The organism is Telluria sp. RT2P19 (genome assembly GCF_059685725.1).
In genome coordinates, this window is record NZ_JCASIL010000014.1 from 1 (window position 1) to 57,671 (window position 57,671).

Annotated in this window: 44 protein-coding genes (1 of these 44 running past the window's edge); 21 read left to right on the top strand and 23 right to left on the bottom strand. The window is 67.4% G+C overall.

Going from position 1 to position 57,671, the window contains the following annotated elements:
* Positions 1–488: 488 nt before the first annotated feature.
* Positions 489–1,850, bottom strand: coding sequence for an ATP-binding protein (locus AC56KW_RS17255; RefSeq protein ID WP_497171909.1), 1,362 nt, complete (start codon positions 1,848–1,850; stop codon positions 489–491).
* On the bottom strand, positions 1,850–2,584 hold the full coding sequence (locus tag AC56KW_RS17260; RefSeq protein WP_497171910.1) for a response regulator: 735 nt from the start codon (positions 2,582–2,584) through the stop codon (positions 1,850–1,852). The genes AC56KW_RS17255 and AC56KW_RS17260 overlap by 1 nt, the downstream gene beginning before the upstream one ends.
* Before the next feature lie 185 nt (positions 2,585–2,769).
* Between AC56KW_RS17260 and AC56KW_RS17265 the strand changes: the two genes are divergently transcribed.
* The 7 genes from AC56KW_RS17265 (at position 2,770) to AC56KW_RS17295 (ending at position 11,068) form a co-directional block, all read left to right on the top strand.
* A complete protein-coding gene (locus tag AC56KW_RS17265) occupies positions 2,770–4,815 on the top strand; it encodes a TonB-dependent receptor domain-containing protein (protein WP_497171911.1) in 2,046 nt (681 codons plus the stop codon).
* A gap of 67 nt (positions 4,816–4,882) precedes the next feature.
* Positions 4,883–5,833 carry a siderophore ABC transporter substrate-binding protein gene (locus AC56KW_RS17270; RefSeq protein ID WP_497171912.1) on the top strand — a complete coding sequence of 317 codons (951 nt, stop codon included), beginning with the start codon at positions 4,883–4,885 and terminating at the stop codon, positions 5,831–5,833.
* Between the two features lie 46 nt (positions 5,834–5,879).
* On the top strand, positions 5,880–6,890 hold the full coding sequence (locus tag AC56KW_RS17275) for an ABC transporter permease (protein WP_497172040.1): 1,011 nt from the start codon (positions 5,880–5,882) through the stop codon (positions 6,888–6,890).
* Positions 6,880–7,842, top strand: coding sequence for an iron chelate uptake ABC transporter family permease subunit (locus AC56KW_RS17280; RefSeq protein ID WP_497171913.1), 963 nt, complete (start codon positions 6,880–6,882; stop codon positions 7,840–7,842). Before AC56KW_RS17275 ends, AC56KW_RS17280 begins: the two co-directional genes overlap by 11 nt.
* A 12-nt stretch (positions 7,843–7,854) precedes the next feature.
* Positions 7,855–8,610 carry an iron ABC transporter ATP-binding protein gene (locus tag AC56KW_RS17285; protein WP_497171914.1) on the top strand — a complete coding sequence of 252 codons (756 nt, stop codon included), beginning with the start codon at positions 7,855–7,857 and terminating at the stop codon, positions 8,608–8,610.
* Between the two features lie 13 nt (positions 8,611–8,623).
* A complete protein-coding gene (locus AC56KW_RS17290; protein ID WP_497171915.1) occupies positions 8,624–9,046 on the top strand; it encodes an EamA family transporter in 423 nt (140 codons plus the stop codon).
* Between the two features lie 90 nt (positions 9,047–9,136).
* On the top strand, positions 9,137–11,068 hold the full coding sequence (locus tag AC56KW_RS17295) for a metallophosphoesterase family protein (RefSeq protein WP_497172041.1): 1,932 nt from the start codon (positions 9,137–9,139) through the stop codon (positions 11,066–11,068).
* A gap of 16 nt (positions 11,069–11,084) precedes the next feature.
* Here AC56KW_RS17295 and AC56KW_RS17300 read toward each other — a convergent pair whose 3' ends face one another.
* Positions 11,085–11,972 (bottom strand): cupin-like domain-containing protein, encoded by an 888-nt coding sequence (locus AC56KW_RS17300; RefSeq protein ID WP_497171916.1) that lies wholly within the window; start codon positions 11,970–11,972, stop codon positions 11,085–11,087.
* A gap of 348 nt (positions 11,973–12,320) precedes the next feature.
* Here AC56KW_RS17300 and AC56KW_RS17305 point away from each other — a divergent pair, with 348 nt between their 5' ends.
* Together AC56KW_RS17305 and AC56KW_RS17310 are read left to right on the top strand one after the other, a co-directional pair.
* On the top strand, positions 12,321–13,148 hold the full coding sequence (locus tag AC56KW_RS17305) for an ElaB/YgaM/YqjD family protein (RefSeq protein WP_497171917.1): 828 nt from the start codon (positions 12,321–12,323) through the stop codon (positions 13,146–13,148).
* Between the two features lie 154 nt (positions 13,149–13,302).
* Positions 13,303–15,330: an LTA synthase family protein gene (locus tag AC56KW_RS17310; protein WP_497171918.1), complete on the top strand. Its 2,028-nt coding sequence runs from the start codon at positions 13,303–13,305 to the stop codon at positions 15,328–15,330.
* Here the strand turns inward: AC56KW_RS17310 and AC56KW_RS17315 are convergent.
* From AC56KW_RS17315 to AC56KW_RS17380, 14 genes are all read right to left on the bottom strand, one after another.
* Positions 15,327–16,553, bottom strand: coding sequence for a sensor histidine kinase (locus tag AC56KW_RS17315; protein WP_497171919.1), 1,227 nt, complete (start codon positions 16,551–16,553; stop codon positions 15,327–15,329). The two genes, AC56KW_RS17310 and AC56KW_RS17315, sit on opposite strands and share 4 nt — an antisense overlap.
* Positions 16,540–17,253, bottom strand: a complete 714-nt coding sequence (locus tag AC56KW_RS17320; protein WP_497171920.1) for a response regulator transcription factor — start codon at positions 17,251–17,253, stop codon at positions 16,540–16,542. The genes AC56KW_RS17315 and AC56KW_RS17320 overlap by 14 nt, the downstream gene beginning before the upstream one ends.
* Before the next feature lie 15 nt (positions 17,254–17,268).
* The gene (locus AC56KW_RS17325; RefSeq protein ID WP_497171921.1) at positions 17,269–20,412 is read right to left on the bottom strand and encodes an efflux RND transporter permease subunit; all 3,144 of its coding nucleotides are present in this window, start codon (positions 20,410–20,412) and stop codon (positions 17,269–17,271) included.
* Positions 20,413–20,422: 10 nt separating this feature from the next.
* Entirely contained in the window at positions 20,423–21,586 is a 1,164-nt protein-coding gene (locus AC56KW_RS17330) for an efflux RND transporter periplasmic adaptor subunit (protein WP_497171922.1), read from the bottom strand.
* A 362-nt stretch (positions 21,587–21,948) separates the two neighbouring features.
* On the bottom strand, positions 21,949–22,692 hold the full coding sequence (locus AC56KW_RS17335; protein ID WP_497171923.1) for a 2OG-Fe dioxygenase family protein: 744 nt from the start codon (positions 22,690–22,692) through the stop codon (positions 21,949–21,951).
* 65 nt (positions 22,693–22,757) lie between these two features.
* Positions 22,758–23,549, bottom strand: coding sequence for a DUF2306 domain-containing protein (locus AC56KW_RS17340; protein ID WP_497171924.1), 792 nt, complete (start codon positions 23,547–23,549; stop codon positions 22,758–22,760).
* A gap of 89 nt (positions 23,550–23,638) precedes the next feature.
* A complete protein-coding gene (locus tag AC56KW_RS17345; protein WP_497171925.1) occupies positions 23,639–25,690 on the bottom strand; it encodes a TonB-dependent receptor in 2,052 nt (683 codons plus the stop codon).
* A gap of 22 nt (positions 25,691–25,712) precedes the next feature.
* Complete coding sequence (locus tag AC56KW_RS17350) at positions 25,713–26,207, bottom strand: DUF6702 family protein (protein WP_497171926.1); 495 nt, start codon at positions 26,205–26,207, stop codon at positions 25,713–25,715.
* Positions 26,204–28,567: a M1 family metallopeptidase gene (locus AC56KW_RS17355; RefSeq protein ID WP_497171927.1), complete on the bottom strand. Its 2,364-nt coding sequence runs from the start codon at positions 28,565–28,567 to the stop codon at positions 26,204–26,206. Before AC56KW_RS17355 ends, AC56KW_RS17350 begins: the two co-directional genes overlap by 4 nt.
* A gap of 67 nt (positions 28,568–28,634) precedes the next feature.
* A complete protein-coding gene (locus AC56KW_RS17360; protein WP_497171928.1) occupies positions 28,635–31,022 on the bottom strand; it encodes a M1 family metallopeptidase in 2,388 nt (795 codons plus the stop codon).
* Between the two features lie 54 nt (positions 31,023–31,076).
* Positions 31,077–31,610, bottom strand: coding sequence for a hypothetical protein (locus tag AC56KW_RS17365; RefSeq protein ID WP_497171929.1), 534 nt, complete (start codon positions 31,608–31,610; stop codon positions 31,077–31,079).
* 81 nt (positions 31,611–31,691) lie between these two features.
* On the bottom strand, positions 31,692–31,970 hold the full coding sequence (locus AC56KW_RS17370) for a sensor histidine kinase (RefSeq protein WP_497172042.1): 279 nt from the start codon (positions 31,968–31,970) through the stop codon (positions 31,692–31,694).
* Positions 31,862–32,866 carry a GAF domain-containing sensor histidine kinase gene (locus tag AC56KW_RS17375; RefSeq protein WP_497171930.1) on the bottom strand — a complete coding sequence of 335 codons (1,005 nt, stop codon included), beginning with the start codon at positions 32,864–32,866 and terminating at the stop codon, positions 31,862–31,864. The genes AC56KW_RS17370 and AC56KW_RS17375 overlap by 109 nt, the downstream gene beginning before the upstream one ends.
* Positions 32,867–32,937: 71 nt before the next feature.
* Positions 32,938–33,978, bottom strand: a complete 1,041-nt coding sequence (locus AC56KW_RS17380; RefSeq protein ID WP_497171931.1) for a hypothetical protein — start codon at positions 33,976–33,978, stop codon at positions 32,938–32,940.
* 242 nt (positions 33,979–34,220) lie between these two features.
* Here AC56KW_RS17380 and AC56KW_RS17385 point away from each other — a divergent pair, with 242 nt between their 5' ends.
* From AC56KW_RS17385 to AC56KW_RS17410, 6 genes are all read left to right on the top strand, one after another.
* Entirely contained in the window at positions 34,221–35,723 is a 1,503-nt protein-coding gene (locus AC56KW_RS17385; protein ID WP_497171932.1) for a hypothetical protein, read from the top strand.
* A complete protein-coding gene (locus tag AC56KW_RS17390; RefSeq protein WP_497171933.1) occupies positions 35,723–37,222 on the top strand; it encodes a hypothetical protein in 1,500 nt (499 codons plus the stop codon). Before AC56KW_RS17385 ends, AC56KW_RS17390 begins: the two co-directional genes overlap by 1 nt.
* A gap of 18 nt (positions 37,223–37,240) precedes the next feature.
* Positions 37,241–37,714, top strand: coding sequence for a hypothetical protein (locus tag AC56KW_RS17395; RefSeq protein ID WP_497171934.1), 474 nt, complete (start codon positions 37,241–37,243; stop codon positions 37,712–37,714).
* Between the two features lie 17 nt (positions 37,715–37,731).
* Positions 37,732–41,379 (top strand): tubulin-like doman-containing protein, encoded by a 3,648-nt coding sequence (locus tag AC56KW_RS17400; RefSeq protein WP_497171935.1) that lies wholly within the window; start codon positions 37,732–37,734, stop codon positions 41,377–41,379.
* Positions 41,380–41,387: 8 nt separating this feature from the next.
* Positions 41,388–42,056 (top strand): hypothetical protein, encoded by a 669-nt coding sequence (locus AC56KW_RS17405; protein ID WP_497171936.1) that lies wholly within the window; start codon positions 41,388–41,390, stop codon positions 42,054–42,056.
* Positions 42,057–42,129: 73 nt separating this feature from the next.
* Positions 42,130–42,453, top strand: coding sequence for a hypothetical protein (locus AC56KW_RS17410; protein ID WP_497171937.1), 324 nt, complete (start codon positions 42,130–42,132; stop codon positions 42,451–42,453).
* A 30-nt stretch (positions 42,454–42,483) separates the two neighbouring features.
* Here AC56KW_RS17410 and AC56KW_RS17415 read toward each other — a convergent pair whose 3' ends face one another.
* The gene (locus AC56KW_RS17415; RefSeq protein ID WP_497171938.1) at positions 42,484–42,819 is read right to left on the bottom strand and encodes a response regulator transcription factor; all 336 of its coding nucleotides are present in this window, start codon (positions 42,817–42,819) and stop codon (positions 42,484–42,486) included.
* Positions 42,820–43,084: 265 nt separating this feature from the next.
* On the opposite strand from AC56KW_RS17415, the gene AC56KW_RS17420 reads away from it, so the two are divergent.
* On the top strand, positions 43,085–46,066 hold the full coding sequence (locus AC56KW_RS17420) for a sensor histidine kinase (RefSeq protein WP_497171939.1): 2,982 nt from the start codon (positions 43,085–43,087) through the stop codon (positions 46,064–46,066).
* Here AC56KW_RS17420 and AC56KW_RS17425 read toward each other — a convergent pair.
* Together AC56KW_RS17425 and AC56KW_RS17430 are read right to left on the bottom strand one after the other, a co-directional pair.
* Positions 46,063–47,409: an ATP-binding protein gene (locus AC56KW_RS17425; RefSeq protein WP_497171940.1), complete on the bottom strand. Its 1,347-nt coding sequence runs from the start codon at positions 47,407–47,409 to the stop codon at positions 46,063–46,065. The two genes, AC56KW_RS17420 and AC56KW_RS17425, sit on opposite strands and share 4 nt — an antisense overlap.
* Complete coding sequence (locus AC56KW_RS17430) at positions 47,406–48,146, bottom strand: response regulator (protein ID WP_497171941.1); 741 nt, start codon at positions 48,144–48,146, stop codon at positions 47,406–47,408. The genes AC56KW_RS17425 and AC56KW_RS17430 overlap by 4 nt, the downstream gene beginning before the upstream one ends.
* A gap of 191 nt (positions 48,147–48,337) precedes the next feature.
* Here AC56KW_RS17430 and AC56KW_RS17435 point away from each other — a divergent pair, with 191 nt between their 5' ends.
* The 4 genes from AC56KW_RS17435 (at position 48,338) to AC56KW_RS17450 (ending at position 51,648) form a co-directional block, all read left to right on the top strand.
* Positions 48,338–49,045 (top strand): cytochrome c biogenesis CcdA family protein, encoded by a 708-nt coding sequence (locus AC56KW_RS17435; protein WP_497171942.1) that lies wholly within the window; start codon positions 48,338–48,340, stop codon positions 49,043–49,045.
* Between the two features lie 11 nt (positions 49,046–49,056).
* Complete coding sequence (locus tag AC56KW_RS17440; RefSeq protein WP_497171943.1) at positions 49,057–49,578, top strand: thioredoxin family protein; 522 nt, start codon at positions 49,057–49,059, stop codon at positions 49,576–49,578.
* A 33-nt stretch (positions 49,579–49,611) separates the two neighbouring features.
* Complete coding sequence (locus AC56KW_RS17445; protein ID WP_497171944.1) at positions 49,612–50,676, top strand: alpha/beta fold hydrolase; 1,065 nt, start codon at positions 49,612–49,614, stop codon at positions 50,674–50,676.
* A gap of 417 nt (positions 50,677–51,093) precedes the next feature.
* Positions 51,094–51,648: a porin family protein gene (locus AC56KW_RS17450; protein WP_497171945.1), complete on the top strand. Its 555-nt coding sequence runs from the start codon at positions 51,094–51,096 to the stop codon at positions 51,646–51,648.
* A 28-nt stretch (positions 51,649–51,676) separates the two neighbouring features.
* Here the strand turns inward: AC56KW_RS17450 and AC56KW_RS17455 are convergent, their stop codons facing one another.
* On the bottom strand, positions 51,677–53,731 hold the full coding sequence (locus tag AC56KW_RS17455; RefSeq protein ID WP_497171946.1) for a tetratricopeptide repeat-containing diguanylate cyclase: 2,055 nt from the start codon (positions 53,729–53,731) through the stop codon (positions 51,677–51,679).
* Positions 53,732–54,060: 329 nt separating this feature from the next.
* On the opposite strand from AC56KW_RS17455, the gene AC56KW_RS17460 reads away from it, so the two are divergent.
* Positions 54,061–54,843, top strand: coding sequence for a DUF2243 domain-containing protein (locus AC56KW_RS17460; protein WP_497171947.1), 783 nt, complete (start codon positions 54,061–54,063; stop codon positions 54,841–54,843).
* Here the strand turns inward: AC56KW_RS17460 and AC56KW_RS17465 are convergent.
* Together AC56KW_RS17465 and AC56KW_RS17470 are read right to left on the bottom strand one after the other, a co-directional pair.
* Entirely contained in the window at positions 54,840–56,642 is a 1,803-nt protein-coding gene (locus tag AC56KW_RS17465; RefSeq protein WP_497171948.1) for an ABC transporter ATP-binding protein, read from the bottom strand. The two genes, AC56KW_RS17460 and AC56KW_RS17465, sit on opposite strands and share 4 nt — an antisense overlap.
* A protein-coding gene (locus AC56KW_RS17470; protein WP_497171949.1) for an ABC transporter ATP-binding protein crosses the window boundary here: on the bottom strand, positions 56,632–57,671 show its 3' portion. It continues 724 nt past the right edge of the window; only the last 1,040 of its 1,764 coding nucleotides appear in the window; its start codon lies beyond the right edge, outside the window; its stop codon occupies positions 56,632–56,634. The genes AC56KW_RS17465 and AC56KW_RS17470 overlap by 11 nt, the downstream gene beginning before the upstream one ends.

Consider the following 57,671-nt stretch of genomic DNA (forward strand, 5'->3'; position numbering starts at 1 on the left):
CGAGGTCGGAGAAGCTCTTCTGCATGATCGATAGGGCGGTGTTGGGGGAAGCGAAATTATCTCAGACGGGCAGCGTCGCCGGAGCGGTTAGTGGCGAATAAATCAGCGCTTCCCTAGCGGGCTGACTCTGTCCCCGATTAATTTGGTTTAATGAGAAATTGCTCGATAATTCTACTCTGACCCTCATTATTTAAGATGTCAAAAATTGCCAGGAGTAATAAAATCGAGAAGTGGATTTTTGCGCGAAAACGAAATTTCCTCTACGGGACAGGAATATTCTGCAAGCAGCAGTTCCACCCAAAAAATAATGAGGGTCAGAGTAGAATTGTTTTGCAATTTCTTTTAAAACTACGCGCATGAACATGAAATTTTTTAGCGTTGCGCACAAGATCTTGGCTATTAATTTTACTCTGACCCTATTTGTGGGAACAGTAGAGAAATTGCTTAATAATTCTACTCTGACCCTAATTGGGGCTTTTCATTGAGGGTCAGGTGGGGAGGGCGATGGTGGCGGTGAGGCCGGGGGGCGTGTTGGCGAGGGTGAGGGAGCCGCCGTGGGCTTCGACGCAGGAGCGGGCGATGGACAGGCCGAGGCCTACGCCGCTGCCGCCTGCGCTGCCATGGCCATTGTTGTCGCTGGTGTCGCGGCAGCGGGCGTTGTCAAGGCGGGCGAAGGGTTCGAAGACGCGGTCCAGTTCGGCCTCGGGAATGCCGGGGCCATTGTCGATCACGGCCAGGATCACATCGCTGTCGTCGTCGTTGTCTCCAGGAGCGCTGGCGTAGAGCGTTACCTCGGCGCCGTGGCGGATCGCGTTTTCGGCGAGGTTGCCGAGGGCGCGGCGCAGCGCGACCGGGCGGCAGCGGTAGGGCAGGCTCGCCGGGCCGGCGTAGCCGATGCTTTTGCCGGGGCGCGCCAGTTCCGCGGCCAGCTCGCGCATCAACGCAGCCAGGTCGATGTCTTGCGAAGGTTCGCCGACGCATTCCTCGGCGGCGAAGCGCAAGGTCTGCTCGACCATCAGGCCCATCGTCTCGAGCGTGCGGATCATCGCGGCGCGCAGCGCGGGGTCGTCGATCAGTTCCACCCGCACCCGCAAGGAGGTGATCGGCGTGCGCAGGTCGTGGCTGATCGCCGCCAGCATGCGCGTGCGGTCTTCGTTGAAGCGCTGCTGGCGCTCGGCCATCGTGTTGAAGGCGGCTGTCAGCTCGCGCGCCTCGCGTGGGCCGGTCACCGGCAGCGGCCCGTCATGCTCGCCGCGGCTGAACCTCTCGGCGGCGCGCTCCAGGGCGCGGATCGGACGCAAGATGCGGCCGATGAACGGCAGCGCCACCAGCAGCACCGGCAGGGTGCTCACCGGGACCGAGAAGTGCAAGGGCCGCCACCAGGGGCTGGCGCCGGGCGACTCGTGATAGCCCACCAGCCAGCGTCCGTCCGGCAGCTCGACCGAAGCCAGCATGCCCGGCTGGCGCACGCCGTCGGCGCCCGGCGCGTGGTCGGTCAGCTGCACCCAGCTGCGCGGCGCAGGCGCGCCCGGCAGGCGCTCTGCAAGCGCCTTGGCCTGCTTGCGCTCGGACTCGTTCATCGCCGGGCTGCCGGCGCTGGCGCCGGTGGCCAGCCAGAAGCGCGTGGTCGGCGAGCCGATCGCCGCCAGCATCTCTTCTCCCTGGTCCGGCGCCAGGCGCAGCGACTGGTAGATGCCGGCCATGCGGTCAAGCATATAGCGCGCCGCGAGCGGATGCATGGCGTCCGGCGTCAGCTGGCGCACAATGATGGCGGCGGCGTGCGCCAGCAGCACCGCCAGCAGCATCGTGGCGACCAGCTGGCCGCCCATGGTCTTCGGGAGCAGGCGCATCAGCGCACCGCAGGCAGCGGCTTGACGTCGGCCGTGAACACATAGCCGTCGCCCCACGAGGTCTTGAGCAGGCGTGGCCGGCGCGGATCGCTTTCCAGTTTCTTGCGCAGGCGGCTCACCTGGCTGTCGATGCTGCGGTCGAAGTTCTGCACCTCGCCGTCGCGCGTCAGGTCGAGCAGCTCGTCGCGGCTGAGCACCTTGCCGGCGCGTTCGACCAGCGCCGCCAGCAGGCGAAATTCCGACGTGCTCAGGGCCACCGGCTCGCCGCCCGCATCGCGCAGCTCGCGCCTGGCCATGTCCAGGGTCCAGTCGCCGAAGGCGTAGCGGCGGCCGTGCCAGCCGGTCGCGGCGCGGCCCAGGCGCCGCAGCATGCCCTTGATGCGCGCCACCAGTTCGCGTGGATCGAAGGGCTTGGTGACGTAATCGTCGGCACCGATCTCGAGCCCGGCCACGCGCTCGTCCTGGCCGGCCAACGCGGTCAACAGGATCACCGGCGTGCTGCTGGTCTCGGCCAGGTGGCGGCACAGCGACAGGCCGTCTTCGCCCGGCAGCATGATGTCGAGCACCACCAGGTCGATCCGGTGCTGGCGCAGCAGGGCGCGCGCTGCGGCGGCATCGGCGGCGGTCAGCACCTCCAGGTCATGGCGGCGCAGGAAGGCGGCGAGGGGGTCGCGAATGTCGGCGTGGTCGTCGACCACGAGGATGCGGGAAGGGGAAGCGGAGACTGGATTCATTGCTGAACGATCAAGGGTTGCCACAACTTGACAAACTTTTTGACGATTGATTGCATATGATAATCATTATCATTCGCAGCGAGCCTTCCTGGCAATAGGTGATCGCCGCATCAAGTAATTTCGAACGATAGAGAAAACGACAGCGTATGCAGCACACGACAAAGGCATGGTTCAAACGCACGACCATGGCGGCAGCACTCCACGGCGCCTTGACCATGAGCGCCCATGCGGCGCTTGAGGCGCCTGCATTCAACCCGCAAGCCGCCGGCGCATCGGGCACCATGCCGACCGTCGTGGTGACCGCCGCCGGTTTCGAGCAGTCGGCCACCGACGCTCCCGCCAGCATCACCGTGATCACCCGCGAAGACCTGGAAAAGCGTCCGTTCCGCGACCTGACGGATGCGCTGCGCGACGTCCAGGGCGTGACCGTCACCGGTGTCGCCAATGAACAGGATATCCTGATTCGCGGCCTGCCTGGTCAATACACCCTGATCCTGGTCGACGGCAAGCGCCAGTCGACGCGCGACGCGCGCACCAACGGCAACGCCGGCTACGAGCAGAGCTTCATTCCGCCACTGGAAGCGATCGAGCGCATCGAAGTCGTGCGCGGCCCGATGTCGTCGCTGTACGGTTCCGACGCCATGGGCGGCGTGATCAACATCATCACGCGCAAGGTCGCCAAGGCCTGGGGCGGTTCGCTCGGCTTCGACGGCACCCTGCAGGAACACAGCGACTCGGGTAACTCGACCCAGGGCCAGTTCTTCCTGAACGGCCCCCTCGCCAGCAACGTCGTCGGCCTGCAACTGTGGGGCAAGCAGAACAAGCGCACCGAGGATGAGATCCTGAACGGCTTCAACGGCGCCAAGGACCGCGACCTGACCGCACGCCTGGCCTGGACCCCGAACTCCCACCACGATGTGCTGCTCGAGGGTGGCACCAGTGAACTCGAACGCAACAGCTCGGCCGGCCGCGTGCTGGCGCCGACCGCATCGAACGCGCGCCAGGAGCACAGCCGCGACCACTGGTCGCTGTCGCACAACGGCCGCTGGGGCTGGGCCACCTCGCAGGTCGCACTGACCCAGGAAAAGGGCCGGCGCGAGACCTACACGCAAGACCGCGCGGGCGACTACATCCGCAACGAGCGCGCGCCGGAAATCAAGAACACGGTGCTGGACGCAAAGCTCAACGCCCGCCTGGGCGAGCACTTCCTGGTGGTCGGCGGCCAATACAACCGCGGCGAATTGACCGACCAGAATCCCGGCCGCCGCACCGGAGTGGACGAGCACTTCAGCATCATCCAGAAAGCGCTGTTCGCCGAAGACGAATGGAGCATCACCGAATCCCTGGCCCTGACCGCCGGCCTGCGCGCCGACGACCATGAAATCTACGGCAACCACTGGTCGCCGCGCCTGTATGCGGTATGGCATGCCAGCGATGCGGTCACGCTCAAGGGCGGCATCTCGCGCGGCTTCCGCGCGCCGGAAATCCGCAATATCGCGCCGGGATACGCCTACACCACCGGCGGCGGCGGCTGCACCTATGGCCCGACCGGCACCTGCGGCGTGATCATCGGCGATCCGGACCTGAAGGCCGAGACCAGCACCAGCTACGAGCTCTCCGCGCACTACAACAACAAGGCCGGCATCCAGGCGAATGCGACGCTGTTCTACACCGACTTCAAGGACAAGGTGGCCAATGCGCTGATCTACAACGACGACGGTTCGATCGCGCGCTGGTCGGAAGACCCGAACTACCGCCTCTGGTACAGCTACAACATCGACGACGCCACGATCCAGGGCCTGGAGCTGGGCCTGACCTGGCAGCCGGTGCGCACCCTGGCGTTCAAGTCGAACTACACCTATACCGATTCGGAGCAGAAGGGCGGCGCCTACGACGGCTACGCGCTGACCCGCACCCCGAAGCACCGCGGCACGCTGCGCGCCGACTGGAACGTGACCGGCGCATTCGACCTGTGGGCCTCGGTTACCTATAACGGCAAGGAAATCAACGCCGCCGCGCGCTCGGGCAGCAACGGCGTGACCCTGCCGAACGGCGCCAAGGAATACGGCGACTACACGATCGGCGACATCGGCATGACCTACGACTGGAGCCGCAGCGTCGCCATCAAGGCCGCGTTGTTCAACGTCGGCGACAAGCGCCTCGACGAGCTGACCTACAACACGGTCGGCGACGGCCGCCGCCTGTGGCTGGGCGTCACGACCCGCTTCTGAAGCGTTGCAGGCCGGGCCAGCGCCCGGCCATTCCCACGAATTTGTTGAACGAGACAGGAATACCGACATGACCATCAAGAACATCTTCCAGGGCCGCCGCGCAGTGCTGGCGGTTGGCGCCGCGCTGGCCTTCGGCGCCTTGCCCGCGCAAGCCCAGAGCACCGTGCAGATCAAGCACGCCAGCGGCACTACCGCCGTCCCGGCCAACCCGAAGAAGGTGATCGTGCTCGACGCCACCACGCTCGACAATCTGTCGGCGCTGGACGTGAACGTGGCCGGCGTGCCGACCATGAGCACCACCGCGCGTCCGCTGCCGCGTCACCTGGCTCGCTACAACAGCGCCCCCAGGATGGGCACCATGTTCGAGCCGGATTATGAAAAAATCCACGGCGCCAAGCCCGACCTGATCATCGTCGGCGGCCGTTCGCAGGCCAAGTACGCGCAACTGGCCAAGATCGCGCCGACCATCGACCTGACCCCGGACCGCACCAACCTGGTCGCCAGCGCCAAGAACAACGTCAACACGCTTGCCGGCCTGTTCGGCAAGCAGGCGCGCGCCAAGCAGCTGAACGACAAGCTCGACAGCTCGATCGCCGCCCTGAAAAAACAGGCGGCAACGGCCGGCACCGGCCTGATCGTGCTCACCACCGGCGGCAAGATGAGCGCCTACGGTCCGGGTTCGCGCTTCGGCGTCCTGCACGACACCTTCGGCATCAAGCCGGCGGTGGCCAAGCTCGACACCTCGAACCACGGCCAGGCGATTTCCTTCGAATTCATCCAGAAGACCAATCCCGACTGGCTGTTCGTGATCGACCGCGACGCCGCCATCGGCCGCGAAGGCACGGCCGCCGCGAAATTCCTGGACAACGAACTGGTGCGCCAGTCGAACGCCTGGAAGAACAAGCGCGTGGTCTACCTCGATGGCCTGAACTGGTACACCCTGGGCGGCGCCGGCATCACCGCGCTGCAGGAAAACGTCGACCAGCTGTCGCGCGCACTGGGCGCCGCGGGACGCTGATACCGATGGTCGTCGCCATGCCGCCGCTCTGCGGCGGGGCGCCATGATGCGCCAAGCGGGGGACCGCGCCGATGCGCGTGCCCCTCGTCACATTTCGCACGCCTGGCTGGCGCTGCCGTTATTACTGACGGCGGCGCTGGTTGCGTTGAGCGTGGCCATCGGCGCCGGCGATTTCAGCTTCGCCGGCCTGCTGGCGGGCACGCAATCCGAAGCCTGGCAGCTGCTGGTCGTCAGCCGCCTGCCGCGTACCCTGGCCCTGCTGCTGGCCGGGATGTCCCTCGCCGTCGCGGGCCTCATCATGCAGATGCTGGTGCGCAACCGCTTCGTCGAGCCGTCGACCGCCGGCACCATCGAGGCGGCCACCCTGGGCGTACTGGTGCTGGCGCTGCTGGCGCCCGATACACCCGTCTTCGGCAAGATGCTGGTGGCGGCCGCCTTCGCGATGGCCGGCACCTTCCTGTTCCTGGGCCTGTTGCGCCGCATTCCCATGCGCTCGCCCTACCTGGTGCCGCTGGTCGGCCTGATCCTGGGCGGCGTGATCCAGGCGGTGACGACCTTCTTCGCCTTCCGCCACGACATGCTGCAGACGCTGCACGCCTGGACCGTCGGCGATTTCTCGGGCGTGCTGCGCGGGCGCTACGAGCTGCTGTGGATCGGCGCCGTGCTGGCCTTCGCGGCCTGGGTCGCGGCCGACCGGTTTACAGTCGCCGGCATGGGCCAGCAGTTCACGACCAACCTGGGCCTGAACTACAAGCGCCTGACTTTCCAGGGGCTCCTGATCGTGTCGGCGATTTCGGCGGTGGTGGTGGTCACGGCCGGCAGCATTCCCTTCCTGGGCCTGATCGTGCCGAACGTGGTCAGCATCCTGTTCGGCGACAATATGCGCCGCTCGGTGCCCTGGGTCGCGCTGCTCGGCGGCCTGTTCGTGCTGGCCTGCGACATCATTGGCCGCCTGGTCGTGTATCCCTACGAGATCCCGATCGGCACCGTGGTCGGCATCATTGGCGGCGCGCTGTTCCTGTTCCTGTTGCTGCGAGGTCGTTCACGTGACGCTTGATTTGAACCCAAAAGCGCGCCTGGTCCTGCTGGCGGGCCTGGCGCTGTCGGTCGTCGCCGCCTTCATGCTGATCGGCGCCGGTGGCAACTGGGACTTCGTGCTGCCGTTTCGCGGCGCCAAGCTGGCGGCCATGCTGCTGGTGGCGTATGCGATCGCGGTGTCGTCGGTGCTGTTCCAGACGATCACCCACAACCGCATCCTGACGCCGTCGATCATGGGCTTCGACGCCCTGTACCTGTTGATCCAGGCGGTGATCATCTTCACCCTCGGCATCGATCCGCTGACCGAGACCGGCAACCCGAACCTGCGCTTCGCGGTCGAGGTGGTCTTGATGACGGGCTTCGCCTGCCTGCTGTTTCGCGCGCTGTTCAACGGTGCGGCGCACAGCCTGCACCTGATGCTGCTGGCCGGGATCGTGTTCGGCCTGCTGTTTCGCAGCCTGTCGAGCTTCGTAATGCGCCTGATCGATCCCAACGAGTTCATGGTGCTGCAAGACCGCATGTTCGCGTCGTTCAACGCCATCCAGACCGGCCTGCTGTGGGTGGCGGCGGTGGCGATCGGCCTGGCCTCGATCGCGGCCTGGCGCCTGCGCCGCCGGTACGACGTCCTGATGCTGGGCCGCGAGATCGCCATGAACCTCGGTATCGACTACCGCCGGACGGTGATGTTCACCCTGGCCCTGATCGCGGTGATGGTGTCGGTGTCGACCGCCCTGGTCGGCCCGGTCACCTTCTTCGGCCTGTTGGTGAGCAACCTGGCGTATGTGACGGCCGGTTCCAGCAAGCACAGATACCTGCTGCCGATGGCCGTGCTGTGGGGCGTGGTGTTCCTGGTCGGTGGCCAGGTGCTGCTCGAGCGCGTGCTCGAACTGAATGCCACTGTCAGCGTCGTCATCGAGTTTGTCGGCGGCCTGCTGTTCCTGTTCCTGATCACCCGCAAGCAGTCGCACTAGAGAGTACCGAGCATGATCGAGATTTCCAATATCAGCAAACGCTATGCCGACACGGTCGTCGTCGACGACGTGACGCTCACCCTGCCGGCCGGCGGCGTCACCGCCATCATCGGCCCGAACGGCGCCGGCAAGTCGACCGTGCTGTCGATGATCAGCCGACTGCTGCCGATGAGCGCGGGACGGGTGCTGGTCGACGGCATCGACGTGGTGAAAGGCGATAGCCAGGAGCTGGCCAAGCGCCTGGCCATCCTGCGCCAGGACAACCACCTGCCGATGCGCCTCACGGTGCGCGACCTGGTCGCCTTCGGCCGCTACCCGCACACGCAGGGCCGGCCCACGGTCGAGGATGCGGCCCATGTCGGGCGCGCGCTCGGCTACCTGGGCCTGTCGGAGCTGGCCGACCGCTACCTCGACCAGCTCTCGGGCGGCCAGCGCCAGCGCGCTTTCGTGGCCATGGTGCTGTGCCAGGACACCGACTACGTGCTGCTCGACGAGCCGCTCAACAATCTCGACATGCGCCACGCGGTCGACATGATGGCGCTGCTGCGCCGCACGTCGCGCGAACTGGGCAAGACCGTGATCCTGGTCCTGCACGACATCAACTTCGCCTCGTGCTACGCCGACCGCATCGTCGCCATGCGCGGCGGCCGGGTCGCTTACCACGGCACGCCGCAAGAGCTGATCCAACCTGAGGTGCTGCGCGACCTGTACCAGCTCGACATCCGGGTGCACGAGATCGACGGCCAGCGTATCTGCGTCTATTACTGAACCGGGGCCTCGTATGGAACGCTGGGTCTTGTACGCCTTCTTGTCGATGCTGTTCGCCGGTGTCACGGCCGTCATCGCCAAGCCGGGACTGACCGGCATCTCGGGCGACCTCGGGATGGCGGTGCGCACCTGCTTCGTGTTCGTGTTCGTGCTGCTGTTCACCGCTGCCGTGGTGCCGGTGCGCGAGGTGCAGTCCCTCACCCGGGCCAATCTCGCCTGGCTGGCCGGATCGGCGGTGGCCACCGCCTTGTCCTGGATCTTCTATTACAAGGCGATCAAGGAAGGGCAGGTGTCCACGGTCGCCCTGATCGACAAGGGCAGCGTGGTGATCGCGCTGCTTCTGGGATGGCTGTTTTTGCAGGAAGCGCTCACGCCGGCCAAGCTGGCCGGATGCGGTTTCATCGTGGTCGGCCTGCTCGTGATCGCGCGCGGTTGAACGCAGGTCATCTGCTACACTCGGTCGTCCTGTTCCCTAGACTACCGTGCCGCGTTGATCCAGACCCCACCTTCCGCTGACCTTCCCCTGGTGCTGGCCGGCCCGATCCTGCGCCGCCTCGAACCGGGCCGTCTGGTGCTGTGGCTCGCCGGCAGCGCCGAGCTGGACCTGACCCTGGAACTCGTCCCGCACGGGGCCGCCCCGCGCCAGCTGCGGCTCGACGACGCCTGCCGCCGCGTCGTACGCGTCGGTACGCATGCATACCTCCACCTGATCGACATCGCCCTCGACGAGCCGCTGCCGCAGGATACGCTGGTCGGGTACGACCTGGTCGACCAGGACGGCGCCGGCATAAGACAGTGGGCGCCGCACCTGCTCCACGCGGGACAAGCGCGGCCCAGCTTCGTGCTGCGCAGCCGCATGGACAACATCCTCTACGGTTCCTGCCGCAAGCCGCACCACCGCTCGCCCGACGGCCTGGCGCGCGCCGACGCCCTGTTGGCCGACCAGATCGAGGAGGCCGGGGAACGGCCCGCGATGCTCATGCTGTGCGGCGACCAGATTTATGCCGACGACGTGGCCGGCCCGATGCTGGCGGCAATCCATGCGCTCATCGAACGCCTCGGCCTGTACGGCGAGTGCCTGGAAGGCGCGGTGGTGGCCGACAGCGAGGCCTTGTACGCGCATCCGGCCGGCTACTACTGCCGCGAGAACCTGCTGCCCGCCTTCAAATCGAACGACGACCTGCGCGACCGCTTCTTCGGCGGTTCCGAAAAGCCGATCTTCACCACCGCCAACGCCCACAACCACCTGGTGACGCTGGCCGAGGTGATGGCGATGTACCTGCTGGCCTGGTCGCCGGTGCCGTGGCGGATCGTGGGTGAGCCGGCCATGCCGCCCTTGACCCCAAAGCATGTCGAACGCTGGCGCCGCGAAGGCGCGGCCCTGCGCGGATTTTGCGACGAGCTGCCGCAGGCATCGCGCCTGCTGGCGCACGTGCAGACCCTGATGATCTTCGACGACCACGACATCACCGATGACTGGAACCTGTCGGCCAAGTGGGAAGCCACCGCCTACGGCCACCCGTTCTCGCGCCGCATCGTGGGCAATGCGCTGATCGCCTATCTGCTGTGCCAGGGCTGGGGCAACCGGCCCGACGTCTTCCAGGACGCACTCGATGCCATGGTCGCCCTCAGTGCAACGCCGGATGCCAGGGGGCGCCTGGAGCCCGGCCCCCAGGACGCGCTGATCCGGCAATTGCTGGCGTTTCGCAAATGGGACTACATGCTGCGCACCCAGCCGGCCATCATCGTGCTCGACACGCGCACCCGGCGCTGGCGCAACCGGCGCACGCCGAGCCACCCGTCGGGATTGATGGACTGGGAATCGCTGACCGAGTTGCAGCACGAGCTGCTCGATGAAACGGCGGCCGTGATCGTCTCGGCGGCGCCGATGTTCGGGGTCAAGCTGATCGAAGTCGTGCAGCGCATCGCCACCTTCGTCGGCCTGGCGCTGACGGTCGACGCCGAGAACTGGATGGCGCACCGTGGCGCGGCCAGCAGCATGCTCAATATTTTCCGCCACTCGCGCACCCCGGGAAACTACGTCGTCCTGTCGGGCGATGTGCATTATTCCTTTGTCTACGACGTGGTAGTGCGTGCATCCGATCGTCCCCAGCACGTCTGGCAGATCACCAGCAGCGGCATCAAGAACGAATTCCCGCGGCGCCTGCTCGACTGGCTCGATCGCCTGAACCGCTGGCTGTATTCGCCGCGCTCGCCGCTGAACTGGTTCACCAAGCGCCGCGACCTGGCCCTGAGCCCGCGCCTGCCCGACCAGCGCACGAGCGGGGAGCGCCTGTGGAACGGCGCCGGCATCGGCCAGGTCTGGCTCGACGCCCAGGGCCGCCCGCGCCGCATCGTGCAGCATAATGCCGATGGCCGGCCGTCGACCCAATTCCTGTCGCCGGACGATGCCGGCGGCGCCACGCCCGCGGTCGAGGAAGAGCGCCGGGCCGCGTAGGGCCGCGCCGCGTAGCCTACGCGCCCAGCGCCAGCGGCTGGCCGCGCGCCCAGCGGTTGGACGACAGCGAAAAACTCAGCGCCCGCACCTGGTGGTACCAGCCGGCCGGTACGTACAGCATATCGCCCGGCTCCACGATGAATTCGACCAGCGCCGCCTGGCGCGCCAGCGGATAGGCGTCGAAGTCGGGCGCCTCCGGGTCGACCGGAGAGCCGAACAGCAGCGGATTGGCCTCACGGGTATACAAGAAGGCGTCGTGGTGCGGCGGCGCCAGGAAGATACGCTTCCTGCCCCACAGCTGGGCAAAGATATTGTCGTCGTAGTCGCAGTGCAGCGGCGTCACCGTGCGCGCCGGGCCGATCCAGAAGCGGGGCGGGCCCATCTTGTCGAACCAGGTCGGCCAATGGCATAGGCGGTTCAGTTCGCGCAGGGACAGGTTGCCGACGTAGGGCGGCAGGCCGGATGCTGCATCCGGCGGCGTCAGGTCGAGGTAGTCGCGCAGCAGCATGTCCTGCATGGCGCGGTCCGGCGCGAACGCCGTATTGACGTAGTCGCCGACGCGCGCCCGCACCGGCAGGTGGCCGAACTGCGCGCGCAGGTCGTGCGGGCCGAGGTCGGCCAGGGGCCAGCGCTTGACGATGCCGGTGACCAGGAAGGGCATGCCGGCCGCCGCCCGCGCCCGGAAACCGGCCGCATCGAGCCTGGCCAGGCGGGGCACGGCGGTGAACGGGGGAAGCTGGCGCGCCCCCTGCCGGATGGCTTCCCGCATCGCCGCGATCGACGCCACGCCACGCACGCGTGCTGCTTTCTCGGCCTCTTCCTGCCGTCTGGATGCCGCGTCGTTCGGCGCCGGCAGGGCCTGGCGCGGCGGCAGGCGCTTGCCTGGAAGGTGATCTACTGCCATGTGATGTCGTACCGGACGCCTGCTTCGGGCGAAACCCCGTATGTTACTCGCCAACGGGCTTTCATTGGTCGCCACTTGATAAAAAGCAGCTTTTTAGACGGATGGAATGGCTCTGTTAGTCAGCGCACGGTCTCTTATTGCTGGTCTATTGTATTTTTTGTATTGCGACGCAGATGGTTCGATACTGCGCTCGTGACGAAGCCCTGGAAGGCCGCTCCACCGAGCGATTGATGTACCGCAGGCAGCTTTCGTTCCCGCGTTTGTATCGGACTGATTCAAGGAAGAATGTGGTGATAGTCGAATATCGGTCTACTCCGCGTTGGTCACACATTTTATGAGGGATACATCATGGATAATCAAAAGTCTAACGAAGGCAAAGGCATCGACGCCAACAAGGCCGGTTCGAACATCGGCAAGAGCCAGGATTCCAACCTGAACAAGGGCGCCACCGCATCGTCGGGCAGCCAGCAGAGCGCGTCGTCGAACCTGAGCAGCACCAGCTCGTCGCCGTCGACGTCGAACCAGCAAAGCGCCTCGTCGAGCGGCAATATGGGCAGCACCGGCGCGTCGTCGTCGGGTTCGTCGGGTTCGTCGATCGGCTCGCCATCGTCGCAGTCGTCGTCGTCTTCGAACCTGAGCTCGGCAGCTGGCAGCACCGGCTCGCTGGGTAACAGCGGCCTGGGCGCTTCGTCGTCGAGCCAGTCGTCGACCCCATCGTCGTCGTCGACCCCGTCGTCTTCTTCGTCGACCCCATCGTCCTCGTCGTCGACCCCATCGTCCTCGGCTTCGTCGTCGGACTCCTCGAACGGCGATCAATCGACGGTCGGCGGCATCAAGGCCGCGATCTCGTCGATCTCGCCAGACAAGGTGCACGCAGGCATCGACAAGGCAGCGCAGGCCGCCCAGCCCGTGGTCGACAACCTGGCTTCGCGCGCCCACGCCGGCGTCGACAAGGTCACCGGCCTGCTGAGCTCGGCTCAAGAGAAACTGGGTGGCGGTTCGAGCCAGCTGAGCGAGAAGTGCTCGGACCTGTCGGCCCAGGGCAAGGAATACGTCAAGAACAACCCTGGCAGCGCACTGCTGGCCGCGGTGGGCGTGGGCTTCATCCTGGCCAAGCTGCTGGGTGGCTCGAGCGACCGCAGCGACTATCGCAGCTACCGCGATTACCGCGACTGATCCTGTCGCCAGGATGCGCGCCTCCAGGCGCTTCTTGAACAGCCCGGCCGGCGCTTGCTGGCCGGGCTTTTTTCCATCCTCGCCGTGAATAGCCCGCCGTTTTAACGCTTCCTTAACGCCCCGTTAACATCTCGATGACGGCATGCGACCTAGCATGCATAGCATGAACATCGAGAAACTTCATCTGCCCAAAAGCATCAGTGACGGCGCGACGGCGTCACCGATTCGGGCTGTCTTGCCGGCGCGCTATTTCGGCTGGGCCGGCCCTTTCGCGCCACTGGTCCGGTTGCTGTTCATCGGCCTCATTCTCCTGTCCAGCTTCAGATTTGCACTGGTTGCCTGGCAATGGCCGCGCGTGGCGGCCACGGGCGTCGTGCCCGAGATCCTGCTGCAAGGCGTACGCGCCGACTTGATCCTGCTCGGTTACTTCATCGCCGTTCCGCTGCTGCTGGCGCCGCTGCTGGCGCATGCCCGCAGCGCACGCCTGTGGCGCACGGTCAGCGTGGGGTGGACGGGCTGTGCGCTGATCTTCATCGTGTTCATGGAAATCGCGTCACCCCAGTTCCTCATGCAATACGATGCGCGGCCGAATCGCCTGTTCATCGAATACCTCGGTTATCCGCAAGAAGTATTTTCGACGCTGTGGTATGGCTTTCGTAGCGCGCTGCTGCTGGGCTGCGCGCTGACCGTCATTCTCGGGATTGCGCTGGTTCGCCAGCTGAAAAGAGCGGCGGCCGGCATGACGATGTGGCCCAGCCGCAAGCTGCTGCTGGTCTGGCCCGTCCTGTGCCTGCTGGTGTTCGTGCAGATCCGCTCGACCACCGGCCACCGTCCGGCCAACCCGGCCATGTTCGCCCTGACCGGTGATGCGATGGTCAATTCCCTCGTCATCAACTCGGCCTGGTCGGTGCTGGATGCGATCCGCTCGATGGGCAACGAGGCGAAGTCGTCCGAGATCTACGGCGACTTCCCGCGCGAGCGGGTGCTGGCCGAGGTGAAGGCGGCGCCGTGGCTGCGCGATTACGCTTTCCCCAATCCAGAATTGCCAACGCTGCATTACCAGCAGGCAGCGGTCCAGCGCAGCCGGCCACTCAACCTCGTCATCGTGTTGCAAGAGAGCATGGGTGCCACCTTCGTGAAGTCGCTGGGCGGCCTGCCGGTGACGCCGGAACTGGAAAAGCTGAAGGACCAAGGCTGGTGGTTCGAGCAGCTATATGCCACCGGCACCCGCTCGGTGCGTGGCATCGAGGCGGTGGTGGCCGGCTACGCGCCGACGCCGGCGCGCAGCACGGTGAAACTATCGCTGTCGCAGCAGAATTTCTACACGCTGGCCGATGGCCTCGGCCGCCAGGGCTATCACACCGAGTTCGTGTATGGCGGTGAAGCCCACTTCGACAATATGCGCAGTTTCTTCACCGGTAACGGCTTCCAGAACATCGTCGACATCGGCGACATGAAGCCGGCGTTCGTCGGCAGCTGGGGCGCCTCGGACGAAGACCTGTTCGACAAGTCGCTCGAGCGCCTGAAAAAACTGCATGAACAAGATAAGCCGTTCTTCAGCCTGATCTTCACGTCCTCGAATCACGCGCCGTTTGAATTCCCCGACGGCAAGATCGAACTGCACGACCCCGACAAGCAGACCGTGAACAATGCGGTCAAGTATGCCGACCACGCGCTAGGCAACTTCATCCGCGCAGCGAAACAGCAGGCCTACTGGAAGGATACCGTGTTCCTGATCGTGGCCGACCATGACAACCGCGTCTATGGCGACAGCCTGGTGCCGATCAAGAAATTCCACATTCCCGGCCTGATCCTGGGCGCCGACATCGAACCGAAGCGCATCGCCACGATCGCCAGCCAGGTCGACCTTGGCCCCACCTTGCTGTCGCTGCTGGGCGTGTCCAGCACCCACCCGATGATCGGGCGCGACCTGGTGAAGGATGCCTCCACGCCGGGCCGCGCGCTGATCCAGTTCAACGACTATTTCGCCTACCTCGAAGGCGCGAACGCGACCGTGCTGCGGCCGGGACAGGCGCCGCTGGCGGCGCGCTACGATGGCGCCAGCGGCGCCTTCGATCCCGGCCGCGCGCAGCCGGCCCAGGACAAGGTCGACCGGGCGATGGCGCACGTCATGCTGCCGTCGCTGCTGTACCGCGAGCAGCGCTACCGTGTGCCGGACTAAGCCGGAAAAGTAATGGTGAAACGGCTGCCGCCCTGGGGGCAGGGTTCGTAGGCGAGGGTGGCGCCAAGGTATTCGCAGATGCGCGTCACCAGCGACAGGCCCAGGCCGGTGCCGGCCGAACCGCTGGACGGCGCCGCGCGCTCGGCCTGGCCCAGCACCTGGCGCACCGCGTCCGGCAGGCCGGGGCCGGTGTCCTCGACGATCACCCGCCGCGGCGTGAGCGACACGGTGACTGCGCCGCTTTCCGTGTACTGGCAGGCGTTGCGCACCAGATTGCCGACGATCGAGGTGCACAACTCGGGCGGCGCGCGCACCACGACCTCGGCCTCGCCCACGCAGCGCAGCACCACCGGCTTGCCAGCCAACATGGCCTGGTGGCGCTCGGTCTCGCGACGCGCGATCGCGCTCACCGAGACCGGCGCGGCTTCGCCAACGTCAGGCGCCCGCGCCAGCAACAGCAGGACGGTGACGCATTCGGTCGCCTCTTGCGCCGCGCGGTAGATGCGGGCGGCGGGCGCGCGCAGGGCGGGACGGGTGTCGTCCTGCAGCAGGATCTCGGCCGCGCCCATGATGACGGTGAGCGGGGTGCGCAGTTCGTGGCTCACGTCGCCGGTAAAAAAACGCTCGCGGTCGAGAAAGGCGCGCAGCTGCGAGGTATGGGCGTCGAGCGCGCGCGCCAGCACGCCCAGCTCGTCCTCGCGGCTGGCGTGCGGCAGCGGCGACGCTCCCAGCGTCACGGCGTCGGCCAGCTCGCGCATCGGGATCACGATGCGGCGCCCGACGTAGCCGCCCAGGCCGGCGGCCAGCAGGGCGAAGACGACGAAGAAGCCGCCGAACATCGAGTACACCACCAGCTCGACCTGCTCGTAGTCGCTCTCGTAGTCGACCACCACATACGGTTGTCCGGCGCTGCTGCCGGCCAGGACCTGCAAGCCCTTGCCATCGAGTTCGATGTCGGAGATGCCCGGTGCCAGGCCGCGCAGGCGCGGCGGGATCTCGTCGCCCAGGTGGAAGCGGACGCCGGCCGGGAGGTCGGTCTCCAGGCCGGCCGCGCGCCGCGGCAGGGCCCAGGTGGCGACCTCGGACAGGCGGTTGTCGACCAGGTGCACCTCGATGCCTTCGATCGCCAGCGCGGTCAGCATGGCGACCAGCAGCGACAGCACCACCCCGAACAGGACGAAGGCGGCGGTGATGCCGCGCTTGAGCGAATCAGTCCGCAGCATGCGTGGTGGCGGAGGCGGCGGCATCCGGCAGCGCGATGCGGTAGCCGACGCCGGCGATGGTGTGCAGCATCGGTTGCCCGAACGGCTTGTCGAGCGCATGGCGCAGCGCGTGGATATGCGTGCGCAGGGCGTCGCTTTCGGGACGGTGGTCGCCCCACAGCGCCTGCTCCAGCGTCTCGCGGGTGACGATGCGTGGAGCCGCGCCCAGGAGGCAGCGCAGCAGGACGTAGCCGGTCTTGGTGAGCGTGATGCGCACGCCGTCGCGCGAGGCTTCCTGCAGGTCAGGATCGAACACGATGCTGCCGAAGCGCAGCTCGCTGCCCACGGCTTGCCGGCCTTCGGCGCGGCGCACCAGCGCGCGCAGGCGCATGTCGAGTTCGGCCATCGAGAACGGCTTGACCAGGTAGTCGTCGGCGCCGGCGTCGAAGCCGGCGGCCTTGTCGGCCAGGCTGTCGCGCGCGGTCAGCATCAGCACCGGGGTCGCCACGCGCAGCTCGGCGCGCAGCTTCTGGCACAGCTCCACGCCGTTCAGGCCGGGCAGCATGACGTCGAGCACCATGACGTCATAGCTGTTCTCGGAAGCCAGGGCCAGCCCCGCGTAGCCGGTGCGGGCCGAGTCGACCGCATAGCCCTTGGGCTCCAGGAAACCGTACAGGTTGGCCAGGATATCGGGGTTGTCTTCGACGACGAGGATACGCATGGCGTTATTGTAATCCTAGCCTGGGCTGGTCTCCCCGGTTTTGGCCGGCGCCGGGGCCGGTGCGGGCTGGCGCCGCAGCCTGCGCCCGTGGCGCTTGAGCCAGTGTTCCAGGTCGTCGATATAGGTGTACACGGCGGGCACCACCAGCAGGCTCAACAAGGTCGAGGTGATCAGGCCGCCGATCACGGCCACCGCCATCGGCGAGCGGAAGCTCGGGTCGCCCGAAAAGCCCAGCGCCAGCGGCAGCATGCCGGCGCCCATGGCGATGGTGGTCATCACGATCGGGCGGCTGCGTTTGTGGCAGGCGTCGACCAGGGCGTCGAAGCGGTTCATCCCAGCCTCGCGCGCCAGGATCGCGTAGTCGACCAGCAGGATCGAGTTCTTGGTCACGATCCCCATCAGCATGATCAGGCCGATCATGGTCGGCATCGACAGCGCGTTGCTGGTGAGCAGAAGGGCGACGAACGCCCCGCCGATCGACAGTGGCAGCGCGGCCAGGATCGTGACCGGCTGCATGAAGTCCGAGAACAGCAGCACCAGCACGCCGTAGATGCACAGCACGCCGATCAGCATCGCCACGCCGAAGCTGTTGAACAGCGCCTGCATCTCCTGGGCGTCGCCCAGTTCCGCGATCGTCACCGAGGACGGCAGCGACTGGAACACCGGCAGCGCGCGCGCCTCGGCATTGACTTCGCCCAGCGCGCGGCCCGACAGCTCGACGTCGAGCGTCACATTGCGGCTGCGGTTCAGGCGGTCGATCTGGGCCGGGCCGCTCTCCATCGTGATGTCGGCGACGGTGGACAGCAGCACCGGGCCGTTCGCGCCCGGCACCGTCAAGCGGCCGATGGCGTCCAGGTCGGCGCGCACCGCGTCCGGCAACTTGACCCGGATCGGCACCTGGCGCTCGTCCAGGTTCATCTTGGCCAGCGATTGCTCGTAGTCGCCGGCGGTGGCCACGCGCACCGTCTCGCCGATGGCCGCCGCCGTCACGCCCAGGTCGGCCGCGCGCGCGAAGTCGGGCCGCACGATGATCTCGGGGCGCACCAGCGACGCGCTGGAGCTGACGTTGCCGATGCCGGAGAGCGTGCGCAGCTCGCGCTCGGCCTGGCGCGCCGCCGCGGTGAGCGCCTGGGCGTCGTCGCTGCGCAGCACCAGCTGCATCTTGGTGCCGGCGTCCGGCACGCCGACCGTGAAGCGCGCGCCCGGGATGTCCACCAGCGTTTGCCGGATGGTGTTCTCGATCACGCCCAGCTTCATGTCGCGCTCGCTGCGGTGGACGGTGGCGATGGTCAGCACGGCGCGGCGCGCCTCGGCCGCCGCCCCGGGCGAGAAGGCGTCGCCGCTGGAGCCGCCGCCGATCGAGCTGAACACGCTCGTGACGCCGGTGACTCCCATCACCTGCTGGCGCACCTGCTCGGCCACCGCATGGGTCTGGGCCAGGGTGGAGCCCGGCGGCAGTTCGACATTGACCTGGGTCTGCGAGCGGTCGGCCGGCGGCATGAAACCGGTCGGCAGCAGCGGCACCAGGGCCAGCGAGCCCACGAAAAACACGGCCGCGCCCAGCATGGTCAGGCCGCGGCGGCGCAGGCACCATTGCATGACGGCGAGATAGCGGCGCATCAGCGGACCGTCCTGCGGCGCATGCGGATTGCCCTGCGCGTCCCTGTGGATGTTCTTCGGCGCCTTCATCAAATAGGCGCACATCATCGGCGTCAACAGGCGCGCCACCAGCAGCGAGGCCAGGATGGCCAGCACCGCGGTCCAGCCGAACTGCTTGAAGAATTTGCCGGGGATGCCGCCCATGAAGGCGGTCGGCAAGAACACCGCGACCAGGGCGAAGGTGGTGGCGATCACCGCCATCCCGATCTCGTCGGCCGCTTCCAGCGCGGCCTGCATCGGCGTCTTGCCCATGTGGAGGTGGCGCGAGATGTTCTCGATCTCGACGATCGCGTCGTCGACCAGCACGCCGACCACCAGGGCCAGCGACAGCAGGGTGACCATGTTGAGCGTGTAGCCGAACAGGTACTGGCCCAGGAAGGCCGGGATCACCGACAGCGGCAGGGCGGCGGCCGCGATCAGGGTCGCGCGCCAGTCGCGCAGGAACCACCACACCACCAGCACCGCCAGCAGCGCGCCTTCGTACAGCATGTGCATCGAGGCGTCGAAGTTTTCCTCGACCGAGTAGGAGTTGTCGATCACTTCCTTGATCACCAGCTTCGGGTTTTCCTTCCCGAGCTGCTCCATCGCGGCGCGCGCGCCGGTGGCGACATCGATCTCGCCGGCGCCGCGGGTGCGGAACACTTCGAAGGCGACCACCTTGCGGCCATCCTGCTCGGCCAGCGCGCGCTGTTCCTCGACCGTGTCGATCACGTTCGCCACCTGGTCCAGTCGCACATGGCGGCCGTCCGGCAGCGGAATGTCCATCGCCGCCAGCTGCTGCGCCGTCTGCACCGTGGCCAGGGTGCGCACCGACTGCTCGACGCCGGCCACGTCGCCGCGTCCGCCGGGCGCCTCGCGCTGCACGTTGCGCAACTGGCGCGAGACGTCCAGCGCCGACACGCGCAGGGCGGCCATGCGCTGGTCGTCGAGCTCGACCCGCACCTCGCGCGTCACGCCGCCCACGCGCTTGACGGCGCCCAGCCCGGGCACGCTCAGCAGGCGCTTGGAGACGTCGTTGTCGACGAACCAGCTCAGGTCCTGGTCGTCCAGGCTCGAGCCTGGCGCGGCGGCGACGGTGAAGGTCGAGACCACGCGGCCGGCGGTGGCGGTCTTGGTGACCGTGGGGTCGCGCAGCTCGGCCGGCATGTCGGCGCGCACGCGCGAGACGGCGTCGCGCACGTCGTTGACGGCGTCGGCCGGATCGCGCTCGAGGATGAACTCGACCGTGACGGTGGCCACGCCATCGAGCACGCGGGTATAGATGTTCTTGATGCCTTGCAGGGTGGCGATCGAGTCTTCAAGCTTGCGCGCGACCTCGGTCTCGAGCTGCGCCGGGGCGGCGCCGTCGAGGGTCGCGGTGACGGTCACGATCGGCAGCTCGATGTCCGGGAAGTCCTGCACCTTGCTGGCGTTGAAGGCCAGCAGCCCGGCCACGGTGAGCAGGGCGAACAGCATGATCGCCGGGATCGGGTTGCGGATCGAGAGAGCGGAAAAGTTCATCGTGCTTCCCTCAGCGCGCTGCCGTGGCCCGTGGCGCCGCGGACGCGGGCGCGGGTACAGGTGAGGCGGCGATGTTCCGTACCAGATCGCCATCGTTGAGGAAGCCGGCGCCCTGGATCACGATCGGCGTATCGGCATTCACGCCGCTGACGACTTCGACCCGCTCGCCCAGGCGGCGCCCGAGGTTCACCTTGACCTGGCTTACGCGGCTGTCGGGGTTCAGGCGGAACACGTAGCTGAAGCCGTCGCGCACGGCGACCGCCTGCTGCGGCACGGTCAGGGCATTGGACTTGCCCAGCTCGAAGCGGCCGCTGGCGAACATGCCCGCCTTCAGTGGCGTGTCGCTCGACAGCGCCGGTGGCAGGTCGACATAGACCAGGGCGACGCGGGTCTGCGGATCGACCGATGGCGCCACGGTGCGCACTTTGCCGGCGATTTCCGCGCCGCTGGCGGCGCGCACCACCGCGCTGGCGCCGGGCTTGATGCGGCCCAGGTCTTGCGCCACGACCTCGGCGCGCCACTCCAGGCGGCCCTGGCGGATCATGCGGAACAGTTCCGTGCCGACGCCGACCACGGCGCCGACGGTGGCGTTGCGCGCCGAAATCACGCCGCTGTCGGGCGCGACTACCTGCGTGTACTTCAGGCGCAGCCGCTGCTGGGTGAGCGTGGCCTGGGCCGACTGCACCCGCGCCGCCGCCGTGCGTTCACCGGTGACGTACTGGGTGACCTGCTGCGCGCTCATGGCGCCCGAGCTTGCGAGGCTGCGGGCGCGCTCGGCGTTCGATTTCGCTTCCTGGGCATTGGCCTGGGCTTCGAGCACTGCGGCGCGCGCGCCCTCGATGTCGGCGCGCACCGCCTCGTCCGCGAACACCGCCAGCACCTGCCCCTTCTTGACCACGTCGCCGACATTGACCCGCACCTCGGCCAGGCGCAGGCCGTTCGATTCGCTGCCGATAACGGCTTCCTGCCAGGCCGCGATGCTGCCGTTCGCGGTGAGATTGATCGGCAGGCTGGTGCTGGCGGGGCGGGCGGTGGTGACGCTCAGGGCCGGGCGGGGCGGCGCTTTTTCATCCTTGGCGTCGGCGCGGTTGGCGGTGGCCAGCGCGAACGTGGCGCATAGCATGGCGGCCCCCAGGGTAATGGCAAGGACACGCGGGTGTCGAATTTTTATCATGGTGTCTATATCTTTAGCGGTATCGAACAAGTGTAGCAAATACGATACGGACAACGGGAGCGCACACCATGCACCGTTAAACAACGGCAACATCGAAAAAACGGGAGAGTGGCCGAACGGATGGCCTAAATCGTGGGAAGTGCGGAAAAAAAGAATTTGCGCACTGCCGCAAACGGGTTTGCGGAAGAGGCGGGTTAGAGGGCTTCCTCTATTGAAACAACTACAGTAGTTCTACCGTATTGCACTGCACAATAAAAAGGAATATATTAGAACCGTCTCCTCCAGTTTTCTCCGAAAATTGGATTCCCGCCCGCCAACCAACAGGTTCGCGGGCGTTTTTTTTTTTGACGGTACAAGCTTGGTCAAGCGTCTTCGCCCTGGAAGGCGTTGGCGCGCCAGGTCAGCACCAGCGTGTCGCGGTGCCCGTGGCCGCCCAGCGGCTGGATGGGCGTCGATTCGTGGATCACGGCCGCATCGTCCAGCAGCAGCAGGGTCCAGGGTTCGAGCATGGTGAAGCGCTGGCCGGCCGTGCCGTGGGCGTCGAAGACGCGTGTTTCGCCGCCCTTGATGTCCTTGCGCCCGATCAGGATCACGGCCACGAAATTCACGCCGTCGCGATGCGCGCCTTCGGGCGTGGGGCGGCCGATGCCGTCGGCGGTATCGATGCGGAACTGGTGCGCTTCGACGAACCAGCGCTGCTGGCCCGCGACCGCCGAGCAAACGCCGCCCAGCGCACGCAGCAGCTGTTCCCAGGCCGGGTTGGCGACGGTGCCGGCTTCGATCGGCGCGAACAGGCGGTGCATGCCCCCGTGCAGCGCGTTGTACTCGACCGGCTGCCAGTGCGCGCGGTGCGGCGTCTGCGCCAGCTGGCCGGCGTCGTCGATGAAGCAGGAATGGCGGCGGCGGCGGTAACGGCCGCCATCCTTGAGGTATTCGTCCAGCTCGAGCCGGTCCCAGCTCGGCACGAGTGTGTCGAGTTCGTCGATGCCGCAGCCGGCCAGGCGGGCGACGTCGCTTGGGCGCAGGACGGCGTAGCCGCTGCTCTGTAGTGCATCCGTCAGCTGCGACGGTTCGAGATAGGGGAGTTGCGTTTGCAATGTAGTCATCCCGTTAGCGTAGCACTTTTCGTCTTTACGGGTGACTGCCTTCGTCGAATGGCAGATAGGCTGGATCAGGCGAACAGCGGCGCCAGCCGGCGGCCGATGTGCGGCAGCCAGTAGGCATGGGCGAACAGCCAGGTCGCCGCCACCAGCACCAGCACCAGCGCCACGATGCCGGCCTGGCCGAGCATCCGGCGCGGCGTCGAAAACACCGGCGGCGAATGGCGCCGGATGAAGTATTCGGCTACCAGCAGGTTCGGCAGGTAGAAGAAGAAACTCATCGTCATGTCGAATGGCCCGTCGAAGGTACTGGTATGGCCGGCGCCGCCCAGGGCTTTGAGCCAGATGCCGTAGTACATGCGGTACAGCCAGGAGCCGATGCCGAGCGCGAACAGGCGGATCGCCCAGGCGCGGTGCAGGTCGAGGCGGCGCGCGACCGCATGGCGCCAGGCCTGCAGGGCCGCGACCACGGTCAGCACGCCGTACAGGCCGAAGCCGATCTCCATCACGACGCCGCCCACGGCACCTTTCAGGGCCAGGTAGGACAGCCCGCCGATGCCGGCCAGCAGGGCCGAGACGACGTAGACGCGGCCAGTCCAGCGGTGCAGGCGCGGATGACGCATGCGCAGGGCCGCGATGAATTGCAGGGGGCCGAGCAGCAGCACGCTGGAGCCGGCAAGGAAGTGCATCCCGATCATGGCGGCGGCGGCGATCGAGCCCGGCTCGTAGAGCCGCGGCAGCACCTCGTTCCAGTCCTTCTCGAGGGTGCCGGCCAGGATCGCGCCGCCGTAGAAAGTGGCGATATAGATGCTGAAGATACTGGTGCTGATCCAAACGATGGCAAGCAGGGAACGCAGGGGCATGTCGGTTACTCGAGCCTGTGAATGAAAGCCGTGATTACATGCCGCTAGTTACCAAAAGTCAATGCCGGCGGAGAGCTATCTCTTCTGCATCACCACTGCTTGACCAGCGTCAGGCGCAACGAGCGCGGCTCGATCGGGTGGAAGTGCACGTCCGCCACCGGCGCCGCTTCGCCCTGCAATTGCGACTCGTAGAAGTAATCGATGGCCGAGGCGCGCCGGTCGGTGAGGTTGAAGCCTTCCAGTTCCAGGCGCAGGTCTTTCGCGAGGCGGTAGCCGATGCGGCCGTTGAGTGTGAGGCTCGAGTTCGAGCGCACGCTGTCGTCCTCGACGAGCGGGCGCGGGCCGAACCAGCGCAGGCGCAGGGAGCCGGACCAGGGGCCGGCCGGGTCGACCGTCGCGCCCAGTTGGGCCACGCCCTCGATGGCGCCGGGAATCCGGTCGCCGTCGAGGGTTTCTCCACGCGAACGGGCGCGGGCCCAGGCCGCGTCGAGGTCGATCGACAGCCACTTGAGCGGGCGGTAGTAGTTCGAGAATTCGATGCCGTAGCGGCGGCTCGGATCGCCCGCCTCGGTATTGCCGGCGTCGCCGATATAGCTCAGCTCGGAATCGAAGTCGAGGCGGTACACGGCCAGCGAGGTCTGCATCTTCGGGATCGCTTCGGTGCGCACGCCGAATTCGAGCCCGCGCGAGCGGACCAGGCCCGGGGTCGGGTCGACTGCACCCTGCGTCTTCGGATCGACGCTGGCCACCGTGCCGCGCGCATCGTTGCTGTGGAAGCCGTGGCCATAGTTGGCATACAGCTCGGTCGACGCCCACGGCCCGTAGACGATGTTCAGGGTCGGCGTGACCAGCGTGTCGTGCGCCTTGCCGGCGTTGTCAAGCCGGTCGCCATCGACGCGGAAGCGGTAGTTGCTCGCGCGGACACCCGCGACGGTGCGCAGCGCAGCGCTCCAGCGGGTGGCGTTCTCGATGAAGACGGCGCCGCTGGTCTCGACAATATGGTCTTCGCGGGTGGTGGCGATGCGCTCGCGCCGGCGCGTGTCGTACAAGCCGTTGAAGATATTGTCGTTCTGGAGCTGCGCGCCCACCGTCAGGTCGGACGACAGTTCCTCGGTGCGGTGCATATGCCAGGTATGGGTGGCGTCGATGCCGGTCGTGACGCGGCGATCGGGCTGGGCGAACTGGTCACCGTTGACCGGATCGTTCAGGAAATAAGTGAAGTTCGAGAACAGCGCGAGCTGGTTGCGGATCGCGTAGGCGCTGAGCTTCGAGGCGGAGTCGGCGCCGGTGCGGCGCCAGATGCCCGACAGGCTGAATCGGCGCGCCTCGCCGCCATCGCTGTCGTCGACCAGGTCGAAGCGCCCGATGCGGCCGTCCCGCAGCGCGCGCAGCGGAATCTGGTCGGTCGAATCCCAGTCGCCGCGATAGCCCATCGCAGTGACGCTCCAGCCGTTGTTGGCGAAGCCGCGGCTGTAGCGCAGCACGGCGTTGAACTTGCGGTAGTCGTCCGGCCGCGTCCATGGGCCGTCGTTGTGCATCGCTTCCAGCGCGTACAGCAGGCTGCCGCCGGCCAGTTCGGGCGAGCCGGCGATCATGGCGCGCCGGTAGCCGTCCTGGCCCACGGTGGCCGAGGCGATGTCCTTCACCAGCCGGTTGGCATAGGTAAGCGACGCCACGCCGGCCGACGAGAAGTCGCCTTCGCGCGCCGAGTACGGGCCCTTGCGGTAATCGAGGCGGCCGACAAGTTCCGGGATCAGGAAGTTCAGATCGGTCCAGCCCTGGCCGTGGGCGTGGCTGCGCTGGTTGACCGGCATGCCGTCGACCCAGGTCGCGAGGTCGGTGCCGTGGTCGAGGTTGAAGCCGCGCAGGTAGAACTGGTTGGCCTTGCCTTCGCCGCTGTGCTGGCTGGCGATCAGGCCGGGCGTGACTTCGAGCAGCTCGCCGGGACGGTAGGCGATGCGGCCCGCCAGGTCCTTGGCCCCAGCGCTGCCGGCGCCGGCCGAATCGGCGACGCCCAGCTGGGAAGCGCGGGCGCCTTCGACCAGCACGCGCTGGAGCTGGAAGTCGTCGGCATGGACGGGCGATATGGCGCACGGCGCGAACAGCGCGGCCAGCACGCAGGGAATGGGACGAAGATGCATGAGATTCTTGGGAAGGTGTTTGTCACTGGGCCGGCTGCTCGAGCGCCTGGCGGGTAAAGGTCAGAGAACGCACGGCGCCGCCCGCGTTCAGGTTGACGGTGTTGACCTGCTCGGGCAGGAAGTCGACCAGCACGCCCTGGCGGATCGTGGCCGCGCGGGCGAGCGGCGTGTTCTCGATTTCCTGGTAGATGACGACGCTGTTGGCGTCGACCGTCATGCCGATCCACCTGGCCGGCAGCCGCGTGGCGTCCTGCGCCGCCAGCCAGAACTGGCGCTCGACATAGTTGCGCAGCACGTCCTGGTCTTCCGGATCGGAGAGGTCGAACTGGCGCTGGTACAGGTTCAGGAGCAGCGCTTCGATATCGTGGGCCGTGTAGGTGTGGACGATCTCGGTGCTGTTGGTGCGCTCGTTGTACGAGATGTCGGTCATGCCGAAGTGGAAGCGGTGCGCGCTTGCTGCCGTGCTCACGCACAGCAGCAGGGCGACGCACAGCAGCTTGAAGCCGTGCAGCGTCATTGCGCCGCCTCCGGTGCGGCGGCGCCCTTCAGCGGCGTCAGCGAATCACGCATCAGGTTGTTCGGATCGCGCTTGGTCTTGAACAGCTCCAGGCGCGACGGCGTGGCCTTGCGCGGCCAGCTGTTGTTGCTGGTGTCGATGTCGGCGGTTTCCCAGAACGGATCCTGGGTCAGGCCCACGATCGGCTCGTCGGTGACGAACAGCTTGGTGATCTGCCTGGGCGAGTAGCGCCAGGCCTCGGCTGGAATCCGCTCGATGGTTTTCTTCCCGCTTTTCAGTTCGATCTCGACGATCAGCGGCATCGCCAGCCCGCCCTTGTTCGCAAACTCGACCAGGGTCAGGTGCTTGCCTTCCTTGAGCAGCGCCTTTTCCCAGTCCTCCAGGCCGGCCATGGTCTCCTGGTATTTGTTGCGGTCCTTGTTGGTGACCGTGAACTCGTCGTTCTCGTTGTAGAAATCCTTGAGCTCGGGATGGGCGTCGATGCGGCGCGCCATGCCCTTGTTGCGCTGGTCCATGATCGATACCGGCTCGCCCTTGGCGCGCTCGCGGCGCAGCAGATTCTCCACGTCCGGATCCTGGCTGCTGACGGTGTATTCGGTGATTCCGTCGACGCTGATGTCCACGGCATCGGTCGTATAGAACCAACCGCGCCAGAACCAGTCGAGGTCCGTGCCCGACGCGTCTTCCATGGTGCGGAAGAAATCGGCCGGGGTAGGGCGCTTGAACTTCCAGCGCTCGGCGTACTCCCTGAAGGCGAAGTCGAACAGCTCGCGGCCGAGAATCGTCTCGCGCAGGATATTGAGCGCGGTGGCCGGCTTGGCGTAGGCGTTGTTGCCGCGCTGGAGCGTCGACTCGGCATTGGTCATCACCGGCGCCTGGTTTGTACTGCGCATGTACGAGACGATGTCGCGCGGCTCGCCGCGGCGCGCCGGATAGCCTTCTTCCCAGGCCTGCTCGGCCAGGAACTGCAGGAAGCTGTTCATGCCCTCGTCCATCCAGGTCCACTGGCGCTCGTCCGAATTGACGATCATCGGGAAATAGTTGTGGCCTACCTCATGGATGATCACGCTGATCAGGCCATACTTGGCGGCCTTCGAATACGTCATTTCGCCGGTCTTGGCGTCCTTGACCGGCCTGCGGCCGTTAAACGACAGCATCGGGTATTCCATGCCGCCGACCGGGCCGTTGACCGAGATCGCGACCGGATACGGGTAGTCGAACGAGTACTTGTTGTACTGCTCGATGGTGTGGATCACGGCTGGCGTCGAATATTTTTCCCACAAAGGATTCGCCTCGGCCGGGTAGTAGGACATGGCCATCACTTCCTGCTTGCCGCTCTTGATGCCTTGCGCGTCCCAGATGAACTTGCGGCTGGTGGCGAAGGCGAAGTCGCGCACGTTCTGCGCCTTGAAGCGCCAGGTCCTGGTGCCGGTCGCGCGGCCCTTTTCATTGGCTTGCGCTTCAAGCTGGGTGATGATCATGACCGGCTTGCTGGCCGTGCGGGCCTGCTTGAGACGGTCGCGCTGCGCCGCGCTGAGCACGTCGCCCGGGTTCTGCAATTCGCCGGTGGACGCTACCACGTGGTCGGCTGGCGCCGTGATCTGGACGTCGTAGTCGCCGAATTCGAGCGTGAATTCGCCATCGCCCAGGTATTGCGCGTTCTGCCAGCCGGCCGCGTCGTAATAGGCCGCCATGCGCGGGAACCATTGGGCGATCTCGTAGATGTCGTTGCCGTCGTCGAAGCGCTCGAAGCCCATCCGGCGGCCCAGCACGTTCATCTCGGGGATATTGAAGCTCCAGGCCACATTGAACGACGTGCGCGCGCCGGGCTTGAGCGGCTGCGGCAGGTCGATCCGCATCATGGTCTTGTTGATCGTATGGCGCAGCCGCTTGCCATCGCTGCCGGTCACGCTGGCGATCTCGATTCCGCCCGCGAACTTGCGCGCCTCGAGCGTAAAGCGCAGCGTGTCGAACTTGACACCATCATTGCCGCGCGCCTGCCAGGCATCGCGCGAGGGCAGGGTCGAGATATTGCGGTTGTCGGAATCGCTGCGGAACATGTTCTGGTCCAGCTGCACCCACAGGTAGGACAGCGTGTCCGGCGAATTGTTATGGTAAGTCACGGTGCCGGACCCGGACAGCGAGCGCTTGTTCTCGTCGATCGCCACGCGCAGCCGGTAATCGGCGCGCTGCTGCCAGTACTTGTGGCCCGGCGCACCGGCCGCGTTGCGCGTCTCGCCCGGTGTCGGCAGCAGTTCGTCCAGCTGGCGGAACTTGTCGTCGAAGACGGGGCCGGCGGCGCTGGCGGAGGCGGAGAGAACCAGCGCGGCAAGGCCGGCGTGCAGATACTTGAAGGTCATGTTCTTGGCGGCTAAAAATGACGCGCCGGCAGCGTGAGGCTGCCGGCGCAGGGTGGATCGGCCGGTCTTACTGCGCCGGCGGGGTGTCGACCTTCTCTTCGGCCTTCTCCTGTTCCTTGAGCTTGGTGCCGAAGTCGCGCATCAGGTTGTTCGGATCGCGCTCGGTCTTGAACAGCTCCAGGCGCGACGGCGTGGCCTTGCGCGGCCAGCTGTTGTTGCTGGTGTCGATGTCGGCCGTCTCCCAATATGGATCCTGGACCAGGCTCACGATCGGTTCATCCGTGACGAACAGCTTGGTGATCTTCGTCGGCGAATAGCGCCACACCTCCGCTGGAATACGCTCGATGGTCTTCTTGCCGCTCTTGAACCCGATCTCCACCACCAACGGCGTCACCAGTCCACCCACATTCGTGAAATCGACCAGGGTCAGGTGCTTGCCTTCCTTGAGCAGCGCCTTTTCCCAATCCTCCAGGCCAGCCATCTTTTCCTGATAGCCGTTGCGGTCCTTGTTGGTGACGGTGAAGTCGTCGTTCTCGTTATAGAAATCCTTCAGCTCCGGATGCGCATCGACACGGCGCGCCATGCCTTTATTGCGCTGCTCGGTGACCGACACCGGCTCCTCGGCGCGGCGTGCGCGCAGCAATGCCTTCTCGACTTCCGGATCCTGGCTGGAGACCGTGTATTCGGTGATGCCATCCACGCTCACGTCGACCGCGTCGGTGGTATAGAACCAGCCGCGCCAGAACCAGTCGAGGTCCGTGCCGGACGCATCTTCCATGGTGCGGAAGAAGTCGGCCGGGGTGGGCCGCTTGAACTTCCAGCGCTGGGCATACTCCTTGAAGGCGAAGTCGAACAGCTCGCGGCCCAGCACCGTCTCGCGCAGCACGTTGAGCGCGGCGGCCGGCTTGGCATAGGCGTTGTTCCCGAACTGCAGCACCGACTCCGAGTTGGTCATGATCGGCACCTGGTTACGGCTCTTCATGTAGTCGGTGATGCGGCGCGGCTCGCCGCGGCTGTCCGGCCAGTTCTCTTCCCATGCCTGCTGCGCCAGGTATTGCACGAAGGTGTTCAGGCCCTCGTCCATCCAGGTCCACTGGCGCTCGTCGGAATTGACGATCATCGGGAAGTAGTTGTGGCCCACTTCGTGGATGATCACGCCGATCAGGCCATACTTGGTGCGCTGCGAATAGGTGATCTCGCCGGTCTTCTTGTCCTTGCTCGGACGTGGGCCGTTGAACGAGATCATCGGGTATTCCATGCCGCCCACCGGGCCGTTGACCGAGATCGCGGTCGGGTACGGGTAGTCGAAGGAATACTTGTTGTACTGCTCGATGGTGTGGATGATCGCCTGGGTCGAATACTTTTCCCACAGTGGATTGCCTTCCTTCGGGTAGTACGACATCGCCAGCACGTCGACGTCGCCACTCTTGACGCCCTGCGCATCCCAGATGAACTTGCGGCTCGAGGCGAAGGCGAAGTCGCGCACGTTCCTGGCCTTGAAGTGCCAGGTCTTGGTGGCGCCGTTGCCAACCGCGCTGCGCGCCTTTTCAGCGGCTTCGGCTTCGGCCTGGGTCACGATGATGACCGGCTTCTTTGCCGTGCGGGCCTGCTTGAGGCGCTCGCGCTGCGCTGCGCTCAGGACATCGCCCGGATTCTGCAGCTCGCCGGTCGAGGCGACCACGTGGTCGGCCGGGACCGTGATGCGCACGTCGTAGTCGCCGAATTCGAGGGTGAACTCGCCCGAGCCCAGGAACTGCTTGTGCTGCCAGCCGTAGACGTCGTAGTAGGCGGCCATGCGCGGGAACCACTGGGCGATCTCGAACAGGTCGTTGTTGTCGTCAAACTTCTCGTATCCGGCGCGTCCACCCAGCACCTTCTGCTCGTTGATGTTGTAGCGCCAGTCGACGCTGAACGTCACGCGCGCGCCGGGCTTGAGCGGCTGCGGCAGGTCGATCCGCATCATCGTCTTGTTGATGGTGTGCGGCAGCGAGCGGCCGTTCGCGTCCTTCACCGCCAGGATGTCGAAGCCACCGGGGAAGGTGCGCTGCTCGAGCAGGGTACGCAGGCCGTCGAATTTCAGGCCGGTCTGGGCGGTGGCGCCGGTCCAGGCGCTGCGCGAGGGCAGGGTAGCGCTCTGGCGCGCGTCCGAACCCGGCTGGTAGATGTTCTGGTCCAGCTGCAGCCACAGGTACTTCAGGGTATCCGGCGAATTGTTATGGTAGGTCACCGTGCCGGCGCCGCTCAGCGCACGCTTGTTCTCGTCGAGCGTGGCGCGGATCGTGTAGTCGGCGCGCTGCTGCCAGTAGGCGTGGCCCGGGGCGCCGGAAGCGGTGCGCAACGATCCCGGCGTCGGCAGCAGTTCGTCGAGCTGGCGGAATTTGTCGTCGAAGGGGGCGGCGGCAAATCCAGATGTGGCGAGGCATAGCGCTGCCACGCCTGAAAGCAAACGAAACATGATTCCCCTGGATTTGTAGTTAATGTTAGAAAAGAATTCTAGCCTTGATGGTAATTAACTGCTTAGGGGATTTGTAAAAAACCTGAAACATACGTCTTCCTGCCGGCCGCCCACGCGCTTGTACGGGCGGGAAGAGGTTCCCAGCACCGGCACGCCGCTTTCCGCATCGGTGCGATGCAGCTCGATCGGACGTGACCTGATGAACAACCGCTTGTCGGATTTGGCATGCAGCGGTTCCCATGGCGCGCCACGATTGGTGACCATCAGCCGGGGGGCGCTTTCGGCGATCTCGAAGCCGCCCAGCCCTTCGATCTCGCAATTGCCGACCAGGGCGTTCTTCTGCCCGGGCGCCGGTCCGACCGTCGGACGCAGGCGGGTCTTGTCGAAGGACCATTTGTACTCGTGGGCGATGGCGCGCGCCAGGCAGTCCGCGAGCGCGCCAGCGATGGCGGGACGCAGGCCTGACCCGATGCGGGCGAGCGCATCCGGGTCGTCGGCGCGGGCGCCACCAGCGGCCGGCATGGCGCCGCCGACGAACAGGGCGTGGGACGTGAAACGTGGCGCGGCGCTCTGCAGGGGGTTCTCCATCGATGGCGCAAATGGCCGATCGCATGGGGCGCGCCGCGCCGGACGAGCCGCTGGACGATGGACGATGGACGATGGACGATGTTATGCCGCGGGCATGCTGAAGGTGAAGGTGGTGCGGCCGCCTTCGGACACCACCCCGAGCGCGCCGCCATGGCCGCGCGCGATCTGGCCGACGATGTACAGGCCGAGCCCAAGTCCATCGTCGCCGACGCGCGAGACGGCGCGCCAGTAGGGCTTGAACAGGCCCTTGATCACGGCCGGATCGAGGTCCGGCCCGCGGTTGGTGACCTCCAGCGCGAACAGGCCGTCGTTGATGCCGGCCCGCAGTTCGACCGGGAAGCTCGGGTCGCCATGCGCCAGCGCGTTCTTGAGCAGGTTGGACAGCAGCTGCGCCAGGCGCCGGGTGTCGCAGCGCAGGGCCAGTCCGGGCGTGATGGCACTGTCCAGGCGCGCGTGGGATAGACCCCGCGCAGCTCGTCGGCCACCTCTTCCAGCAACAGGTCGACCCCGGTATGCGGCTGCAGGTCGAGCGCCATGCCCGATCCCATGCGCCCGCGCGTGAAGTCGACCACGTCGCCCACCAGCGCGTCGATGCGCAGCGCGCTGCGGCGGATCCGTTCCAGGGCCTGGCCCGTGACCGGATCCTCGTTGCGGCGCGCCAGCAGCGCGACCCGGCCCAGGATCGCGGTCAGGGGTGTGCGCAGGTCGTGTCCGAGCACGGCGATGAACTGTTCGCGCAGCTCAGCCGTCTCGCGCTCGGAGAACAGCGAGGTGCGGGCCTCGCGCAGCGAGCGCTCGGTCTCGAGCTGGCGCGAGATCAGTTCGGCGAACAGGGTGATGGCCGGCACCAGCGGGCCTCCGGTCAGGCGCGCAGGCTCATAATCGAGGCCGCACAAGGTACCGAAATAGGCGCCATCGGGGCGGAAGACGGGGATCGAAAAATAGCTCTGGTAGCCGAAGACGCGAGGCGCCGGATGGTCGCGATAGCGGTCGTCGTCGCGCACGGAGTCGATGATCACCGGCTGGTGCGACTGGAGCACTTCCTGGCACAGGGTCAGGTCGAGATCGACCGTGGCGCCTGGCCGCACCTCCAGGCCGATGCCGTCGTGGACCGCGCACGCCATCCAGCAGGTCGGCGTGACATGCGCGATGCAGACGAAACGCATGCCGGTGAGCGCCGCGACTGTTTCCAGGACCCGCGGCACCGATGCGATTGCCTGGATCTCGCTGACGTAGGAAGGAAGGCTTTCCGGCATACTTGGATGTTGTAAAAATTTTATCCTAGCATGTTGCAGAAGCCACTGTCGCACCCTGGCGGCGGCCTGTCTCAGGCCCGCCAGCGCCCGTCTTCGTACACCCTTTCCTCGCCCAGGTACACCGCGTCGGTTACCGCGAACACGTCGATGTGGTAGCGCGCGTCCTTGCGCTTGAAGCCGGGCTTCGGATAGACGCCATGCTTGGCGCCGAGCGACAGGTGGATGCCGCACATGCGCTCGTAGGTGCCGATATCGTCCACCCGCAGTTCGCGCGTGAAGGCGCGGTTCAGGCCGAAGCCCAGTTCGCGCACCCAGACCTCGCCTTCCTCGAGCCGGATATTGTCCAGCACCTGCTGGAAGGCCGGCGTCGCGTTCTCGGTGGCGACCACGCGGCCGGCCTCGATCACCAGGGTCACCGGCACGTCCGGGCGGTTCGAGCGGTAGCTGGTGTCGCCGAACACGTGGATCTGCACCCGGCCATGCACCGCTTCCAGGTCGAGCGCTTCGGTGAACACCTCGCCGATGGGGAACTGGCCGCCGACGTTCTTCATGTCGCTGTAGTCGCCGATATTCAGCTTGGCCGGCTCGAACGGCGAATCGAAGACGAGCGTCTCGCCGCCGCCGACCACGCGGCCGTGCGGCGCGCGGTCGATGCGCTCCTTGAGCGCGCGGCCGGTGCCGCGAAAGTAGGCCGGGTCGTAGGCCAGCGCGTCGATATAGTGCTCGCCCTGGATGCCCGGCATGCGCGACAGGTGCACGTGTTCGATCACTTTCAGGTCGAGCTTGAACAGCTCGACCCGCATGCGAAAACCGTCGAGGCGGAAGTTCGACGACTGCAGCAGCACCACCAGTTCGCCCGCCGCCATGGTGCGAAAGGCCGCCAGCACGGCGTCCGGCGTCACGCCGTCGAAATCGACGAAGACGGCGTCCGGCAGGTTGCGCCGGTAGGCGTCGAGCAGGGCCCGCGCCAGGGCGGTGCGGGTGTCGTACACCACCAGCGCCTTTTGCGCCGGCCCGTGTTCGAGCGCGATCGTCAGCACGTCATGCAGATGCCTGGTGGCGGCATCGATGGCATGCGCGGGGAGGTCGTCGTGGGAGTCGGCAGCGGTCATGGCGGAATCGGAGAGCAAGGAAGGGTGGGAGGCAGGCGGTCATTATACGTATGCCAGCCAAAAGTTCCGCGTCCAAGTATGTCATGGGCCCGTTTATTGATCCGTCCGGGATCGTGCCGCGCCACCTCGTGAACGGCGCGCCGCGCGACGGTTCGCGGAGCTATCATTTGAGCAATAGCAAGGACAATAGGGCGGCCGCTGGTCGTGTTTCGGCAAACCATATGGCAGGGCGAAAGGCAGCGATGGCGTACAGATGGGAAACGCCTGCCAGTATCTGGCAGGAAGACGACAGCAGCGGCGAATTTTCGCTGCTCGCCAGCGAAGGCCTGGGTCCGGTCGACTGGCAGGGCCGTGCGCGCCGGCGCCTGCCCGATGTCGCCCACGTGCTCGGCGCCTCGCTGCCGCTCGATTGCCGTTGCGCGCCGATCTATCCCGAAGGTTTCGCCTATTGCCCGCGCTGCGGGCGTCCGCTGCTGCGCCTGGCCGGCGCGCCGGCCCGTGCGCGCAGCTGGTGGGGACCGGGCGGGGACGACGCCTTGCCGCGCCACGTGCCGCATGGCTTGCCCGTCACCTCGCTGCCGCTCGGCGACAGCCTCGAGGAACGGCCGGCCGCGCCGACGCCGGGCCGCTGCGACCTGACGATGCCGGCGCCGCCGAATGCCTGCTCGGTGTTTGCCGCCGGCGGCTTCGGCTTTCCCGGCGAACGGCTGCTGGCGCTGGCGCACACGCGCGGCGTGCTGCAGTACTGGGACCCGTTGGGCGGCAGCTGGCACGTGCTCACGCCCGAGGCGGGCGCCGCCAGCCTGGTGTTCACCGTTTCCAGCCACGCCTGGATTGCGGCGCTCGATCCGCGCCGCGGCGAGGCCGGCATCGTGCCGGGCGAGGGCGGCCTGCAGCGGATCTGGATCGACCCGGTCAGCGAAACCTACCGCACCGAGAACGTGTTGGCCGCGACCATCGTCGCGGCGCCCGGGCTCATGCGGCGCCACCTGGCTTGCCTGGCCGGCGGCGTGGACGGCGTACGCCTGTGGAGCCTGCGCCTCGATATGGACGAGGTGCAGGAATATGCCTGTCCCGATGCGCCGGCCGCCGGCTGGAGCCGGCCGCTCGGCTACGACGGCCGCCTGTTCTGGCTGCACGCCCAGGGGCAGCTCACCTGGCGGCCGGGCGAGGCGCCGCAGTTCACGCCCTGGCCGCTGCACTGGGAGCCGCGCCTGCAATTCGGCGGGCCGACCCAGAGCCGCGACGGCCGCCTGTGGCAGATCGGGCATGACGGCCAGGGATATTCCTACCTCGAACTCGGCGCCGGCAGCGACCACCTGCCGGCGCGCATGGCGATCGACGGCGCGCGCCTGGGTTTCGCCAATTTCCTGTTCCGGCGCGGGCATCCGGTGCTCGACGAGCCGTGGTCGAACGAACATGTCGAAGACCCGCACCACGACGACACGCTGGTGCTGCCGCTGCTGCGCAGTTTTAACAATAACCGCAGCCAGCCGAGCGGCCTGGTGCTGCGCTTTCACAAGGCGAACTTCCGCGCCGAGGAAGCCTTGGGGACTGCAGACAATGCGCGCGTCATCCCGCGCACCAGCGTGGAGTGGATCGGGCGCCGCAACGTGATCCTCGACGAGATCGCGCGCCTTGCGCGTCCGCTCGACTGCGTGCCGGTGGTGGCGGGCGGCTGCCTGTGGCTGCACCACCCGGACTGGAACCAGATGCGCGGCTGGCGCCTGGACGAGCTGGCGTGATGAAGACCATCGCACGCTTACTGGCGGCGGCCTTGCTGGCCGGCGGGCCGCCGTGCGCGCAGGCCGCTTCACCGCCCGTCGCCCATGTCTTCCTGGTCCAGAACTCGGGCTGGATGGAGCCGTTCTACAGCGATCCCAGGTCGCCTTTCAAGCCGCTCGTGGCGGCGCTGGCGGGCAGCGTGGTCCAGCCCGGAGACGCGCTGGTGCTGGCGAGCTTCAATCAAGCCCGGGCCGGGGCGCCGTCGCCGCGTGCGCTGCTGTCGTTCAAGGCCGGCGCGACGCCGGTGCGCGCGCGCGTGGCCCAGGCCATCGCCGACCTGGATACGGCGAAAAAGCCGGGCGGCGCGGCGCTGGCCGACACCGACCTGGGCGAAGCGGTGCGCGCCGCGACCGGACAAGTGCTCAAGGGCCAGCCGGGCATCGTCTGGCTGGTGACGAACAACCGCAACAGCCCCGATAACGACCAGGCCACGGCCGCGCGCAACCGCGAGTTCTATGCGCTGATCCACGGCGGCGACGCGATCGCCAAGGCGCTGGCCTTCCCGCTGCGCATGCCTGTGCAAGGCAGGCATTACAGCGCGAACGGCCTGATGGTGTATGCCTTCGCGGTCGGGACGCAAGGCGCGGCGGCGCTGGATGCGCTGCTGGCGTCCGGACGCATCGCCCAGGTGATCACCGAGCCGCCGGCGCGCCTCAAGCCGCTCGACCGCGATACCGTCAGGTTGGCGCCGCGCCGCGTCGTCAATGCGCCGGGCGTGTCGTTCGCATCGAACGCCGGTGGCGTCCTGCGCGCCGACGTGGCGCCCGATGCGCGCACGCCGCAGGCGCGCATCGAGTGGAACCTCGAGAACACGATGTATCCGTACACGATCGAATCCGCGACCCTGAGCGCGCGCTCGACCCTGGCCGGCGAGCGCCGCCCGATCGCGCTCGACACGCAGCGCGTGCGTGCTCTGGCCCCGGGCCAGCCGGCGCCGCTGGGTTCCAGCATGGCGCTGCCGGTTGCGCAGATCCCCGACAAATGGTCGCTGGCGGCCCTCAAGTCGGCTGGCTCGGCCTATGTGCTGCCGGGCCGGATCGAGCTGCACCTGGCCGACCAGAAGCTGGCGCTGTCGCAGGCTTTCCGCCAGCGCATGGCGGCGCTGTTCCCGGGCGACCCGCTGCCGGACATCTTCATCCCGCCGGCACGGGTGCAGGCGTCGACCGCGGTGCTGCCGCTGGAAGTTCGGGTCCACTACGGCATGGGGCCGCTGCTGGCGCTCGTGGGCGGCTTGCTGGCGCTCCTGGCGGCGCTGGCGGGGGCCGCCTGGGCATGGACGAGGCCGCGCACGGCGCAGGTGCTCGTGGACGACGAAGCGCGCACCTTGCGCGGCCGTCCCGGCACCATCCAGCCGGTCCATGACCGCCATGGCGAGCAGGTCGCACAACTCAAGACCACGCTGTTCGGCCATCGCCTGTTCGATGTGCGCGAAGGCGCGCAAGTGCGGCTCGGCCGCTGACAAATGAAAGGAATCGCCATGCAGGCAACCCAACCACCAAATGACGCGCCGTCTTCCGCCGATCCCGGCTTCAAGCTGCCCGAAGAATCCGCGCCGCCCCAGGACACGGTTGAGCAGACCTTGCCGCGCACGACGCCCGACACCGCCAGTCGCCCGGTCGAGGTGATGCCGGCCGGTCCACATGACGCCATGCCCATCGCCGATACATCGGATCGCGACCTGGCGATCGGCGGCGTGGTGTTCGTGATCCTGCTCGGCGTCTACTTCTTCGTGCGCGGGGCCTATGTCCATTACCTGGTGCGCAAGCGCGTGGCGCCTTCAGCGGCCAGCAACGCGGGCTGGATGCTGTTCCTCGGCCTCGGCTTCCTGTCGGCGGCGGCGGTGCTGGCCATCATCAACGCCAGCCGCTTCCTGACCCTTGCCGTCACCGGACCGCTGGTGGCGGTGGGCCTGGTGGCGCTGGCCGCGGCCTTGTTCACCGGCCGCCGCTGAAAGGAACGGTCGACATCATGGCAGAATTCCCGCAAGCATCGAGCACCAATACCCGCCCGGCCGAACTGAAGGTCGACCTGCGGCCGACGCTGTTCATCGGCGCCGGCGGCACCGGCATGGAAGTCATGCTGCGCGTCCGGCGCCGCATCCTGTCGGCGGTCTGGAACCGGCGCCACCCGACCCGGGTCGAATCGATCGCCGACTTTCCCGTGGCGCGCTTCCTGCACTTCGACCTGGATAACAATGCGGTCATCGACGAGGGCAAGTCGCAGCGCACCGATCCCTGGTACGAGCTGGTGCGCCTTAGCGACGAAGAACGCCTGGTCGAACCGCTCGACCTGCCGCAATACCATGAGTCCGATGACAGCCTGGCGCGCTTTCCGCTGATCGAGAGCTGGATGCCGCTGCGGCCCAAGAAACTGCGTTCGCTCGGGATCGACCCGTCGAAAGGCGCGGGCCAGATCCGCGCGCTGGCGCGCCTCTATTTGTTCGACAAGTATCCGAAGCTGCGCGGCCGCATCAAGGGCGCGCTCAATTACCTGAGCAGCAATGCCGGCATCGAGCGCAAGGAGAATTACCAGCGCCTGGGGCTGCAGGTCGATACGTCGAAATTCAGGATCGTCGTCATCGCCTCCGCCGCCGGCGGCACCGGCGCCGGCAGCGTGCTCGACCTGGGATGGCTGTCGAAGGCCATCGCACGCCAGGAAGTGTCCGACAGCCAGGTCGACCTGGTGCTGCTGATGCCATCCGGTTTCGCCAAGGCCAACAAGGAACGCACCGAGGCGAATGCCTATGCGACGCTGATGGAGCTCGAGACGGCGATGCGCGACATGAACGCCAATGTGGCGTGGATGGACCCGGACAGCATCGCAGGCCGCGGCGCGCCGTTCGACGACGTCTACTTCGTCGACACGGCGAACCTCGCCAACAAGGCCACGCTCGACGTCAAGGACGTCTACCAGATGGTGGCCGATACGCTGTTCGAAGACTTCGCCTCGATTGACTTCGCCAACCGCAAGCGCTCGGTCGCGGTCAACCAGCAGCAGCACAAGCTGGGTCCATACAACCCGCGCGTGCCCGAGGCGCGCTTCGGCGACATGCGGCTGTCGTATTCGAAGGTGTACTCCAGCTTCGGCCAGTCGGTGCTCGACACCCAGCAAAGCCTGACTGATGACATCCGCGCCTACGAGCTGGCGGCGCTGATGGTGAAGGCGTTCTTCGGCCTGGCCGGCAGCGATGGCGGCGGCAGCCATGCGGCAAGGCGCGCCGGCGACGCCGAGCGCGACGCCTTCATGCGCGAGCAGATGGAGATGGCCGAGCGGCCGTTCGACGAATTTCCCGACCTGCGCAAAGGCTCGGTGGACGTGACGCCGTTCAGCGAATATGCGCTGACGAATGCGCTGCTGCTGGACCGCGACGGCCGTTCGCTGCTCGAACGCGTGGAAAGCCGCGTGCAGCTCGAGATGGACCGCATCATGGCGTCCTACGACATCAAGCTGTGGCGCGAGAAGGTGTCCGAGCTCTTGCCGCAGCTGGAACGCGACGCGATCCGCGAAGCCGGCGCCACCGCCGAGACCAGCGAAGACCGCATCAAGCGTCATACGGGTGAATTGTTGAACCGCCTGAAGGGCAGGGTGCGCGAGCGCCTGTACGCCTTGCTCGACGACCGCCGCCAGGGTGGCCTGGAGTTCGTACTGTCGCTGCTCGAACAGGTCAAGGCGCGCCTGCTGCAACGCGACCTGGGCCATTCCGAGCGCAATGGCCGGCGCTACCGCGACATCCGCGACGCCCTGCGCACGCGCCAGGTCGAGGAATCGCTGAACAACCTGGGCCAGGCCGCTGGCCGCCTGTTCGGCAAGGAGCCGCAGGCGCGCGAAGTCATGGGCCATCTCAGGCGCGACCTGGCGGACTACCTGCGCTTCCATCTGCTGGCGGTATCCGCCGGCCAGGCGATCGAGGTAATGCGCGCGATGTCGGCCTGGCTGGGCGATCCGCAATCGACCGATGACCAGGGCCAGGCGCAGTGGAGCGGCATCGCCGGCGAATTCCAGGAAGGCCGGCGCGCCGTGCAGGCGATGCTGGGCGCAGTGGACCAGCGCATCGGCCAGCTGCGCGCCGACGCGCGCCAGGAGCATGCGACCACAATCAAGCTCGGCGCCGAGATGACGCTGGCGCCGGTCCGGCTGACGGGCGACACCAGCATCTGGAGCGAGGAAGTGCTGCTCGAATTCGGCGGCTCGGCGCGCCTGTTCCCGCAACTGGGCGACGAGCGCCTGCGCGCCGAACTGCTGCTCAAATTGTTCCGGCGTGCGCAATTGCAGCTGTCGAGCCAGGAATTGGCGCAGCAGGAACCCGTCGATCCGCTGCTCGAACGGCTGTCGAGCCTGTCGCCGCAGGAGCGCCAGCGCATCTTCGCCGAGTGGATCCGCAGCGCCATGCCATGGGTGAACGCGCGCTTCTCGGCCGAGTTCACGCCGAACGCCGACCAGTTCAAGTGCTTCATCGGCGTCGGTGATCCGATTGCCTGGCGGCGCATGGAAGCGGAAATCCGCGCCGCCGTGCCCACCGGGTACTTCCACGGCGAGCTGGTCTCGATCGTCAACACCGGCGTGACTGGCCGGGCGGTGTGCTATATCGAGCTGTCCGGCTATCCGATGACGGTGCTGCGCGGCTTGCCGACCTGGCGTGCGTCCTACCAGATCGAGAACCCGAAGATCCCGACCCACCTGCATTTCGACGCGACGCGCTTTCGCCATCCGATCTCGCCGTCGATGGACGAGCTGGGACGGCTGGCCGACGATTTCGAGTGGTATTTGCAGGCGATCGCCCTGGGCGTCATCCGGCGCAAACCCGAGCTGGGCGACCGCGAGGCGGCCTTCCAGCCGCGCGGCCAGTACCTGTTCGAGGTAGAGCCGGGTTCCGGCGAGTGGCTCCAGATCGGCAACGAGTTCGCGATCCGCTCGAACGGCTTGCCGCCGTATTACCGCGAGGGGGTGATCGGTGCGGTGCAGGCGCGCCTGGCCGATCTGGGTCCGCAACGCCTGGTGCTGCTGGCGGCGCTGATGCGCTACTACCAGCTGCGCGTGTATGAACCACGGCTCGAAATCGACGAGACGGGCGCCCAACTGCCGTCGCCATCGCTGCCGAACATCACCGCGCGCCGCCTGTACGACGGCTGGATCCGGCGCGCGCAAGCCGCCGACCCCGGCCTGCAGCCGGCGCGCATCGAAGCCCTGCTGGGCCATGTCGAGCGCTGGACCGAGACGGTGCCGGGCTCCAGCCAGGATGCCTATGGCTGGGAAGTCGAGCGGGCGGTCGACAAGCGCGTGATCCTGCCCGCACTGCTGGCCGACGAAGAGGCGGCGGCGCAAGCCTTGGCCGCGCGCCCCGCCAATGTGGCGCCACCGCCGCTGCCTGCCACCAGTCCACGTTTCAAGCTGTTCGTCGGCGGCGCCCAGCGTGGGCCGTTCACGGTCGACGAGATCGCGCAGCAGGCCGCGCGCGGCGAGATCGACCACGCCACGCGCGCCTGGGACATGCGCTGGCATCCGAAGATCGGCAAGTGGAGCACGGTGGGCGAGTTGCCTGAATTGGCGACGGCGCTGGGCGGCACGCGCAGTGATGCGATACCCGATCCCGACGACGGCGTGCCGGATCCGACTTGAGGACGGCCATGGAGCAAGCCCAGTCCCTGCATCGCTGTGTGAACGCCGGCTGCGGCCGCGCCTTTCCGCGCCGGGTCGATTTCTGTCCGTGGTGCGGCGTGGCGCAGCAGCCGGCCGCTGCTGGCGTCACGCCGTCGGCGGCGGCGCCGAGCCTCGTGAAACGGCCGGAGCCGGTCGCGCTCACGCCGCAGGCGCCCGCAGCAACGCAGCCGCGGCAGCCGCCGCTGCCGCCAGCACCGCCACCGCCAGTACCGCCGCCACCAGCACCGCCGCCACCAGCCCCGCCGCCGCCACCGCCGGTGCCATCCGCGCCACTGAAGCCGCCTGCGCCGCCACCGGTCCGCCCCGGCGCGCCACCCCGGCCGGCCGTACCGGCACGCAGGCCGATCCGCCTGCGCTGGTGGCTGGTCGCGCTCGGCGTCCTGTGGCTGGCCTGGATGCTCACCAAGCCCACCGAGGCGCGGATCGAACGCCGCATGAGCGCGGCGATCGCGCTGGCCAAGGAGTGCAAGCCGAAACAAGCGCAGGACGAGCTGATCGCGCTGCGCAAGACGCGCGCCAGCGAGCAGCAGCTGCGCAAGGTGCAGGATGCGCTCAATGCGGCAGCCGCCGCCTGCACGCGCGAGGAACGGCGCCGGCGCAGCCATCCGCTGGCCGATCCGAAGCGCGGCGGCTGACCTCGAGAGGATATTCACGGCGAGTGGCCCGGTGTATCATGGAAAGCGTTGATAAAACCGCAAGGAGCAGGGAATGAAAGCCACCATGACCAGGGCGCTGCTGGTGCCGTTGATGTTCATGGCGCTGGCCGGCTGCGGCCGTGACGAGGACGGCGCAGGTCCGGCGCAGCGCATCGGCAAGACGCTGGACGATGCCGGCGCCAAGGTGACCGATTCGGTGCAGGACGAACTGGCCAGGGTCGACGACGCGGTCGTCGAAGCCCGCAACAAGGTCAAGGACGCGACCGAGGAAGCCAGCCGCGGCCTGGACCGCGCCACCGAGGAAGTCGGCAAGTCGGTGGAACGCGCCGGCCAGAAGATCCAGGACAAGGCGGACGAGATCAACGGCGACGACTGAACGCTGCCCATGCGGGGCGTCCTTCAAACGTCATTTCCGCCCAGCGTGCCGTGCGAGGGATTGGCCGACATCGTCAGCGTCCACCCGAAGCGCTCGCACACCCCCCTTGGTCAGGAACGGCCCCAGGCCCTGGCCGCCGCCTTGCTTCGCCGAGTTGCGCAGCGCCTGCGGTTCGGCTATCGCGCCGCGCGTGCGCTGCACCAGCACCCGCAGGCGCATCTCGAGTTCGGCCAGCGCCACCGGCTTGACCACGTAATCGTCGGCCCCGGTCAGGAAGCCGTGCAGCTTGTGCTCGAGCTGGTCCTTGGCGGTGAGGACGAGCACCGGTATGCGCGACTTCATCTCCTGGCGCAGGCTTTTCAGCATGGTCGGCGCAGGTATGGGCTTGCGCGAGGGGCGCCAGCGCGAACGCGGGAACCGGGGCGGCGCCCGCCGGCGGCGTCGCCAGCGCGGCGAGCGCCAGCCTGGCGCTGGAGTAGAGAGAGCATAGGCGGGACAGGGTGGACTGCGGTCGTAAAGGAGCCGGCATCGTAGCGCTGCGATGTCGCGTTTTTGTCGTGCATTTCCACCGAGCATGGCGTATATTTTCGGTATCAAAATACCCACCAAGAGTAGGAGCTCCCTCGCAGCCATGGTCAGCGCATCCTTGCCGTCTTGCCTGCTGAAGAGTCTCGGCGCCTTGTGCCTGCTGTCATTCGGCGCGTCCGCCTGGGCGCTCGACCCCGCCATCGGCCTGGCCAATGCCCAGCACACCCGCTGGACGGGGCTCGAAGGCGCGCCGTCACCGATCACGTCGATGGCGCAGACGCCCGACGGCTGGCTGTGGCTCGGCACCTTCGATGGCCTGTACCGTTTCGACGGCAATAGCTTCGCGCGCTACGCGCTGCCGCAGCGCGGCCTGCTGGCCCGTAACCGCATCTATTCACTGGGCGCGCAGCGCGACGGCAGGCTGACGATCACGTACGCGACCGGGCGCATGTCGATGCTGCATCCGGACGGTCGCCTGGAAGACCTGCCCGACGCAGAGCAGCCGCTCGGCCCCATCCAGGTTACCGCGCTCGATGTCGATGGCAGCGTGTGGGCCGGTGTGCAGGCCGGCGTGCACCGTTTCGACGGCCGGCGCTGGCATGCTGTGCCGTTCGATGGCGCTCCGGAGCCGGGCGGCCCGCTCAGTATGCTGGTCGACCAGTATGGCCAGGTATGGGTTGCCGATCCCGGAGGCGCCTGGCGCCTGGACCGCCGGCGCGGCTGCTTCGTGCGGGTCGCCAAGGGCGGCGGCTGGTTCGCGATGTCGCCCGACGGCCGCCTGTGGCTGGCGAAGAACGGGCGCATGCGGCTGCTGCCGGGAGCGCCCGATGGCCGCGCGCTGCCGCGGCCGGAGTTGTTCAACCAGTCCGAGACGCGGGTCGACAGCATGTTCGACAGGGACGGCACGCTATGGTCGCTCGACGCCGGGCCGCAGGTGCGCCTGCGTTACGGCGCCGGCGCGCTGCCGGATGCCGCCTTCAGCGTCGCCGACGGTGCCGGTGACACGATCGCGATGCCGTCCCTGTCGGGGGACGATCCCGAGCAGATGCTGGAAGATATGGAAGGCAATGTGTGGATCTCGACCCAGCACGGCCTGGACCGATTCCGCGAGAGCCGGGTGCTGCGCTCGCCGATGTCGGCGGCCGGCTACAACTACAGCCTGGCGCGTGACACCGAGGGCGTGGTCTGGGTCGCGGAGCAGCGCAACGACGCCCTGTGGCGCATCGAGCCCGGCCGCGCGCCGCAGGTCGAGCGCGGCCAGGAAGTGATCGTGGTGGGCAACGACCGCCGCGGCGCGCTGTTGCTGGGGAAGCGGCGCAGCATCGAGGTGCGCTATCGCGGCAAGGTCGAGCAGATTCCATTGCCGCCGGGGCCCGACGGCAAGCCGGTCGATTTGCGCCTGATGGGCATGCGCGACGACGGCAAGGTGCTGTGGATCGCTTCGCCCGAGATCGGACTCATGGGGCGGGTCGACGGCAAGTGGCGGCCGCGCAGCGCCTTCAACCTGCCGCCCATGATCTACGTGTCGGCGGTCGGCGGTCCCGGACAGCTCTGGCTCGGACTGGGCGACGGCACGCTGGTCCTTTATGACGACGGCCGCCAGCAGGCCTTCGACGCCACCGCCGTCGGCCTGGCGTCGGCGATCTTCACCGAAGGCGGCGTCACGATCAGTGGCGATCGGGGCATGGGGGTGCTGAAGGATGGGCGGATACACCTTCTGCGCGCGCACGAACCCGATGTATTGCGCAACGTCACCGGCATCCACGCCACTCCCGACGGCGACATGTGGCTGAACGGCGCGGCCGGCGTGCTGCGGGTGAGCGCGCAGGACTGGCGGCGCAGCCTGGCCGACCCCGACCAGCTGCTGCGCTACCAGTTGTTCGGGGCGCAGGAAGGCTATCCCGGCAAGGCTGTCACCGAGACGCGCCTGCCCACCGCCGTGGCCGACGGCGGGGGCCGGATCTGGCTGGCCACATCGGGGGGCGTGGTCAGCATCGACAGCGCGGCGCTGCCGCGCAACACGCATGCGCCCCGGATGCAGATCCTGGGCGCCGAAGCCGGCGGTATCTCCCTGGCCGCCACCGGCGCGCTGTCGCTGCCGCCGGGATCGAACGAGTTCGGCATCGAATTCACGGCGCTCGGGCTGCGCCGCCCGGATGGCTTGCGTTTCCAGTACCTGCTGGAAGGCGTCGATCGCGACTGGCAGGATGCCGGCAACCGACGCGCCGCCTGGTACACCAATGTGGGACCGGGCGCCTACCGCTTCCAGGTACGCGCGCACAACGAGGATGGCGTCGCCAGCGCCAACACCGCCTCCCTCGACCTGCAGGTCGCGCCGACCCTGTTCGAGACGCGCCCGTTCCTGGCCTTGTGCGCACTGGCGGCAGCAGCCCTTGCGTACGTGCTGTACCGCTATCGCGTACGCTACCTCACCCGGCGCCTGGCCGAGCGCCTGCACGTGCGCAGCGCCGAGCGCGAGCGCATCGCGCGTACCCTGCACGATTCCTTTCTGCAGACGGTCGGAGCCCTGACCCTGCGCCTGGACACCGTGGTGCGCACGCTGCCGCAAGGCGATCCCACCCGCGCCAGGCTGGAACAGGTGCTGGACGACACCGACCACGCCATCGCCGAGGGCCGCGACCAGCTGCAGGAATTGCGCATGAACGACAGCGCTTCCCTGGAGCGCGTGATCGGCGATGCGCTGTGCCGGCTGCAGGAAAGCTATCCCGACGTCGCGGCCGGCTTCGAGGTCAGCGGCAGCGCCGTGCACCTGGAACCGGCGCTGGCCGAGGAGGTTGCCCAGATCGCGCGCGAGGCGATGCGCAATGCGTTCCGCCATGCCGGCGCCACGCGCATCGACGTGCGCCTGGCCTATGGTCGTGGCCAACTGGCGCTGGAAGTGGCCGACGACGGGCGCGGCATCGCGGACGCGGTGCTGAAGGCCGGCCGGAGCGATGGGCACTGGGGCCTGGTCGGCATGCGCGAGCGCGCCGCCCGCATCGGCGGTCGCCTGACCGTGGACAGCGCCGCCGGCCGTGGCGCCAGGGTGGGCGTGACCGTGCCGCTCGCGCGTGAGGCGGCCTAGATGGGCCCCTGGGCCTGAGCCAGGTCGCGGATCGCCAGCCGGGCCTGCAGACCGCCCTCGGGATGGTTGGCCAGCGTGAGCGTGCCTCCCAGCGTCGCCGCCAGTTGCCGCGCGATCGCCAACCCCAGGCCGGCGCCGCCGGTATCGCGGCTGCGCGACCCTTCCAGGCGGTAGAAGGGCGCGAATACTTTCTCCAGCTCGGCCGCGGGAATGCCGGGCCCGAAGTCGCGTACCAGGATGGCAAGCTCGCCCGGGGCCGCTTGCTCGATGCCGATCTCGACCTGGCCCGCATACTTGAGGCCATTGTCGACCAGGTTGCCCAGGATGCGCCGCAGCGCATGCGGGCGGGTGTCGATCGAGCGGCCCGCGCCAGGCGCGCCGGCCCCGGCGCGCAGGGTCACGGCGCGGCCGGCATCCTGGTAGTCGCCGACCAGGCTGCGCACCATCGCATCGGCGTCGACGCGGCAGGGCGGCTCCAGGGCGCCGTGCAGGGTGCGCGCATAGGCCACGCCGTCCTTGACCAGCGCTTCCATCTCGAGCAGGTCGCGGTTCATCTTGTCGCGCTGGACGCTGTCGTCGAGCATGTCGGCGCGCATGCGCATGCGGGTGATCGGGGTTTGCAGGTCGTGCGAGATCGCGGCCAGGATCTGGGTGCGCTCGGTCATGTAGCCGGCCAGGCGCGCCTGCATGGCGTTGAAGGCGCGCGCCGCGCGCGTGACTTCCTGGGGGCCGGATTCGGGCAGCGGCGCGGACTTGAGGTCGGGACCCAGGCGGTCGGCGGCGTCGGCCAGCTGGGCCAGCGGCCGGGTCGCCAGCCGCACGCCGGCCCAGGTGAAGGCCGCCAGCAAGACCAGCTGGCCGAGCAGCACCGCCGGCAGCCAGTTCGAGACCGGCAGGCCGGCCGGGAGCATGTCGACTGTCAGCTGCGCGCCGTCGCTCAGGATCACGTGCGCCTGCACCCGGTCCGGGTAACCCGGCACTGCCCAGGCGGTGACCCGGTACTGGCGGCCGATGGCATCCATGAACGCGTCGGCGACGCGGCGCGAATGCGCGGTGTGCGGCGGATGCCCCAGGTCGCCGGGGCCGAGTGAAAAGCTGTAGGTGCGGCGCGCGAGCCGCGGCAGCCAGGCGGCGCGCTCGGCGGCCGGCAGACGGTCGAGCAGGGCCACCGAACTGGCCACGTCCTGCTCCAGGTAGCCGAGCATCAGCCCCACGGCCGCTTCGCGCCGTTCGCTCATGATCAGGACATAGGACAGGGCATGCGCGAGCGCCAGGCCGAGCGACAGGATCAGCGCCAGGCGCACGAACAGCGTGCGCGGCCAGCGTGGCAAGGCTGCGCTCATGGGGGGCCGTCCGCCACCTCGACCGCGCACGAGAACACATAACCTTCGCTGCGCAAGGTCTTGAGGTAGCGCGGTTCGCGCGCATCGTCTTGCAGGCGCTGGCGCAGGCGGCTGACCAGCAGGTCGATCGAGCGGTCGAACAGGTCGGCGTCGCGGCCCTGGGTCAGGTTCAGCAGCTGGTCGCGCGAGAGCACGCGCTGCGGATGGTCGAGGAAGACGCGCAGCAGGCGGTATTCGGCGCCGCTCAGGGCCACCATCGTGCCCTGGGCATCCAGCAGGTGGCGCCCGACGGTATCGAGCCGCCAGTCGCCGAAAACCAGGAAGCGGCCCGGCTCCCTGACCTCGAAGTTGGGCGGCAGCATGCGCGCGCGGCGCAGCACCGAGCGGATGCGGGCAAACAGTTCGCGCACGGCGAACGGCTTGGTGAGATAGTCGTCGGCGCCCATCTCGAGGCCCACCACGCGGTCGGTCTCTTCGTCGCGCGCGGTGAGCATCAGGATCGGCAGCGTGCGCCATTTGCCGGTGCGCAAGTCGCGGCACAGGCTCAGGCCGTCCTCCCCCGGCAGCATCAGGTCGAGGATCACCAGGTCGACCTGGTGTTGCTCCAGCAGCGCGCGCATCTGGCGGCCGTTGGCGGCGGTGGAGGCGCGCATGCCCTGCTTTTCCAGGTAGCTGGCCAGCAGTTCGCGGATCTCGAGGTCGTCGTCGACGATCAGGATATGGTCGGGTTGTTCCATGGTCGGCACCGGATAAAGCGTCGGTTCAAGAGTAGCAGTGCCGTATTTATATCTCAACCGCGGCGTGGTTTTGTATGCCAGTGTATCCGGGCCGCGGCCGGGTACAGTAGATTGCAAGAACGCCCATCCCCGACACATCCCGGATACGCCACGGCGGTCCAATACGGTCATCCCGACACGAGACCGTAACCATGATCACTCCCATCGACGCACCACTGGCCCTGCTCGGCGGCGTGCTGACCATCGCCTCGCCCTGCGTACTGCCCATCCTGCCCATCGTCCTGGGCGGCGCCCTGCAACAGCGCGCCGCAGGGCAGCGCAACACACGCCCGCTGTTCATCGTGGCCGGCTTCGTCATTGCCTTCGCCGCGCTTGGCATGCTGCTGGCCAGCGCCTCGCAGCACGTCGTGCTGGCCCATGAAACCCTGCGCCATGCCGGCCTGGCCATCCTGGCCGTGCTGGGCGTGGCGATGCTGTGGAAGGCGCCCTATGCCTGGCTGATGAACCGCCTGGCCACTCTGGTGAGTAGCGCGATGCCCGCCGGTGGTCACGAACGCGCGGGCAACCTCGGCGCTTTGTTGCTGGGCATGTCGCTGGGCGCCGTCTGGACGCCCTGCGCCGGCCCGGTGCTGGCCTCGATCCTGGTGCTGGTGGCCCAGGCCCACGACACCGGCCGCTCGGCGGGCCTGCTGCTGCTGTACGCCGTCGGCGCCGGCATCCCGATGCTCGTCATCGCCTACGGCGGCCAGTTCGTCCGCACCCGGATCCGCGCCGTGGCCCGCCACGCCGAGCGCCTGCAGCAGCTGTTCGGCGCGCTGATCCTGGCCACCGCCGCCGCCATCTATTTCCAGTATGACGTCCTGCTGTATGCCCACCTCGCCAACTTCATTTCTCCCTGAAAGAAACCATCATGAAAAGCCTGTTCACCATGCTGCTCGCCGGCGCCACCTTCTTCAATGCCGCTTCGTCCCACGGCGCGCCCTTCGCCAGGGGGGAGACCGCCCCGGAATTCACCGGCATCGACAAGTGGCTCAATTCGCCGCCCCTCACCCTGCAGGGCTTGCGCGGCAAGGTGGTGCTGGTCGATTTCTGGACCTACACCTGCATCAACTGCATCCGCACGCTGCCCAACGTGAAACGCTGGCACGAGAAGTACAAGGACCAGGGCCTGGCCGTGGTCGGGGTGCATACCCCCGAATACCCGTTCGAACGCTCGACGGCGAACGTGCAGGCCGCGATCAAGCGTTTCGGCATCCCGTACCCGGTGGCCCAGGACAACCGCTACGCCACCTGGGAAGCCTATGCGAACCGCTATTGGCCGGCCGTCTACCTGATCGACAAGCGCGGACGCATCGTCTATACGCACTTTGGCGAAGGGGCCTGCCAGGAGACCGAAGCGAAGATCCAGGCCCTGCTGGCCCAAGCCCCGTGAGCCACCATTTTCCAAGCTGGGAAGGAGAACTTCATGCATGACACCACCAACCTGAAGCGCCGGGGCTTTCTGAGCACCGCGGCATGGGGCATCGTGGCCGCGCAGGCCGGCCTGATGGGCTCCGTGCAGGCCGCAGCGGGCAGCGCCGGGGCGATAGGCGGCGCCGCCAGCGCCATTTCGCCGGCCGGCAACACCTTCACCGACATCCGCCAGATCCGCGCCGACGTGCTCGAAGTCGGGTATGTCGATGCCGGGCCACGGAACGGCATGCCGGTCGTGCTGTTCCACGGCTGGCCCTACGACATCCACGCCTTCATCGACGTGGTGCCGATCCTGGCCGCGGCCGGCTACCGCGTGATCGTGCCGCACCTGCGCGGCTATGGCAGCACACGCTTCCTGTCGCCGGACACGCCACGCAACGGCCAGCAGGCCAGCTTCACTGCGGATGCCTTGGCCTTCCTCGACGCACTCGGGATCGAGCGCGCCATCGTCGCCGGCTTCGACTGGGGCGCGCGCATCGCGACCACCCTGGCCGCCCTGTGGCCGCAGCGCTTCCTGGCGCTGGTTTCGGTCAGCGGCTACCTGATCGGCAGCCAGGAAGGCAATCTCAAGCCGCTGGCGCCGAAGGCCGAGCTGCAGTGGTGGTACCAGTATTACTTTGCCACGCCACGCGGCGAACGCGGTTATCGCGAAAACACGCACGCCTTCGCGCGCCTGATCTGGGAGCTGGCTTCGCCCGGGTGGAAGTTCGACGATGCGACCTTCGCCCGCTCGGCCAGGTCGTTCGACAACCCGGACCACGTGGCCGTCTCGATCAGCAACTACCGCTGGCGCCTGGGATTGGCGCCAGGCGAGCCACGATACGAAGACATCGAGCGGCGCCTGGCCACGTTCCCCAATGTCGCGGTGCCGACCATCACCATGGAGGGCGAGGCCAACGGGGCGCCGCATCCGGACCCCAAGGCCTACGCCAGAAAGTTCTTGAAGAAGTATGAACACCGCCACTTGGCCGGCGGCGTCGGCCATAACCTGCCGCAGGAGGCGCCAGTGCACTTCGCCCAGGCCATCCTCGATGTCGCTGGATGGGTCCGGTCATGAATAGCGATGCAACAGTGCTGTATGCCGGCGCAATCGTCCTCGATCGGGTGACGCGTTGGCGCGCCGCAGCGCGGAGCGCCACGTCGACAGCCAGTCGTCGTCGCTTGTCGGCCCTGCTCTTTCGGCCGTGTAGCTGGCCCGTCGCTGACATGGCCAAGACCGACACTGACCGGACGTGGCCTCGGCCATTATGTATCCAGAGGTTACGAGATGCATATGCCGTATCGGCGCCCATCGTGCTGCGAACGGCGCGCATTCCCCAGGCAAGTCGCGACGCCCGGCCGAAGACCCGCACGGCCGACCGAGTTTCGTTACAACCACTTACTCATGGGCTATTCATGCCAGGTTGCCATGGGTGTACCTTTCCAATACGCAATTCATGAGGAATTGCGAACCAGACGACATCTAGAGGACATCATGAAAAAACTGCTCATCACGCTTGCGGCCAGCCTGGCCGCCATCGGTTCCGCACAAGCCCAGAGCCTGTCCGTCGACGGCACGACGTCGCGCGGCTATATCGGCGCGGCCGTCTCCGGCGCCAAGAACCAGACGTCCGATGACTGGCAGGCCGGCGGCAAGCTATTCGGCGGATACCATATCGACCAGAACTGGGCGGTCGAAGCCGGCCACTCGCGCTTCGGCGACGAAGACTTCAACGCGACCAGCGCGCCGGGATTCCCGCAAGGCCAGGTAAAGAGTTCGCGTACGTATGTCGCCGCAAAATATACGATGCCGGTGAATGCCGAATTGTCGGCCTACGGCAAGTTGGGTGCGTCCTACAACGAGACCAAGACCAGCTTCATGGGCGACAGTTTCACCAGTCGCGATACCGGCGCCTACGCCGGGTTGGGCCTGCAGTATGCACTGGCCCCGAACGTGTCGCTGTTCGGTGAATACGAGCGCTATGGCAAGAAGAAAGAAGTCGGCGCCAAGGCCGACGTGGTCTCGGTAGGCATGCAGTACGGCTTCTGATACGTGGGTCGGTCGCCGCCGTGAACGCTCAGCCGTTCGCGGCGCGCGGCAGGTCGCGCTCGCCCATCACGGTCGACAGATCGACCTGCCCCGCACGCCACGCATGCTCGAGGTTCTGCTCGATCGCCTCGATGCTGGCCAGCCTGTCGTCGGCGAAGCCGCGCACGCCATACGCCCGGTTGCGCCCATGCGACTTGGCCAGGTACAGCGCCATGTCGACCAGGTTCACCACCCGTTCCCAGGCCAGGGCCTGCTGGCCCACTGAAAGCGGGAAGGGCGCGTAGCCGATCGACACGTTCACGCTCAGCGCCGCGCCGCCATGGTCGACGACCGTGGCGCCGATGCCGGCCAGGATGCGCTCGGCCACCTCGTCCAGGCCCGTCTTGCCGCCAGGCGCCGTCGGCAGGTAGGCCAGGAATTCCTCGCCGCCCCAGCGTACGATCCTATCGGTCTCGCGCAGGATCTCGCACAGGCGCGCCGCGATCGTGGTCAGCACCGCGTCGCCGGCCGCGTGGCCATAGGTATCGTTGATGTTCTTGAAGTGGTCGACGTCGAGCAGGAACAGGGCGCCGCCGGACGCTTGGCCAGCCGCCGGCAGCGCGCGCATGTATTCCAGGAAGTGGCGGCGGTTGTAAAGCCCCGTCAGCGGATCGCGCACGCTCTGCTGCTTGAGTTCGCGGTTCTTTTCGTGCAGCTGGGCGTTGGCATGGCGCACCTTGCGGTACAGGAGGCCGACCACGGTCGCGGCCAGCGCGAACACCGCCACCAGCAACCACCACACACGCTGCTGCAGGCGGCGGTTATCGAGCTCGGTCGACTTGATCAGGTTCTCACTGCGCAGCAGCTCGATCTGGCGCTGCTTATTGTCGGTCTCGTATTTTGCCTGCAGGTCGAGCATGGCCTGCTGGCGGCGCCACTCGAACAGCTCGTTTGAGATCCTGCGTTCGTGGTGGTAAGCCTGGAGCGCGCCGGGAAGGTCGCCGACGCGCTCCAGCGCCAGGCCGTATTCGACCAGGGCGGTCTGCAGCTCCGGCTTGTCGCCGATTTCCTCGTAGCCGGCAATGCCGATCCCGATCTGGCGTTTGCCCTCGGCCAGGCGGCCGGTGCCCAGGTGGGCCTGGCCCAGGTTCAGGTGGGCGGTGGCGACCAGTGCCCGGTCATTCAGCGGACGCACCACCGCCACCGCCTGTTCGGCATAGGACGTCGCCTGCCTGAAGTCGCCCGTCTTGAGATAGAAGTCCGACAGGTTGATCAGGGAGACCACGATCCGCTTGTTGGCGCCGATCGAGCGCTCCAGGGCCAGCCCTTCCTGCAGCGCCCGCAGCGCGCGTCCGCGCTGGCCGGTGTCGATCGCCAGTCCATATTCGGCGTTCCTGATGGTCGCCAGGCGGCCGGGCGAATTGGACTTTTGCGCCGCGGCCAGCGCCTCGTCGATCAGCCCGAAGCCTTTTTCGGGCTCGCGCATCTTGGCATACAGGCGCACCAGCGAATTGAGGGCCATGACGATATGGACCGGATCGCCGTTCTTGCGCGACAGCGCGGCCGCCGCCTGCAGGCGCTCGAGGGCGCCCGGCAGGTTGCCTTCCTCGGCATGCGATTCGCCGGACGAGATCGCCGCGCGCACGCGCAGGTCGATGTCGTCGGTGGTGTTGGCCAGTTTTTCGGCTTCCCAGATCAGGCGGTGCGCTTCGCCCGGGCGATGCTGGGCGAAGACGGAATACCCCTGCATCAGGAGGCCCTTGGCAAGCGCGCCGGGGTGAGCGTGTTCGTGCCCAATGGCGATCAGCTCGTTGGCCAGCGCCAGGGACTGGGCATCGTGGCCCAGGCCGTGCCGCGCCACGGCGAGCTGGTTCAGGAATTCGATGCGCTGCGCCAGCGGCGCATTGCGGCCTTCCTGCTCGAGCGCTTCCAGCTTGGGCAGCGCGCGCTCGGGAACAAAGCGGTTGAGTTCGCGGATTTCGGCGATACGCTGGTCGAGCGGCGTAATGTCACTGGCGAACGCCAGCGCCGATGCCACGCACAGGACCAGGCCCAGTGCGTGGGAGCGGGAACGCGCGAATGCGCAGTGCAGGGCAGCGAACATGCCGTATCTCGTCGCGCCGGGCGATCCGGCGGAAGTTGGTTACGGTCCATTATATGACTGTTGCAAAGTAGAAATTTCACTTTCTCTTCAATTGTCACAAAAATGACACAGCCGATACAGGGCCGGCGCGACGATGTCCTGGTGCTTGCCCTGGACGGCTGCCAATCAACAGAAATTGATCGGGCTGCGTGTTGAGTAGTACAACGAAATATTGTCGCGTGATGGCAGCCGAGCGTAAAAATCACACATAATTTGTTGCGGCAACGGTGCGGTCCCGATCGACGCCAGCTTCTATACTGGGCCGCACGACAAGTGACCGGGAGAGGACGATGCTGAGATCACCATGTGCCAGGTGGGGCGCGACGCTGGGCTTCGCGCTGGGCGGTTTTTTCGACGGCATCCTGCTGCACCAGATCCTTCAATGGCATCATCTCCTGAGCCTGGTCCCCGGCATCGACGACCTGCGCCTGCAGGTATTGTGGGACGGATACTTCCACCTGCTGATGTATGTCGTCGCCCTGGCCGGCCTGGTCGGCCTGTGGCGCGCCCAGCGGCGCGGCGCGCTCGACTGGGGCCGCCCGCTGGTGGGGGCAATGCTGCTCGGTTTCGGCGTCTGGCACGCGATCGACGCGCTGCTGTCGCACTGGCTGCTGGGCATTCACAGCATCCGCATCGACAGTCCGAATCCGCTGCTGTGGGATCTGCTCTGGCTGGCCGTGTTCGGCATCGTGCCGCTGGTGCTTGGCTGGCGCTGGCTGCGTCGCCAGGGCGACGACGCTGGCGGCGACGGCGGTGGCAACAGAAGAGCGCGCAATGCGACCGCGGCGATGGCCCTGCTGGCCGCCGGCACGGCCGGCGCCGGCGCCTGGGCGCTGGTGCCGGCGCCGGGGCAAGACCTGACTACCGTCGTGTTCCACCCCGGCGCCGGCCCGCGCGAGGTGTTCGCGGCCCTCGACGCGGTCGATGGCCGGCTGGTATGGAGCGACCGCGCCATGGGAGTCGTCGTGATGGCGGTGCCGCAAGCGCGCCGCTGGGACTTGTACCGGCATGGCGCGCTGCTGGTGAGCGGCAGCGGCGCACCAGCCGGGTGTTTCAACTGGAGCCGGATTTAAACGGCGATCTGCTGCAGCAGGTACAGGCGCTGGTACAAGCCACCCTCGATCCGCATCAGTTCCTCGTGCGGCCCGGCCTCGGCAATCTTGCCGTGGTTGAGCACGATGATGCGGTCGGCCTCGCGGATGGTCGACAGGCGGTGCGCGATGGCGATGATGGTCACCTTGCCGCGCAGTTCTTCCAACGCTTCCTGCACGATCTGCTCGGTGGCGCTGTCGATGCGCGACGTCGCTTCGTCGAGCAGCAGGATGCGCGGCTCGCCGGCCAGTGCGCGCGCGATCGCGATCAGCTGCTTCTGGCCCGACGATAAGCGCGAACCGCCTTCGCCCAGCTGGGTCTCGTAGCCGTCTTCCAGCGCGGCGATGAAGTCGTGCGCGTGCGCCGCGCGCGCCGCGGCCTGCAACCGTTCGAGCGGCAGAGCGCGGCCCATGTCGATGTTTTCGCGCGCGGTCGCGGCCAGGATGAACGGATCCTGCGGCACCAGGCCGACTTCGTTGCGGAAGCGCTCGTTGCCAATGCCGGCCAGCGGCAGGCCGCCGATCTCGATGCTGCCTTTATCGGCCACGTAGTAGCGCAGCAGCAGCGACAGCAGGGTCGACTTGCCGCTGCCGGTGTGTCCCACGATGCCGAAGAACGCGCCCTGCGGCACGTCGAGCGACAGGTCGTGCAGCACCGGCTGGCCTGCCACGTAGGCGAATTCCACGTGACGTACCCGCACCGCCGGCGCATCCGGCGCGAAGGCGTTTTCATCGTGCGCGCGCGTGGGATCGTGTTCCGGCGCGCCCGCTTCGTCGAGCAGCGTGTTCACGCGCGCCGCCGCCACCACCGCCTGCTGCAGGCCGCTGAACTGCATCGTGATCTGGATGAGCGGCTCGACCACGCGCGCGATATAGCTGACGAAGGCGTACAGCACGCCCACCTCGACCGCGCCGACCTGGCGCTGGCCGAAGGCGAAGATCACCAGCGCCAGCAGGGCCACGTTGAGCAGGTCGAGCGCGGGCCGCAGCAGGAAGGCGTTGGCGCGCAACTCGGCCAGGCGCGCCGTGTAGTGGTTGCGGTTGGTGGCCAGGAAGCGCTCGCCGAAGCGCGCTTCGGCGTTGCTGGCCTGGAGCACGCTCATGCCGCCGATCGACTCGGCCATCTGCGCGTTGATGTCGCTGCGCAGGGCCCGGGCACGGGTGACGGCCGGCGCCGACAGGCGCTGGTAGAGCCACACGATGCCCACCACCGCCGGCACCAGCGTCAGCACGATCAGCATCAGGCGCCAGTCGAGCCAGGCCATGGCGATCATGGTGCCGACCAGGACGATCGAGTTGTCGAGCATGACGTACAGGACCTGGATGTACAGGGTCTTGACCGCCTCGGTGTCATTGGTCACGCGGCTGACCAGCTGGCCGGTGATGGCGCGGTCGAAGAAGGCCATCGGCAGGCGCAGCACGTGGCCGTAGACCCATTCGCGCAGCCGCTGCACAGAGCGCATCGCCAGGCCCGACAGGCGGATCAGCTGCAGGTAGCGCACCCAGCTCGCGATCCAGCCGGTGACGACCAGGCCGCCCAGCAGCAGGATCATCTGCGGCCAGTCGAGGTGGCGCGGCAGCAGGTGGTCGTCGATCAGGGCCTTGCCCAGCAGCGGACCCAGGACTTCGAAGCCGGCGGCCAGGATCAGCCACAGCGTGGCGATGATCAGGTGGCGTTTCTCGGGCGCGGCGGCGCGCCGCAGCAGGCGCGTGGCCAGCTTGGCCTGGTCGCGGAGTATGCCGCGCTCGACCGACTTGTCCGGCGTTGCTTCAGATTGCATCGAGGCTGGCCTCCAGTTGTTGGTAGCGCCACTGGCTGGCATACCAGCCATCCAGCGCGAGCAGTTGTTCGTGGGTGCCGGCTTCGACCACGCGGCCGGCCTTCAGCACGACGATGTGGTCGGCCGCGACCACCGCCGACAGGCGATGGCTGGCGATGATGGCGGCGCGCCCGGGCTGTTCCCGGCGCAGTTCGGCCAGGTGTTCGAGGATGCGGGTCTCGGTGCCGGTGTCGACCGCCGACAGGGCGTCGTCCAGCAGCAGCAGCGAACTGTCGGCCAGCAGCGAGCGGGCGATCGCGACCCGCTGGCGCTGGCCGCCCGACAGGGTGATGCCTTTTTCGCCGACCGGCGTATCGTAGCCGTGCGGGAAGCGCAGGATGTCGTCGTGGATGTCGGCCATGCGGGCCGCCGCCATCACCTCGGCGCGCGTCGCGCCGGGACGGGCCAGCGCGATGTTCTCGGCGATCGAAGCCGAGAACAGGAAGGATTCCTGCGGTACCCAGCTGGTGGCCGCGCGCAGGGCCGACAGGCGGTAGGCGTCCAGCGGCTGGCCGGCCCACTCGGCGCGGCCGGCCTGCGGCGTGGCCTGGCGCAGCAGTACCCGCAGCAGGGTCGACTTGCCGGAGCCGGTCGGGCCGACCAGGCCCAGGGTCTGGCCCGGCTCCAGGCGCAGCGATACCCGGTCGAGCGCCGGCTGCTGCAGATTGGCCTGCGCGCCGCCGTAGGCGAAGGTGACGCCCTCCAGCACCAGCGCGCCCTGGCCGACCTGCTCGAGGCTGCCGGTGTCCTCGACCGAGAGCGGGGCGTCGAGCAGCGGCTGCAGGCGCGCCAGGCCGGCGCGGCCGCGTTCGATCAGGGTCAGTACCCAGCCGGCCGCGAACATCGGCCAGATCAGCTGGCCCAGGTACATCGTGAAGCTGGTCAGCGCGCCCACCGTGAGTTCGTTCTGCCACACCAGGTAGCCGCCCAGGCCGAGCGTGAGGCCGGTGGCGGCGGTGAGGGCCAGTCCGACCGCCGGCTCGTAGGCGG

Coding starts and splice junctions, on each gene's coding strand:
- AC56KW_RS17255 (WP_497171909.1), bottom strand. CDS start 1,850: ATGCGCCTGCTCCCGAAGACCATGGGCGGCCAGCTGGTCGCCACGATG.
- AC56KW_RS17260 (WP_497171910.1), bottom strand. CDS start 2,584: ATGAATCCAGTCTCCGCTTCCCCTTCCCGCATCCTCGTGGTCGACGAC.
- AC56KW_RS17265 (WP_497171911.1), top strand. CDS start 2,770: ATGGCGGCAGCACTCCACGGCGCCTTGACCATGAGCGCCCATGCGGCG.
- AC56KW_RS17270 (WP_497171912.1), top strand. CDS start 4,883: ATGACCATCAAGAACATCTTCCAGGGCCGCCGCGCAGTGCTGGCGGTT.
- AC56KW_RS17275 (WP_497172040.1), top strand. CDS start 5,880: ATGCGCCAAGCGGGGGACCGCGCCGATGCGCGTGCCCCTCGTCACATT.
- AC56KW_RS17285 (WP_497171914.1), top strand. CDS start 7,855: ATGATCGAGATTTCCAATATCAGCAAACGCTATGCCGACACGGTCGTC.
- AC56KW_RS17290 (WP_497171915.1), top strand. CDS start 8,624: ATGGAACGCTGGGTCTTGTACGCCTTCTTGTCGATGCTGTTCGCCGGT.
- AC56KW_RS17300 (WP_497171916.1), bottom strand. CDS start 11,972: ATGGCAGTAGATCACCTTCCAGGCAAGCGCCTGCCGCCGCGCCAGGCC.
- AC56KW_RS17305 (WP_497171917.1), top strand. CDS start 12,321: ATGGATAATCAAAAGTCTAACGAAGGCAAAGGCATCGACGCCAACAAG.
- AC56KW_RS17310 (WP_497171918.1), top strand. CDS start 13,303: ATGCATAGCATGAACATCGAGAAACTTCATCTGCCCAAAAGCATCAGT.
- AC56KW_RS17315 (WP_497171919.1), bottom strand. CDS start 16,553: ATGCTGCGGACTGATTCGCTCAAGCGCGGCATCACCGCCGCCTTCGTC.
- AC56KW_RS17320 (WP_497171920.1), bottom strand. CDS start 17,253: ATGCGTATCCTCGTCGTCGAAGACAACCCCGATATCCTGGCCAACCTG.
- AC56KW_RS17325 (WP_497171921.1), bottom strand. CDS start 20,412: ATGAACTTTTCCGCTCTCTCGATCCGCAACCCGATCCCGGCGATCATG.
- AC56KW_RS17330 (WP_497171922.1), bottom strand. CDS start 21,586: ATGATAAAAATTCGACACCCGCGTGTCCTTGCCATTACCCTGGGGGCC.
- AC56KW_RS17335 (WP_497171923.1), bottom strand. CDS start 22,692: ATGACTACATTGCAAACGCAACTCCCCTATCTCGAACCGTCGCAGCTG.
- AC56KW_RS17340 (WP_497171924.1), bottom strand. CDS start 23,549: ATGCCCCTGCGTTCCCTGCTTGCCATCGTTTGGATCAGCACCAGTATC.
- AC56KW_RS17345 (WP_497171925.1), bottom strand. CDS start 25,690: ATGCATCTTCGTCCCATTCCCTGCGTGCTGGCCGCGCTGTTCGCGCCG.
- AC56KW_RS17350 (WP_497171926.1), bottom strand. CDS start 26,207: ATGACGCTGCACGGCTTCAAGCTGCTGTGCGTCGCCCTGCTGCTGTGC.
- AC56KW_RS17355 (WP_497171927.1), bottom strand. CDS start 28,567: ATGACCTTCAAGTATCTGCACGCCGGCCTTGCCGCGCTGGTTCTCTCC.
- AC56KW_RS17360 (WP_497171928.1), bottom strand. CDS start 31,022: ATGTTTCGTTTGCTTTCAGGCGTGGCAGCGCTATGCCTCGCCACATCT.
- AC56KW_RS17365 (WP_497171929.1), bottom strand. CDS start 31,610: ATGGAGAACCCCCTGCAGAGCGCCGCGCCACGTTTCACGTCCCACGCC.
- AC56KW_RS17375 (WP_497171930.1), bottom strand. CDS start 32,866: ATGCCGGAAAGCCTTCCTTCCTACGTCAGCGAGATCCAGGCAATCGCA.
- AC56KW_RS17380 (WP_497171931.1), bottom strand. CDS start 33,978: ATGACCGCTGCCGACTCCCACGACGACCTCCCCGCGCATGCCATCGAT.
- AC56KW_RS17385 (WP_497171932.1), top strand. CDS start 34,221: ATGGCGTACAGATGGGAAACGCCTGCCAGTATCTGGCAGGAAGACGAC.
- AC56KW_RS17390 (WP_497171933.1), top strand. CDS start 35,723: ATGAAGACCATCGCACGCTTACTGGCGGCGGCCTTGCTGGCCGGCGGG.
- AC56KW_RS17395 (WP_497171934.1), top strand. CDS start 37,241: ATGCAGGCAACCCAACCACCAAATGACGCGCCGTCTTCCGCCGATCCC.
- AC56KW_RS17400 (WP_497171935.1), top strand. CDS start 37,732: ATGGCAGAATTCCCGCAAGCATCGAGCACCAATACCCGCCCGGCCGAA.
- AC56KW_RS17405 (WP_497171936.1), top strand. CDS start 41,388: ATGGAGCAAGCCCAGTCCCTGCATCGCTGTGTGAACGCCGGCTGCGGC.
- AC56KW_RS17410 (WP_497171937.1), top strand. CDS start 42,130: ATGAAAGCCACCATGACCAGGGCGCTGCTGGTGCCGTTGATGTTCATG.
- AC56KW_RS17415 (WP_497171938.1), bottom strand. CDS start 42,819: ATGCTGAAAAGCCTGCGCCAGGAGATGAAGTCGCGCATACCGGTGCTC.
- AC56KW_RS17420 (WP_497171939.1), top strand. CDS start 43,085: ATGGTCAGCGCATCCTTGCCGTCTTGCCTGCTGAAGAGTCTCGGCGCC.
- AC56KW_RS17425 (WP_497171940.1), bottom strand. CDS start 47,409: ATGAGCGCAGCCTTGCCACGCTGGCCGCGCACGCTGTTCGTGCGCCTG.
- AC56KW_RS17430 (WP_497171941.1), bottom strand. CDS start 48,146: ATGGAACAACCCGACCATATCCTGATCGTCGACGACGACCTCGAGATC.
- AC56KW_RS17435 (WP_497171942.1), top strand. CDS start 48,338: ATGATCACTCCCATCGACGCACCACTGGCCCTGCTCGGCGGCGTGCTG.
- AC56KW_RS17440 (WP_497171943.1), top strand. CDS start 49,057: ATGAAAAGCCTGTTCACCATGCTGCTCGCCGGCGCCACCTTCTTCAAT.
- AC56KW_RS17445 (WP_497171944.1), top strand. CDS start 49,612: ATGCATGACACCACCAACCTGAAGCGCCGGGGCTTTCTGAGCACCGCG.
- AC56KW_RS17450 (WP_497171945.1), top strand. CDS start 51,094: ATGAAAAAACTGCTCATCACGCTTGCGGCCAGCCTGGCCGCCATCGGT.
- AC56KW_RS17455 (WP_497171946.1), bottom strand. CDS start 53,731: ATGTTCGCTGCCCTGCACTGCGCATTCGCGCGTTCCCGCTCCCACGCA.
- AC56KW_RS17460 (WP_497171947.1), top strand. CDS start 54,061: ATGCTGAGATCACCATGTGCCAGGTGGGGCGCGACGCTGGGCTTCGCG.
- AC56KW_RS17465 (WP_497171948.1), bottom strand. CDS start 56,642: ATGCAATCTGAAGCAACGCCGGACAAGTCGGTCGAGCGCGGCATACTC.